Annotated in this window: 51 protein-coding genes and 1 tRNA gene (1 of these 52 running past the window's edge); 29 read left to right on the top strand and 23 right to left on the bottom strand. The window is 53.4% G+C overall.

Translation table 11 applies throughout. The features are described from left to right. Positions 1 to 60 precede the first annotated feature (60 nt). The 4 genes from ACTHYN_RS05710 to ACTHYN_RS05725 all read right to left on the bottom strand — a co-directional run bounded on the left by ACTHYN_RS05710 (position 61) and on the right by ACTHYN_RS05725 (position 1,772). Positions 61 to 351, bottom strand: a complete 291-nt coding sequence (locus ACTHYN_RS05710; RefSeq protein WP_441811573.1) for an ATP-grasp domain-containing protein — start codon at positions 349 to 351, stop codon at positions 61 to 63. 103 nt (positions 352 to 454) lie between these two features. Next, positions 455 to 637, bottom strand: a complete 183-nt coding sequence (locus ACTHYN_RS05715) for a DUF1289 domain-containing protein (RefSeq protein ID WP_441811510.1) — start codon at positions 635 to 637, stop codon at positions 455 to 457. Positions 638 to 649: 12 nt separating this feature from the next. Continuing rightward, a complete protein-coding gene (locus tag ACTHYN_RS05720) occupies positions 650 to 1,177 on the bottom strand; it encodes a gamma carbonic anhydrase family protein (RefSeq protein ID WP_441811511.1) in 528 nt (175 codons plus the stop codon). Between the two features lie 19 nt (positions 1,178 to 1,196). Further along, positions 1,197 to 1,772 carry an NUDIX hydrolase gene (locus ACTHYN_RS05725; RefSeq protein WP_441811512.1) on the bottom strand — a complete coding sequence of 192 codons (576 nt, stop codon included), beginning with the start codon at positions 1,770 to 1,772 and terminating at the stop codon, positions 1,197 to 1,199. 96 nt (positions 1,773 to 1,868) lie between these two features. Between ACTHYN_RS05725 and ACTHYN_RS05730 the strand changes: the two genes are divergently transcribed. After that, positions 1,869 to 2,432 (top strand): NUDIX hydrolase, encoded by a 564-nt coding sequence (locus tag ACTHYN_RS05730; RefSeq protein WP_441811513.1) that lies wholly within the window; start codon positions 1,869 to 1,871, stop codon positions 2,430 to 2,432. Here the strand turns inward: ACTHYN_RS05730 and ACTHYN_RS05735 are convergent. Together ACTHYN_RS05735 and purL are read right to left on the bottom strand one after the other, a co-directional pair. Then, a complete protein-coding gene (locus ACTHYN_RS05735; protein ID WP_441811514.1) occupies positions 2,427 to 2,738 on the bottom strand; it encodes an NGG1p interacting factor NIF3 in 312 nt (103 codons plus the stop codon). The genes ACTHYN_RS05730 and ACTHYN_RS05735 overlap by 6 nt on opposite strands. Positions 2,739 to 3,156: 418 nt before the next feature. Next, the gene (purL, locus tag ACTHYN_RS05740) at positions 3,157 to 7,062 is read right to left on the bottom strand and encodes a phosphoribosylformylglycinamidine synthase (protein WP_441811515.1); all 3,906 of its coding nucleotides are present in this window, start codon (positions 7,060 to 7,062) and stop codon (positions 3,157 to 3,159) included. 312 nt (positions 7,063 to 7,374) lie between these two features. Between purL and mltF the strand changes: the two genes are divergently transcribed. Then, positions 7,375 to 8,850: a membrane-bound lytic murein transglycosylase MltF gene (gene mltF / locus ACTHYN_RS05745; protein ID WP_441811516.1), complete on the top strand. Its 1,476-nt coding sequence runs from the start codon at positions 7,375 to 7,377 to the stop codon at positions 8,848 to 8,850. 3 nt (positions 8,851 to 8,853) lie between these two features. Here the strand turns inward: mltF and ACTHYN_RS05750 are convergent, their stop codons facing one another. Continuing rightward, positions 8,854 to 9,339, bottom strand: coding sequence for a regulatory protein RecX (locus tag ACTHYN_RS05750; protein WP_441811517.1), 486 nt, complete (start codon positions 9,337 to 9,339; stop codon positions 8,854 to 8,856). Between the two features lie 143 nt (positions 9,340 to 9,482). On the opposite strand from ACTHYN_RS05750, the gene ACTHYN_RS05755 reads away from it, so the two are divergent. Then, on the top strand, positions 9,483 to 11,942 hold the full coding sequence (locus tag ACTHYN_RS05755) for a DUF349 domain-containing protein (RefSeq protein WP_441811518.1): 2,460 nt from the start codon (positions 9,483 to 9,485) through the stop codon (positions 11,940 to 11,942). A gap of 12 nt (positions 11,943 to 11,954) precedes the next feature. On the opposite strand, the gene ACTHYN_RS05760 is transcribed toward ACTHYN_RS05755, so the two are convergent. Further along, complete coding sequence (locus ACTHYN_RS05760; protein WP_441811519.1) at positions 11,955 to 12,218, bottom strand: late competence development ComFB family protein; 264 nt, start codon at positions 12,216 to 12,218, stop codon at positions 11,955 to 11,957. 211 nt (positions 12,219 to 12,429) lie between these two features. Here ACTHYN_RS05760 and ACTHYN_RS05765 point away from each other — a divergent pair, with 211 nt between their 5' ends. From ACTHYN_RS05765 to ACTHYN_RS05775, 3 genes are all read left to right on the top strand, one after another. Further along, a complete protein-coding gene (locus ACTHYN_RS05765; RefSeq protein ID WP_441811520.1) occupies positions 12,430 to 13,638 on the top strand; it encodes an acetyl-CoA C-acetyltransferase in 1,209 nt (402 codons plus the stop codon). Between the two features lie 32 nt (positions 13,639 to 13,670). Continuing rightward, on the top strand, positions 13,671 to 15,821 hold the full coding sequence (locus ACTHYN_RS05770) for a 3-hydroxyacyl-CoA dehydrogenase NAD-binding domain-containing protein (protein ID WP_441811521.1): 2,151 nt from the start codon (positions 13,671 to 13,673) through the stop codon (positions 15,819 to 15,821). Positions 15,822 to 16,112: 291 nt separating this feature from the next. After that, positions 16,113 to 18,287, top strand: a complete 2,175-nt coding sequence (locus ACTHYN_RS05775; protein WP_441811522.1) for a carboxy terminal-processing peptidase — start codon at positions 16,113 to 16,115, stop codon at positions 18,285 to 18,287. A gap of 74 nt (positions 18,288 to 18,361) precedes the next feature. Here ACTHYN_RS05775 and mtnA read toward each other — a convergent pair whose 3' ends face one another. Beyond that, the gene (mtnA, locus tag ACTHYN_RS05780; protein WP_441811523.1) at positions 18,362 to 19,444 is read right to left on the bottom strand and encodes an S-methyl-5-thioribose-1-phosphate isomerase; all 1,083 of its coding nucleotides are present in this window, start codon (positions 19,442 to 19,444) and stop codon (positions 18,362 to 18,364) included. Between the two features lie 147 nt (positions 19,445 to 19,591). On the opposite strand from mtnA, the gene ACTHYN_RS05785 reads away from it, so the two are divergent. From ACTHYN_RS05785 to rdgC, 8 genes are read left to right on the top strand one after another with little or no spacing between them, the layout of a single operon-like run. Beyond that, the gene (locus ACTHYN_RS05785) at positions 19,592 to 20,932 is read left to right on the top strand and encodes a TRZ/ATZ family hydrolase (protein ID WP_441811524.1); all 1,341 of its coding nucleotides are present in this window, start codon (positions 19,592 to 19,594) and stop codon (positions 20,930 to 20,932) included. A 35-nt stretch (positions 20,933 to 20,967) separates the two neighbouring features. After that, entirely contained in the window at positions 20,968 to 21,684 is a 717-nt protein-coding gene (gene ubiG / locus ACTHYN_RS05790) for a bifunctional 2-polyprenyl-6-hydroxyphenol methylase/3-demethylubiquinol 3-O-methyltransferase UbiG (protein WP_441811525.1), read from the top strand. Continuing rightward, positions 21,674 to 22,336 (top strand): HAD family hydrolase, encoded by a 663-nt coding sequence (locus ACTHYN_RS05795; RefSeq protein ID WP_441811526.1) that lies wholly within the window; start codon positions 21,674 to 21,676, stop codon positions 22,334 to 22,336. Before ubiG ends, ACTHYN_RS05795 begins: the two co-directional genes overlap by 11 nt. 47 nt (positions 22,337 to 22,383) lie before the next feature. After that, positions 22,384 to 23,133: a YciK family oxidoreductase gene (locus ACTHYN_RS05800; protein WP_441811527.1), complete on the top strand. Its 750-nt coding sequence runs from the start codon at positions 22,384 to 22,386 to the stop codon at positions 23,131 to 23,133. Continuing rightward, the gene (locus ACTHYN_RS05805) at positions 23,133 to 23,366 is read left to right on the top strand and encodes a glutaredoxin family protein (RefSeq protein WP_441811528.1); all 234 of its coding nucleotides are present in this window, start codon (positions 23,133 to 23,135) and stop codon (positions 23,364 to 23,366) included. The genes ACTHYN_RS05800 and ACTHYN_RS05805 overlap by 1 nt, the downstream gene beginning before the upstream one ends. A 13-nt stretch (positions 23,367 to 23,379) precedes the next feature. Further along, a complete protein-coding gene (gene yaaA, locus ACTHYN_RS05810; RefSeq protein WP_441811529.1) occupies positions 23,380 to 24,150 on the top strand; it encodes a peroxide stress protein YaaA in 771 nt (256 codons plus the stop codon). Positions 24,151 to 24,190: 40 nt separating this feature from the next. Then, positions 24,191 to 24,391, top strand: a complete 201-nt coding sequence (locus ACTHYN_RS05815; RefSeq protein WP_441811530.1) for a DUF2788 domain-containing protein — start codon at positions 24,191 to 24,193, stop codon at positions 24,389 to 24,391. A 19-nt stretch (positions 24,392 to 24,410) separates the two neighbouring features. Then, positions 24,411 to 25,337, top strand: a complete 927-nt coding sequence (rdgC, locus tag ACTHYN_RS05820) for a recombination-associated protein RdgC (protein ID WP_441811531.1) — start codon at positions 24,411 to 24,413, stop codon at positions 25,335 to 25,337. A 44-nt stretch (positions 25,338 to 25,381) separates the two neighbouring features. On the opposite strand, the gene ACTHYN_RS05825 is transcribed toward rdgC, so the two are convergent. Continuing rightward, a complete protein-coding gene (locus ACTHYN_RS05825; RefSeq protein ID WP_441811532.1) occupies positions 25,382 to 28,126 on the bottom strand; it encodes a bifunctional acetate--CoA ligase family protein/GNAT family N-acetyltransferase in 2,745 nt (914 codons plus the stop codon). A gap of 160 nt (positions 28,127 to 28,286) precedes the next feature. On the opposite strand from ACTHYN_RS05825, the gene ACTHYN_RS05830 reads away from it, so the two are divergent. Further along, positions 28,287 to 29,213: a histone deacetylase family protein gene (locus tag ACTHYN_RS05830; RefSeq protein WP_441811533.1), complete on the top strand. Its 927-nt coding sequence runs from the start codon at positions 28,287 to 28,289 to the stop codon at positions 29,211 to 29,213. A gap of 35 nt (positions 29,214 to 29,248) precedes the next feature. Here ACTHYN_RS05830 and ACTHYN_RS05835 read toward each other — a convergent pair whose 3' ends face one another. Beyond that, positions 29,249 to 30,166, bottom strand: a complete 918-nt coding sequence (locus tag ACTHYN_RS05835; RefSeq protein ID WP_441811534.1) for a flagellar protein MotY — start codon at positions 30,164 to 30,166, stop codon at positions 29,249 to 29,251. 231 nt (positions 30,167 to 30,397) lie between these two features. Between ACTHYN_RS05835 and pyrC the strand changes: the two genes are divergently transcribed. Both pyrC and rnt read left to right on the top strand, forming a co-directional pair. Continuing rightward, a complete protein-coding gene (gene pyrC, locus ACTHYN_RS05840) occupies positions 30,398 to 31,429 on the top strand; it encodes a dihydroorotase (protein WP_441811535.1) in 1,032 nt (343 codons plus the stop codon). Between the two features lie 43 nt (positions 31,430 to 31,472). Continuing rightward, positions 31,473 to 32,129, top strand: a complete 657-nt coding sequence (rnt, locus tag ACTHYN_RS05845; protein WP_441811536.1) for a ribonuclease T — start codon at positions 31,473 to 31,475, stop codon at positions 32,127 to 32,129. A gap of 86 nt (positions 32,130 to 32,215) precedes the next feature. On the opposite strand, the gene ACTHYN_RS05850 is transcribed toward rnt, so the two are convergent. Next, positions 32,216 to 34,201: an SDR family oxidoreductase gene (locus ACTHYN_RS05850; RefSeq protein WP_441811537.1), complete on the bottom strand. Its 1,986-nt coding sequence runs from the start codon at positions 34,199 to 34,201 to the stop codon at positions 32,216 to 32,218. Between the two features lie 370 nt (positions 34,202 to 34,571). Between ACTHYN_RS05850 and ACTHYN_RS05855 the strand changes: the two genes are divergently transcribed. Continuing rightward, positions 34,572 to 34,871, top strand: a complete 300-nt coding sequence (locus ACTHYN_RS05855) for a hypothetical protein (RefSeq protein ID WP_441811538.1) — start codon at positions 34,572 to 34,574, stop codon at positions 34,869 to 34,871. 68 nt (positions 34,872 to 34,939) lie between these two features. Beyond that, positions 34,940 to 37,789, top strand: a complete 2,850-nt coding sequence (locus ACTHYN_RS05860; protein ID WP_441811539.1) for an insulinase family protein — start codon at positions 34,940 to 34,942, stop codon at positions 37,787 to 37,789. On the opposite strand, the gene ACTHYN_RS05865 is transcribed toward ACTHYN_RS05860, so the two are convergent. Together ACTHYN_RS05865 and ACTHYN_RS05870 are read right to left on the bottom strand one after the other, a co-directional pair. After that, positions 37,782 to 38,411 carry a TIGR04282 family arsenosugar biosynthesis glycosyltransferase gene (locus ACTHYN_RS05865; RefSeq protein WP_441811540.1) on the bottom strand — a complete coding sequence of 210 codons (630 nt, stop codon included), beginning with the start codon at positions 38,409 to 38,411 and terminating at the stop codon, positions 37,782 to 37,784. The two genes, ACTHYN_RS05860 and ACTHYN_RS05865, sit on opposite strands and share 8 nt — an antisense overlap. Beyond that, the gene (locus tag ACTHYN_RS05870; RefSeq protein WP_441811541.1) at positions 38,389 to 39,105 is read right to left on the bottom strand and encodes a TIGR04283 family arsenosugar biosynthesis glycosyltransferase; all 717 of its coding nucleotides are present in this window, start codon (positions 39,103 to 39,105) and stop codon (positions 38,389 to 38,391) included. The genes ACTHYN_RS05865 and ACTHYN_RS05870 overlap by 23 nt, the downstream gene beginning before the upstream one ends. 86 nt (positions 39,106 to 39,191) lie before the next feature. Between ACTHYN_RS05870 and ACTHYN_RS05875 the strand changes: the two genes are divergently transcribed. The 5 genes from ACTHYN_RS05875 (at position 39,192) to ACTHYN_RS05895 (ending at position 42,687) form a co-directional block, all read left to right on the top strand. Beyond that, positions 39,192 to 39,268, top strand: a tRNA-Arg gene (locus tag ACTHYN_RS05875). 186 nt (positions 39,269 to 39,454) lie between these two features. Further along, positions 39,455 to 40,714, top strand: a complete 1,260-nt coding sequence (locus tag ACTHYN_RS05880; RefSeq protein ID WP_441811542.1) for a tyrosine-type recombinase/integrase — start codon at positions 39,455 to 39,457, stop codon at positions 40,712 to 40,714. A 417-nt stretch (positions 40,715 to 41,131) separates the two neighbouring features. Continuing rightward, positions 41,132 to 41,341, top strand: a complete 210-nt coding sequence (locus ACTHYN_RS05885; RefSeq protein WP_441811543.1) for a helix-turn-helix transcriptional regulator — start codon at positions 41,132 to 41,134, stop codon at positions 41,339 to 41,341. 302 nt (positions 41,342 to 41,643) lie between these two features. Next, positions 41,644 to 42,033, top strand: a complete 390-nt coding sequence (locus tag ACTHYN_RS05890; RefSeq protein ID WP_441811544.1) for a hypothetical protein — start codon at positions 41,644 to 41,646, stop codon at positions 42,031 to 42,033. 231 nt (positions 42,034 to 42,264) lie between these two features. Then, complete coding sequence (locus ACTHYN_RS05895) at positions 42,265 to 42,687, top strand: hypothetical protein (RefSeq protein WP_441811545.1); 423 nt, start codon at positions 42,265 to 42,267, stop codon at positions 42,685 to 42,687. Positions 42,688 to 43,333: 646 nt separating this feature from the next. Here ACTHYN_RS05895 and ACTHYN_RS05900 read toward each other — a convergent pair. Further along, positions 43,334 to 44,059 carry a PEP-CTERM sorting domain-containing protein gene (locus ACTHYN_RS05900; RefSeq protein WP_441811546.1) on the bottom strand — a complete coding sequence of 242 codons (726 nt, stop codon included), beginning with the start codon at positions 44,057 to 44,059 and terminating at the stop codon, positions 43,334 to 43,336. A gap of 875 nt (positions 44,060 to 44,934) precedes the next feature. Here ACTHYN_RS05900 and ACTHYN_RS05905 point away from each other — a divergent pair. Next, positions 44,935 to 45,111, top strand: a complete 177-nt coding sequence (locus ACTHYN_RS05905) for a helix-turn-helix domain-containing protein (RefSeq protein ID WP_441811574.1) — start codon at positions 44,935 to 44,937, stop codon at positions 45,109 to 45,111. Positions 45,112 to 45,223: 112 nt separating this feature from the next. On the opposite strand, the gene ACTHYN_RS05910 is transcribed toward ACTHYN_RS05905, so the two are convergent. After that, positions 45,224 to 45,655: a hypothetical protein gene (locus ACTHYN_RS05910; RefSeq protein WP_441811547.1), complete on the bottom strand. Its 432-nt coding sequence runs from the start codon at positions 45,653 to 45,655 to the stop codon at positions 45,224 to 45,226. 447 nt (positions 45,656 to 46,102) lie between these two features. After that, positions 46,103 to 48,058, bottom strand: a complete 1,956-nt coding sequence (locus ACTHYN_RS05915; RefSeq protein ID WP_441811548.1) for an alkaline phosphatase D family protein — start codon at positions 48,056 to 48,058, stop codon at positions 46,103 to 46,105. Positions 48,059 to 48,201: 143 nt separating this feature from the next. Here ACTHYN_RS05915 and ACTHYN_RS05920 point away from each other — a divergent pair, with 143 nt between their 5' ends. Then, a complete protein-coding gene (locus tag ACTHYN_RS05920; RefSeq protein WP_441811549.1) occupies positions 48,202 to 49,164 on the top strand; it encodes a hypothetical protein in 963 nt (320 codons plus the stop codon). Between the two features lie 244 nt (positions 49,165 to 49,408). Beyond that, entirely contained in the window at positions 49,409 to 50,011 is a 603-nt protein-coding gene (locus ACTHYN_RS05925) for a NirD/YgiW/YdeI family stress tolerance protein (RefSeq protein ID WP_441811575.1), read from the top strand. Positions 50,012 to 50,146: 135 nt separating this feature from the next. Here the strand turns inward: ACTHYN_RS05925 and ACTHYN_RS05930 are convergent, their stop codons facing one another. Next, positions 50,147 to 51,184: a sodium:calcium antiporter gene (locus ACTHYN_RS05930; RefSeq protein WP_441811550.1), complete on the bottom strand. Its 1,038-nt coding sequence runs from the start codon at positions 51,182 to 51,184 to the stop codon at positions 50,147 to 50,149. A 333-nt stretch (positions 51,185 to 51,517) separates the two neighbouring features. Here ACTHYN_RS05930 and ACTHYN_RS05935 point away from each other — a divergent pair, with 333 nt between their 5' ends. Further along, positions 51,518 to 51,709 (top strand): hypothetical protein, encoded by a 192-nt coding sequence (locus tag ACTHYN_RS05935; RefSeq protein ID WP_441811551.1) that lies wholly within the window; start codon positions 51,518 to 51,520, stop codon positions 51,707 to 51,709. 53 nt (positions 51,710 to 51,762) lie between these two features. Here ACTHYN_RS05935 and ACTHYN_RS05940 read toward each other — a convergent pair whose 3' ends face one another. Beyond that, positions 51,763 to 52,488, bottom strand: a complete 726-nt coding sequence (locus ACTHYN_RS05940) for a cation diffusion facilitator family transporter (RefSeq protein ID WP_441811552.1) — start codon at positions 52,486 to 52,488, stop codon at positions 51,763 to 51,765. A gap of 234 nt (positions 52,489 to 52,722) precedes the next feature. On the opposite strand from ACTHYN_RS05940, the gene ACTHYN_RS05945 reads away from it, so the two are divergent. Continuing rightward, a complete protein-coding gene (locus tag ACTHYN_RS05945) occupies positions 52,723 to 54,174 on the top strand; it encodes an MFS transporter (RefSeq protein ID WP_441811553.1) in 1,452 nt (483 codons plus the stop codon). Between the two features lie 24 nt (positions 54,175 to 54,198). On the opposite strand, the gene ACTHYN_RS05950 is transcribed toward ACTHYN_RS05945, so the two are convergent. The 4 genes in view from ACTHYN_RS05950 to osmF are tightly spaced (at most 18 nt apart) and all read right to left on the bottom strand, a layout consistent with a single transcriptional unit that may run on beyond the window. After that, positions 54,199 to 54,930, bottom strand: a complete 732-nt coding sequence (locus tag ACTHYN_RS05950; RefSeq protein ID WP_441811554.1) for an ABC transporter permease — start codon at positions 54,928 to 54,930, stop codon at positions 54,199 to 54,201. Next, positions 54,930 to 55,877, bottom strand: a complete 948-nt coding sequence (locus tag ACTHYN_RS05955; protein ID WP_441811555.1) for an ABC transporter ATP-binding protein — start codon at positions 55,875 to 55,877, stop codon at positions 54,930 to 54,932. Before ACTHYN_RS05955 ends, ACTHYN_RS05950 begins: the two co-directional genes overlap by 1 nt. Continuing rightward, the gene (locus ACTHYN_RS05960) at positions 55,874 to 57,019 is read right to left on the bottom strand and encodes an ABC transporter permease (RefSeq protein WP_441811576.1); all 1,146 of its coding nucleotides are present in this window, start codon (positions 57,017 to 57,019) and stop codon (positions 55,874 to 55,876) included. The genes ACTHYN_RS05955 and ACTHYN_RS05960 overlap by 4 nt, the downstream gene beginning before the upstream one ends. Before the next feature lie 18 nt (positions 57,020 to 57,037). Beyond that, positions 57,038 to 57,671: the 3' portion of a glycine betaine ABC transporter substrate-binding protein OsmF gene (gene osmF, locus ACTHYN_RS05965; protein ID WP_441811556.1), read on the bottom strand. 200 nt of this gene lie beyond the right edge of the window; the window shows 634 of its 834 coding nt (coding positions 201–834); its start codon lies beyond the right edge, outside the window; it ends in the stop codon at positions 57,038 to 57,040.

Raw genomic sequence — 57,671 nt, forward strand, 5'->3', positions numbered from 1 at the left:
GTGTGTCCCTCAAGCGAGATGCGCATTCTACAGAGCTGGGCGCAGGTGTCAACGGAATATTTAAACTATTTGCTTATAACTGAACAATGTCGCAAACCCTTCTACAACTACTCGCTCTTTAACAGCACAACCGCCCGATTGGGCAACATCCCTAGCCGCATCAATCTGACTCTCTTCGGTTACTGTACTCTGCCCTTTACCGGAAGAGCTCATCACTGGCTTAACGACAACCAGCAGCCCGATAGCCTTGATGACGTTAACGAACCGTTCTTTGGTTTCGACAAACTGATAAAGTGATGTGCGCACTCCAAGCTCCTCGGCAGCCAAGCGCCGGCTACCCTCACGATTCATTGTCAGGTCAACGGCTCTGGCTGAAGGAATAACTTTATACCCCTCGCGCTCAAGTTTAACCAACTCCGCTGGCGCCAATCCCTTTTGGCGTTTTTACGCCTGATTAAAGTGAAACTTCCTGCTCCCGCTCAACCACCTTTACTAGCACAGCTTTGCGCTCACAGTTGGTCATTGAGGTCCAGCGCAAAATCTCATCACCGGTGCGCTGGCATCCTATGCAGACATCACGCTCATCAAGAGCACAGATACTCACGCACGGTGAGCGAACAGTATCCTCAGCGGTCATGACGAAGCTGCCTCAAACCTTTACGGGCTTTAAGCCCTTCACATAGCGACTTGCGTTGTGCACATAATTCGCCGCACTCAACTCAAGCATTTTCTGTTGTTGCTCAGTAAGCTCCCGCTTTACTTTCCCCGGCGCACCGATTACCAGAGAACCATCAGGGATGACCATTCCTTCGGGAATCAGCGTATTGGCGCCGATCAGACAATGCTTCCCTATCCTGGCACCATTAAGAACAACGGCATTAATGCCGATCAGCGAATAGTCCCCCACTTCACAGCCATGCAGCATAGCCTTATGGCCAACAGTGACACCTTTACCCAGGGTCAGCGGCACTCCCGGATCGGTATGCAAAACCGAACCATCCTGAATGTTTGTTTCGGAACCTATTGTAATAAGCTCGTTGTCGCCGCGGATCACTACGTTGAACCAGACACTGCTTTTGTCGTGGAGAACAACGTTGCCAATAACGGTGGCGTTTTCAGCGACAAACTGGTTGCCACCCTGTAAGTCCGGAGCAAAGCCGTCTAGCTCATAAAGCATTGAAGTTTCCTTATTATGTTCAGGGCTTGAGCAAATTTATATTGGCATCGTACACAGCATTTAAAAAATCGACCAGAACCACCGCGGACAACCCCCATATCTGGTAACGCCCCCAACGATAGCAAGGAACATGAATGGTTTGATTCTGAAACGGAATCGAATCTGTACGCTCGCGCTGATCTTCGAGAAAAAAAGAAAGCGGCACACGAAAAATACTATCGATTTCACCGGGATTAGCCTGCAGAGGGTGACCCTCAGGCACAACGCCGACGTATGGAGAAACAAGAATCCCGTGAAGAGAGGTTACCTGGCTCAGTGGCGAAATGATTTCAACCTGATCCGGAGGCAGACCAATCTCCTCGTGGGTTTCACGTAAAGCGGTAGCGGCCAATGATAAATCTCCCGGATCCCGCTTGCCGCCGGGGTAGGCTACTTGCCCTCTATGGGTGCTCATTTTTTCGGAACGTAAGGTGAATATCATTTCAGGATTACCAGGATCATCGGTAACCGGCACAAGAATGCCCGCCTCGGGGTAGCTCAGATCAAGCCTCCGGGGTGAATAACCTGTTAAACGCTGAATGAGTAAATCACGCAATTCAGAACTCCTGAGGAAATCGGGTGTTGAATGAGACAGCGACAGCTAGGATCATTAAACTGAACGCTCTACCAACTCAAGTATACGGGGAAAAACATGAAGTACTGCAGCACATGCGGCCATCCGGTTAAACAAAGCATCCCCGAGGGCGATAACCGTTACCGCTATGTATGCGATAACTGCAGCACAATACATTACCAAAACCCACGCATCATTGCTGGGACCGTACCCATGTGGGATGGGCAGATTCTGCTTTGCCGACGGGCCATTGAACCTCGCTATGGGTACTGGACTCTTCCCGCAGGGTACATGGAAAACGCCGAAACCACCGTTGAGGCTGCCGAACGAGAAACTCTGGAGGAAGCTCTGGCCGAGGTTAACATCGACGGGCTCTATTCGATTATTGATGTCCCCCATATCGATCAGGTGCACATGTTCTATCGAGCGACACTGAAGAACGGGCAGTTTGGCCCGGGCGAAGAGTCCCTCGAAACACGTCTGTTTGCCCTGGATGACATACCTTGGGACGATATATCCTTCCCTACCGTGCGCAAAACTCTGGAACTATTTCTGGAGGATCTGAAAAACGATTCTTTCGGCGTTCACGTTCGCGATATTCGTCACCCAATAGCCGCCATTCGAACCAAAAACCACTTATAACACTTCCATCCGGTATATCTCATAAGCAGGCTCTTCATAAGGGTGAGCCTGCCTGAGTGCCGCTACAGCCTGCTTGATCAAATCATCCCGGCAAACCAGCTCAACTTTAAACTCATCTACCACCTCCAGTTGACCATTTTCCCCAAGAAAAGGGTCGCTACCCTCAAGCGGACGAAACTGTCCCTGACCGCGACACTGCCAAGCACAGGAATCGTATTCACCAATACATCCCGCTCCAATGTCAAAGAGTGCCTGCCTGGTTTTTTCCAAATGTGTTTCGGGGACGAAATAGCATATTTTGTACATGAAACCTTCCTCAAATCAGGATATTTTTTGCACAGATTAAGGGCTTAGACACTTACCCACAGATTCTGTGGATAACTCTGGGGAAAGTTTTAGCGAACACCGCCATAAACCCCGTATTTACTGCCCTCACGTTAAATTGGCGACAAATTCACCCATTAAACTAAATTGTTACTTTTCAATTACTTATGAATATCGAGCACAAAATGAACCTCCACATGCAGCTTTGTTCACAGAATACTCAAAGCATCCCCCAAAATGTGCATAAACAAAATGAGTCAAGGGATATTTTTTAAAAAAATTGATTTTTTGCGCTTGAAAAAAACTGAAAATCCAGATTTCCGGGTACAAAAAAACCGGCTTAGGAAAGCACCCCATCCGGGACTCACCAAAGCCGGTTTTCTTTTACTCAAGCCTTCCCTCAGCCAAACCAGCGTCTGGCATTCCTGAACATACGAATCCAGGAACCATCTTCCTGCCAATCATCCGGGCGCCAGGAGTGCTGAACAGCTCGGAACACCCGCTCAGGGTGAGGCATCATAATGGTGACACGGCCATCCCTGGTGGTAGCGCCGGCAATGCCGTTTTGTGATCCGTTGGGGTTATACGGGTAACGAACCGTTGCCTGACCTCTATTATCCACAAAACGCAGTGCCACCCGATCACTTGCTGCAAGATCAGCCGCGCCGGCACTACCCGCAAACTCCACCCTGCCCTCGCCATGGGCAACGGCTATAGGCATACGGGAACCCGCCATACCCTCCAGGAAAGCAGAGGAAGACGGCGCCACTTCAACCATCGCCAACCGCGCCTCAAACTGCTCCGACTGGTTACGCACGAAGCGTGGCCAACCCTCACTGCCTGGAATCAACTCGTGTAAGTTGGAAAGCATCTGGCAACCATTACACACACCCAGGGTAAGCGTATCCTGACGGCTGAAGAAGGCGGCAAACTGATCGCGTACGCGTTCATTGAACAGAATGGACTTGGCCCAACCTTCACCAGCGCCCAGCACGTCCCCGTATGAGAAGCCGCCACAGGCCACAAGACTGTTAAATGTTTCCAGGCTCACTCGCCCGGAAAGCAAATCACTCATGTGTACGTCGACTGATTCAAAACCTGCTCGGTCAAACGCAGCCGCCATTTCAACCTGACCATTAACACCCTGCTCACGCAGAACCGCGACTTTCGGCTTTGCACCTTTATTGATGTAAGGCGCGGCAATATCTTCGTTCACATCGTATGAGAGTGCTGCATGAAGTCCTGGATCGCCTGCATCCAGCAAGTTATCGAACTCTTCAAGAGCGCAATCGGCGTTGTCCCTGAGAGACTGGACACGATAGCTGGTTTCCGACCAAAGGCGCTGAAGCTCAGTACGCGATTCATCTATAACCGCCTCACCGTTAAACATCAGGCGCAGGCTGTCTTGATTATTCAACGTACCAATCACGTTAACATGATCGCCCAGACCTGCCGCGGAGCACTGCTGCAAAACAAAATCCGTGTCTTCGCGCCGCACCTGAATGACCGCACCCAACTCTTCGTTGAACAGCTCACGGGCAAACTGGCCAGAATCATCTGCCAGCCCATCCAGCTTGATGTCTACACCGGTGCGGCCGGCAAAGCTCATCTCCGCCAACGTCACGAACAGGCCACCATCTGAACGATCGTGATACGCAAGAAGTTTTCCGTCGGCATTCAAGCCTTGAACCACCGCAAAGAACGCCTTGATATCCTCAGGATCGTCGAGATCCGGCGCCACAGCCCCAACATTGCGATAAACCTGCGCCAACGCCGAGCCACCCAAGCGATTTTGCCCTGCGGCCAAATCAAGAAGGATAAGATCTGTCTCGCCTGAATCCGTTATTAGCTGGGGTGTCAGGGTGCGTGAAACATCGGTTACCGGAGCAAAACCGCTGATAATGAGCGACAGCGGCGCTGTCACGCTCTTTTGCTCACCGCTATCCTCGTCCCACATGGTTTTCATGGACATGGAGTCTTTACCCACGGGGATAGTAATCCCGAGTTCGGGGCACAGCTCCATACCAACGGCACGCACTGTTTCGTAGAGGTTTTCATCCTCACCAGGGTGACCGGCAGCGGCCATCCAGTTTGCCGACAGGCGTATATCGGAGAGCTTACCAATGGCGGCAGCCGCCAGGTTGGTAATGGCCTCACCCACAGCCATCCGTCCGGAGGCTGGCGCATCAATGGTTGCAACCGGCGTGCGCTCACCCATGGCCATGGCTTCACCCGTCAGCACATCAAAAGAACTTGCCGTCACTGCAACGTCACTGACTGGCACCTGCCAGGGGCCAACCATTTGATCGCGGGCGACTAAACCGGTAATCGTGCGGTCACCAATCGTTATCAGAAAGCTTTTGGAACCAACGGACGGAAGCCGCAGCACTCTGCGGACCGCATCGTTCAGATCAATCCGGGTGGAATCAAATACCGGCTTGGTAAAAGAGGTTCTTTTAACACTCCGGTGCATACGTGGGGGCTTGCCAAAGAGCACATCCATCGGCAGATCAATGGGCTTATCGTTAAAGTAGGAGTCACTCAACTCCAGGTGATGGGCTTCTGTGGCCTCACCAATAACAGCATAAGGACAACGCTCCCGGCGGCACATCTCATCAAACAGCTCCAGATTTTCAGGAGCTACGGCCATCACATAACGCTCCTGGGATTCGTTGCACCAAATTTCCAATGGCGACATGCCAGGCTCATCGCTGGGAATATCCCGCAACTCAAATTTCCCACCACGGCCACCGTCTTTCACAAGTTCTGGCATGGCATTAGAAAGACCGCCCGCACCCACGTCGTGAATAAAGCACATAGGGTTGGCTTCCCCCATTTGCCAACAACGGTCAATCACCTCCTGACATCGGCGCTCCATTTCCGGGTTATCCCGCTGTACTGAAGCAAAATCGAGATTCTCGTTACTGGAGCCAGAATCCATGGAAGAAGCAGCGCTGCCTCCAAGGCCGATAAGCATGGAAGGCCCACCCAGCACAATGAGTTTGGCGCCTATCGGTATTTCACCTTTCTCCACATGCTCTGCGCGAATATTACCCAGGCCGCCGGCAATCATTATTGGCTTGTGATAACCACGCACCTCGTCACCCGCCGGGCCGGCAACCTTCTCTTCAAATGTCCGGAAATAGCCAGCAATATTAGGGCGACCAAATTCATTATTGAATGCGGCACCACCAATCGGGCCTTCAATCATGATATCCAGAGCAGACGCAACCCGCTCAGGCCTACCGTAATTAATCTCCCAGGGCTGGGGATCATCGGGCAGATTGAGGTTAGAGACGGTATAACCTGAAAGCCCGGCCTTGGGCTTAGAGCCGCGCCCGGTAGCGCCCTCGTCACGGATTTCACCACCAGAACCTGTTGCTGCACCTGCCGCCGGGGCAATGGCCGTTGGGTGGTTGTGAGTCTCCACCTTCATAAGGATATGAATATCTTCCTGATTGTAACCGTATACGCCAGTTACCGGATCCGGGAAGAAGCGACCACCGCGGCTGCCACGAATAACCGATGCGTTATCCTTATAGGCCGACAGCACTCCCTCGCTGTTCATCTGAAAGGTATTGCGGATCATGGCGAACAGAGACTTCTCCTGCCCTTCACCATCTATATCCCAGGAAGCGTTAAATATCTTGTGGCGGCAGTGCTCCGAGTTTGCCTGGGCAAACATCATTAGCTCAACGTCGGTCGGATCCCGCTCAAGACTGATAAACGATTTTACCAGGTAATCGATCTCGTCCTCTGCCAGTGCAAGGCCAAGTCGCCTGTTTGCTTCCACCAGTGCCTTTTGGCCGGCAGCCAAAACAGACACTCGCTCCAAAGGACGCGGCTCTTCATGGCTGAACAACAGCTGGGCGCCACCCGTTTCATGAAAGACTTTCTGAGTCATACGGTCGTGCAGCAATGCAGCGACCTTTTCGCGCTGATCCAGGCCAAGTTTTTTACTCGACTTGATATAAAACGCTGTACCACGTTCAATACGATGAATCTGACGCAAACCGCAGTTGCGGGCAATATCTGTCGCCTTGCTGGACCAGGGAGACAGAGTTCCCGGTCGCGGCACAACGAGAAACAGAACACCGTCTGGCTCTTCCGCGGAAACACTGGGGCCGTAGGTTAACAGTCGATCAAGGATAGCCTGCTCAGATTCCGAAAGCGCGCCCTCCATGTCCACAAAGTGCATGAATTCAGCATAAACATGCTCAATTTCTGGCACGAGGGCCTGAATCCTGGCAAACAGTTTATGAGAGCGGAATGACGAGAGCGCGGGTGCGCCGCGAAGTTCAAGCATGATATCAACCTGTATCGCGCGAAACGGGGAAGTCCGGGTGCATTCTGAGAAGGCGCACATCATACTTGAAAGCGGTGCCGGGATACAGCGCCGAAAAGGTTATTCATTCACCGTATAATTGACATTGTTTTGCATAGTTATTGAACAACTTGATTGACCCTTTTCACAACAGAAGAGATGATTGGATGGTGGACATGGAGACCACACCCAGTAAGACACCGGATGCCATTAACTATTTGCGTGCATCCCGATGATCCAACGGTAACGGAGAACAGGGACTTGCCGAGAATCCTGACTGCATACAGTACAGCGATGACCCGCCTATCAATCCTCGCATGCGCATTGACCGTGCTGGCCCTGACCGGTTGCAGCCAGCCAAGCACGCTGCAGGAAATCCGCAATGAAGGCGTACTGCACGTCATTACCCGTGTTGCGCCCTCCATCTATTATGAGGGGCGTGAAGGTCCCACAGGTTATGATTACGAGCTGGCCAAACTCTTCGCAGAGGAGCTGGGTGTTGAGCTCCGATTAAGAGTGGCAGAAGACAACACCGAGGTGCTATCTGTGCTGTCTCGGGATTTCGCGCACATAGGGCTGGCCGGTCTCTCTGCTCAGCCATTGTTCAAAAACCAGTACACGACACTGCCCACCGGTATCGAGGCCCAGTCCATCGTTGTCTACCACCGTGATAAAGATCGTCCTGAAACTCTTTCAGACCTTGCCGGCAAAACACTTCACCTGGTGCCCGACAGCAATCATGAATACCAGCTTCAAGCCCTCAAGGAAGTCGCTCCCGATACTCCTTGGCAAGTCCACCCCGGCCTGGACGCCGCTGGTATTCTTGCCCGGGTTGAAACCGGTGAACTTTCCTACGCTGTTGTTTCCTCAAACGAGCTTGACCTTAATCACGTATTTTTTCCTCAGGTAAAGCAGGGATTTTCCCTTGGGGATGCGAAAAAGCTCTCCTGGCTGTTCCCGGCAAGTCAAGACAACTCACTGACTGAAGCCGCAAAAGCGTTCATCGAGAAAGCCCGCGCCAGCGGCATCATCGCACAGCTTTCTGAACGTTTTTATGGTCACCTTGAACACCTGAACTATGTGGGCGCCCGCACCTTTATGCACCACGTTAAAAACCGGCTACCCAGCTACGAAAACCTGTTCCGCGATCACGCTTCTGTATTCAATATGGACTGGCGCCTGCTGGCCGCCATTGGCTACCAGGAATCACACTGGCGCCCAAATGCAACTTCCCCAACGGGGGTTCGCGGGCTGATGATGCTCACGCGTAGCACGGCAAACTACATAGGCATCAATAACAGGCTGGATGCAGAAGAGAGCATTCAGGGCGGTGCAAAGTATTTCCGCATGGTTCACAAAAGAATTCCTGAACACATCGCCGAGCCAGATCGTACCTGGTTCGCGCTGGCCTCCTATAACGTAGGCTACGGGCACTTGGAAGATGCCCGCAGGCTAACGGAAAGTGCCGGAAAAAACCCTGACCGCTGGCTGGATGTTAAAGAATTTTTGCCGCTACTGGCACAAAAAGAATGGTATGAAAAAACCCGCTACGGATATGCCCGCGGCCATGAGCCTGTTCTCTACGTACAGAACATTCGTCGCTACTATGATGTGCTCGCACGGAAAATGCAGCCAACGAAAGACGTAGCCGCCACAGACTCGTCGCATGTTGACGCGGAAACGGACATTAAAGGTGCAGCAGACAAAAAAGGAAAAGGCATGCAAGCCAGCCTGCCCTCAGAACTGGGAATGATACCGCCAACACTCTGAAAATCAGGGGCAGGAATCGTCTGGCTCAGTAACATTGAGCGCCTGATCCACCTGGTTTGCAGTGAATCCCCGACGGGTCAGAAAGCGCGCCTGGCGCATTTTTTCATCCCAGTCACCATTCAGGTCAGCCAAACCAAAACGCTTTTCTCTCAACCTGGTCGCATTGCGGACCCAATCCGCGTCAGCAAGTTCAGCAAGGCAACGGGGAGTGCGGTGTATACCACGCTGTTGCAGTTCCGCTAGCACTTTCACAGGACCATAGCCTAGATCGATACGCTGGCGGGAGTAGACATCCGAAAAACGGTCATCGTCTAACCAGCCCTCTCGCTCATAATCATCCAAAACCAACGAAATGATTGAACGATCAAGCTTCCGCTGCTGTAGTTTCATCACGAGTTCATGGCGACTGTGCTCGCGGCGGGCAAGTAATCTCAAGGCAACCGAGCGCACTTTGTATTCCTGATCTTCGCTATTTTCCTGTTTTGCCATTCAGCCCTTCCCGCAAACGCTCACAAAACGCTAGACTAGCTCCGCATTTAGTATGTACCCGGCACTGAGTAGAGCGCCGATGGCCGGTGCCGGCGTACTTTGCCCGACACCGTAGACTGGTTTCAATCCCTAAGGATATCTTCATGGCTGCATTCTTCCAGAAACTGTTCAAATCCCGTAAACCTGCTGCAACCACCCGCAACACTCCAGCCCGCACGCAGCCGACCGCCGTACCGGTTGAAGATAAACGTGCAGAATTGAGGGCGGAACAGCTTCACGCTCTGCAAAGTTCCCCGACTCAGGACGCAGCGGCAGGTTTGGCTATTGAGGGGTTAACCGCAGACATCCGCTTCAGAGCGGCCGGCCTTCTGCAAAATACCGAGCTCCTTCAGCGGGTACAAAAGCAAGCAAAGGGGCGCGATAAGGGCGTGTACCAAGAGGTGCGACACAAGCTGCAAGCTATCCGCGAAGAACAGTCGCAACAAGAAGCTATTTCCGAAACCATTACGTCGCTGATCGGCAATGCTCGTGACCAGGCAAAAAGCGACGACACAAAACTCTATGGCGCTCGCCTGAACGCGCTCCTCAATCAGTGGGCCGCAATAGAAACCAGTGCAACACCGGACCAAGTGAGCGAATTTCTCGAGCACACTCACCTCTGCCGTGAGCGCCTCGCAGGTTTACAAGCCGCCCAGGAGGCAGAGAAACATCAGCGTGAACAACATCTTCAGCGAGAAGAAACTCTGGAGCTGATGGCCCGAACTCTGGCTGAGCTCAAACAACAACCCACTGAAACACTTGCGTCCCTGGCTTCCCTTGACGCTCTCCAAAAAACCCAGGAAAACCGGTGGCTGGAAGCAACCCGCGACACCCAGGTTGGAAAACAACAACAAAAAACCTATGAAGCAGCCATGATGGCATTGCGAAACTATATTAACGCAATACGACATATCGGCCAGGTCAAAGAATCACTGCTCGCTATCGCCGCCATCGACGACCAGGAGGCCGGCCCCGATGATCAGAAGCGTGCGTCGGATTTACTGAAAGATATTAACTGGCCTGACGGCTACCCAACTCCGGATTTGCTGGCCCCCGCCAACAAGCTCGCAGGGAAACCCAAAGCGCCGGCACAAAACAGCTCTAATCAAAAGCAGCAACAAGCTTCTGTGGACAATCTGAAAACAGCCTTGGATCACCTTGAAAAAGCCCTTGAAGCTAAACAGCTCAAAGAATCCCGTCAGCTTCTGAAAACGGTACAGCAGCACTTGAAAACCCTCGACCATCGCCATAGCAAAGGTTTTCAGGCTCGAGTGCAGCTGCTCACCGGTCAGCTCAGAGACCTGACTGACTGGCAGGGATTTGCAACAGAACCCAAACAGATAGCTTTGTGTGAGCAAATGGAATACCTGGCTGACCAGCCTATGGAGCCAGAAGCAAAATCCGAGCGCATCAAAGAGCTCCAAAAAGAATGGCGAGAGCTGGGTGGTTCGTCAGATCGCCTGTTATGGTCGCGTTTTAAGCAGGCATCCGACACAGCTTACGAACCGTGCAAAACGTACTTTCAGGCCAAATCTGGCTTGAAACAGGCCAACCTCGAGAAGCGCAAGACAATCTGCACCGAGCTGGCGCATTTTGTGAGCGAGGCCGACTGGAGTTCCATTGACTGGAAGGCCGTCGAACGCATCCTGCAGACAGCACGCCAGGAGTGGAAAGCGGCCTGGCCGGTAGAGTTCCGGGATAACCGCCAAGTGCAAAAGCAGTTTGATGAAGTGCTCAAAAAGCTCGAGGCACCTGTTGCTCAGGAGCGCGAAAAAAACGAAGCGCTGAAGAAAGCAATCGTTGAGCAAGCCCAGGCTTTGATTGCCCACGAACCCCTGCATGAGGCCATGAACAAGGCGAAAGCACTGCAGGCAGACTGGAAAGCCGTGGGAATTACCCGCCACCGGGAGGACCGAAAGCTATGGCAGGCATTTCGCAAAGCCTGTGACGAGATTTTCGCCCGCCGTGACGCAGAGCGCACGGAACAACAACAAGTTGCAAAGGAAGCCGATACCGCTGCTGCAACCGTGCTTCAACAGGTTGCCAGCGTTGATTCCAGCCACGATGAGCAAACACTGAATGAGGCAACCACTGCTCTTCAAAGCCTTGACCCATCACGAACCTCCGCGACTGTAAGAGAGCAAATCCAGAAAGAAAGACAGCGCCTGAACCAGTCTGTTACAGCACAAAAACTCAAGGCGGGGATCGCCGAATGGCAGGCGCTTGTGCTTGCCCGCACCGAAAGCTCTGCGCCAACAAAGGCTTTGCCATTACAATGGCCAGCACTCGCAGAGAAAGTGGGCGAGCTAAGTGATCAGGAAATTGTGATTCGCGCAGAGATTTTGGCGGAAATGCCCTCTCCGGAAGAGGACCAGGCCAAGCGCATGGAAATACAAGTTCAGCGTCTGACTGCGGGCATGGGGTCTACCGAGAAAGCCGACAATGCGCTTCAAAACGTTGAAAGCCTCGTCGCTAACTGGTGTACCAAAACAGCTGGCAAGAGTGCAGACCCGTCGCTGGCGAGTCGCTTGAACAAGGCACTGGCCAGTCTGGCAACAAACTGAGCCTTCAGGGCACTACTCCCGCTGATGCTCTGTCACAAAATCCCTGGCGCTTTGCACAGCCGCCAGGGATTTGTCTTTCATACCTCTGAGTTCTTCGTCCGCCAGATAAAACATCATATCGATCGTATGCCGATAATACCGCGGCGGTAACCGGTTCAAAGCCACGCACATCACGTCGGTCAGAAAATCTGCGGTATCCCCCGGTTGCCTCGTCGCATCAATAGCGTCTACGACCAGGCGTTCATAAAAATTGTCGATGGCATCTCTGTAAGACATGGCGTATCGCCTCCTGAATCCACTTGAGAGCACCTGAAAAATGCCTGCTTCCTCTCATAACCATAGAAGCAGCGATCTTACCTGTCACTGTGCCTGAGCAATTTTGCCAATACGATTGGCAGGCCACGTCATTTCCCGCGCTGTAACCAAAGGGCTATGGTGGTTCCTATCGCAAGCCAATCCAGAAACAACAATCAACAGAGGACAAGCAATGACCACCGAGGCGTATATCTTCGATGCGATCCGCACTCCCAGAGGGCGTGGAAAACAAGATGGCTCACTGCACAGCGTTAAGCCTATTACACTGCTGACCACCATGCTCAACGCACTGCAACAGCGAAACAATCTGGATACCGCCCAGGTAGACGATATTGTGCTGGGTTGCGTAACCGCCCTGGGCGATCAGGGTGCAGATATCGCCAAAACAGCTGCGTTGGCCGCTGATTGGGACGAAAAAGTATCCGGCGTTACCCTCAATCGCTTCTGCGCCTCCGGTCTGGAGGCCGTGAATCTGGCTGCCATGAAAGTCCGCTCTGGCTGGGAAGACCTGATTGTTGCGGGTGGCGTTGAATCCATGTCTCGCATCCCGATGGGATCCGATGGTGGCGCCTGGGCCACGGACCCACAAACCAACTTGCACACCGGTTTTATGCCTCAGGGTATTGGCGCAGATTTGATTGCCACCCTGGAGGGCTTCAGCCGTGAAGATGTTGACAACTTCGCTGTGAAATCACAGCAAAAAGCTGCTAATGCCTGGAAGAATGGTTACTTTGCGAAATCAATCGTGCCGGTTGCCGACCAGAATGGTGTTGTCATCCTGGATCGCGATGAGCATGTAAGGGGCGAGACTACCGCAGACTCTCTTGCCGGCCTGAAGCCTTCGTTCCAGATGATGGGCGAAATGGGCTTCAACAGTGTGGCCCGTGAAAAATACCACTATGTGGAAACCATCAACCACGTTCATCATGCAGGCAACTCCTCAGGCATGGTCGATGGTGCCACCTGCTTGCTGATCGGTAGTGAAGAAAAAGGTAAGGCTCTGGGCCTGAAACCTCGCGCCCGCATTGTGGCTACTGCAGTGACCAGCACAGACCCCACCATCATGCTCACCGGCCCGGCTCCTGCTACGCGAAAAGCACTTGAGAAAGCCGGCATGACGATCGACCAAATTGATTTGTTTGAAGTAAACGAAGCCTTTGCCTCCGTGGTAATGCGCTTCCAAAAGGAACTCTCGGTTCCAGATGAAAAAGTGAACGTGAACGGCGGTGCCATCGCTATGGGCCACCCTCTCGGCGCTACCGGCGCGATGATTGTTGGCACACTCCTGGACGAGCTGGAGCGTCGTGATTTGCGATTTGGCCTGGCGACCTTGTGCGTCGGCGGCGGCATGGGCATTGCCACCATCATTGAGCGAGTCTGAACCCCACACTTTTTCTGCCAGGAGAACCGATTATGAGTGCCATCCATTACGACCTGGGTTCAGATCAGATTCTGACCCTCACCATAGACATGCCGAAGCAGTCCGCGAACACCATGAACGCGGCTTTTCGGGATGCATTGAATGAAACCGTGAGCAAGGTTCAGGGAGACCTGGACAATATCCGCGGCATTATTATTGCCTCTGCAAAAAAAACCTTCTTTGCCGGCGGCGACCTGAACGAAATTCACAAGGTTACCCGCGGCGATGCTCAGGCCTTTGAAGATATGGTCAACGGCATGAAAGCCCGGATGCGGGCACTGGAAACCTGCGGCAAACCTGTTGTTGCGGCCATCAATGGTACTGCGCTGGGTGGCGGCTATGAAATTGCCCTGGCCTGTCACCATCGCATTGCTCTGAACGACAACAGCATTCAGCTAGGCCTGCCGGAAGTATCGCTTGGCCTGCTACCCGGCGGCGGTGGCACCCAGCGCCTACCACGAATGATTGGCCTGGAAGCCGCTTTCCCGCTTTTGATGGAAGGCAAGAAACTGCGCCCCAAGGCTGCTTTGAAAGCCGGTATGGTTGATGAACTGGCCGACTCCGTAGACGATATGATAACCAAGGCAAAGGCCTTTATTGAAGCCAATCCCAAGTGCCAGCAGCCCTGGGACAAGAAAGGCTTCAAACTGCCCGGCGGCGCCCCGCATCACCCAACCATGGCCCAAAAGCTGGCGATTGCACCGGCCATGCTGAAACAGAAAACCAAGGGCTGTTACCCAGCGCCAGAACGCATTATGTCTGCAGCTGTTGAAGGTGCGCAGGTAGATTTCGATAGCGGCAGCCTGATCGAAACCCGTTATTTCGCCGAGTTAGTGATTGGCCAGGTTGCCAAGAACATGACCGGCACATTCTGGTTCCAGCTGAACGCCATTAATGGCGGCGGTAGCCGCCCGGAAGGCGTAAAAAAAGAGCCCTTCAAAAAAGTGGGGGTGCTGGGCGCAGGCATGATGGGGGCAGGCATTGCCTACTCCACTGCCAGCCGTGGCATGGAAGTGGTACTTAAGGACGTGTCTGTCGAAAACGCCGAAAAAGGCAAGAGTTACTCTGAAGACCTTCTGGCGAAAAAAGTCGGCCGCAAACGCATGACTGAAGAGAAAAAAGCAGACGTCCTGGCACGCATCACCGCCACAGACACTGCGGCGGATCTGGAAGGTTGCGATCTGATCATCGAAGCCGTGTTCGAAGACAGTAACCTGAAAGCAAAAGTGACAGCAGAGGCCGAATCAAAGCTGGTTAAAAATGGCATCTTTGCCTCTAACACCTCAACCATTCCTATCACTCAGTTGGCAAAGGCTTCTGATAAACCAGAAAACTTCATCGGGCTGCACTTTTTCTCACCCGTAGACAAAATGATGCTTGTGGAAATCATTGTTGGTGATCAAACGTCAGATGACACTCTGGCCAGGGCGTTCGATTACGTTCAGCAGATTGGCAAGATACCAGTTGTTGTAAATGACAGCCGTGGTTTCTTCACCTCCCGCGTTTTCGGCACTTTTGTGAATGAAGGCATTTGCATGTTAGGCGAAGGCATTCACCCCGCCAGCATTGATAACGCCGGTCTGTTGGCCGGCATGCCCGTTGGCCCCCTGACGATCAGCGATGAGGTTAGCCTGACTCTGATGCAACATGTTCGCGACCAGAGCAAAAAGGATGTAGAAGCAGGTGGCGGTACGTGGAATGCACACCCGGCCGAAGCCATCATCGACCAGATGGTTAACGACCACGGTCGCAAAAGTAAAGCAGCCGGCGCTGGCTTCTACGATTACCCGGCGAAAAGCAAGAAACGGCTGTGGCCAGAACTTGAAACACTTTATGTGAATAAAGCCAAAGCCAGCCAGGTGAAGCTGCAGGACCTGAAAGACCGCATCCTGTTTATTCAGGCCATTGAAACCATTCGCTGCATGGAAGAAGGTGTATTGCGCACTGTAGAAGATGCCAATATAGGCAGTATCTTCGGTATTGGCTACGCGCCGTGGACTGGCGGTGCCATACAGTTTGTTAACCAGTACGGCGTGAGAGAGTTTGCAGAGCGAGCCAGAGAACTGGCCGCAACTCACGGCGAGCGTTTTGCACCACCAGCGCTACTGATTGAGCATGCAGAACAGGAAAAGCTGTTCATCTAATGCGGCGGCGTGACGGAGGGATTGCCCCCTCCGTCACCTTCTTTGCCGGCAGAGCTCAACGCTCCCAGCGCCTACGCTCACACACCTCATTTTGCTCAACCCTGCTAAAACCCCTGAAATTCCGAAGGTTTTCCGTGTTAGCCCAACGAGTTCATGGACAGATTGTCACGAACCGATACGCCCTGCCTATAGCAACGGGTGTAGCCCTTGCCTACAATAAATCTATAAGCCCACGGGTTAACCCATTCCAGATCTGTCTGGCGGGTACCCAGCATCGTCAGGTATGCCTATATGACCATCGCGGAAAAACCATCGGTCCGTCACGCGTCTTTCAAAGTCGGTCGGATGGGTGTGTGCAAAGCGCTCACCGTTGCCCTGCTGCTGTCAGCACCGTTTGTGGTGCAGGCAAAAACAACCGAGCCGGAAGTCTATACACCGGTTGCACCAACGATTGACCAGGCCCGAGCCAATATCCTCATTGCCAGACAACTTCAGTTCACACACTTTCGTGATCTGGGAATCAGCGACAAACTTTCCGGTGATGTGTTTGACGCCTACCTGAACTACCTGGACGGCCAGCGTGTTTACCTGATGGCAAGCGATATCCAGGCACTCGAAAAAGTAAAAACCCGCATGGGATCGGCTCTTAAAACAGGCCAGTTACAACCCGGTTTTGACATTTACAACCTGGTTCAGAAGCGGATCATCGAGCGCCTTCAGTTTGCCCTGGAGACTCTCGATAAAGGGATCGAAAACCTGGATTTCAGTACTAACGAAAGCGTGCTGCTGGACCGGTCCGAGGCGAAGTGGGAGCCAAACAAAGAGGCACTCGATGAGCTGTGGAACAAGCGCATTAAAAATGCCGTACTCGCCCAGCGCCTGAATGGCGCAGACGATGAAGCCATCACAGACACTTTAAAACGCCGCTACGAAGGACAGTTAAAGCGTGCACACCAGGCCCGGAGCGAGGACGCTTTTCAGGCATACATGAACGCATTTACCGGCATGTGGGATCCACACACGTCCTACTTTTCGCCACGCACGTCGGAAAACTTCAACATTAACATGAGCCTTTCACTGGAAGGTATTGGTGCGGTTCTGCAGGCAGATAACGAGTACACAAAAGTGGTCAGGTTGGTTCCGGGTGGCCCGGCGTCCAAACAAGGTCAACTCAAGCCGGCCGACAGAATCGTTTCAGTGAAACAGGAAGACGAAAAGCCGGTTAACGTGATCGGCTGGCGCCTGGATGAGGTGGTTGATCTTATCCGAGGGCCTCGCAACTCCGTGGTGACTCTTGAGGTGGTGCCTGCCAACGCAGCTGATGAAACCCTTACCAAATCCATCGCGATAAGTCGTGATGAGGTAAAGCTTGAGGAACAAAGTGCCAGCAAAGACATCATCGAGCTTCAGCGCAATGGCGAAAAATACACCATTGGTGTGGTCACCATTCCTACGTTTTATGCCGATTTCCAGGCGATGCAGGCAGGAGACCCCAACTACAAAAGCACAACCCGTGATGTGCGCAAGCTACTGGAAGAGCTGAAGCAAGACGGAGTACAAGGCCTGGTTATAGATCTCCGTAATAATGGCGGTGGCGCACTGCACGAGGCCAATGATCTGGTTGGCCTGTTTATAGATACCGGCCCCACGGTGCAGATTCGCAATTCAAGCAACGAGGTTCAGGTTCTTAGTGACGAAGATGCGTCAGTTTCCTACGATGGGCCGTTGGTGGTGCTCACCAACCGCATGAGCGCCTCGGCTTCCGAGATCTTTGCCGGCGCAATTCAGGATTACGGACGCGGCCTGGTTGTCGGGTCACAAACGTTTGGCAAAGGCACAGTGCAAGCAGTTCGCCCGCTTAACCACGGCCAGCTCAAGATTACCCAGTCGAAGTTCTATCGGGTATCCGGCGGTTCAACGCAGCATAAAGGCGTGATTCCGGATATCGAGATACCCTCACGTATCGATAAAACCCGTATCGGTGAGGATGCGCTGGATCATGCCCTGCCTTGGGATCAGATCGATTCAGTTCCCCACACCCGCTATTTCGATTTTAGCGGCATTATCGAAAACTTGCGCAAGCGCCACGAAGATCGCTTTAACAGCAGCCCGGAATTCAGCCTGCTTCAGCAGGAGATTAACTTCCTGAAAGAGCAGCGCCAAAGGGAAACCGTTAGCCTCAATCTTGACGAGCGCACTACCCAACAGGAACAAATCGAGCGCACCAGGCTGACCATCGCCAACGCTCGTCGCGAGCTACGCGGAGAAGATACATTCGAGACTTTGGAAGAACTTGAAGACTGGCAAGATCAGCAAGCTGCAGATCTGGGATCTACCGACGAAGAAATGGATTTTGTGATTCGCGAAGGTGGAGACATTATGGCAGACATGCTTGAGCTAGATAAACGCATGGTATCTATCCTGGCGCCCCGGCAATTTGCAGCACAGGCCGAGACCCTGCAATGAATCAGAAAATCGACATTTAGCAAGCCTACAGAAGGCAACCCAGAGCAGCGTATGCTCGCTTCTCCGGGTTGCCGTCAGCCAAATAAATACTGCATGGACTTGGCGCTTGGTTTCTGCACGACCCCCTTCTCTGTAACGATCACGTCAATCAGGTTTGCAGGCGTAACATCGAATACCGGATTAAACACACATACGCCTTCTGGTGCCAACGGGACGCCTCGAATTTCCTGAACTTCGGTACCGTCCCGTTCTTCGATGGGTATTTCCGTGCCGGTTTTCAACGACATATCCACAGTGCTGGACGGTGCCACCACCATAAACCCAACGTTGTGATAACGCGCCAGCACTGCAAGGCTATAGGTGCCTATCTTATTAGCCACATCGCCGTTTGCAGCAATCCGGTCAGCCCCCACAATGATCCAACTTACTTTGCCTGTTGCAAGAATAGCCGCCGCGGCGCCATCGGCATTCAGTGTCACTGGAATGTCATCCCGCATCAGCTCCCACGCGGTAAGACGGCTACCCTGCAGCCACGGTCGGGTTTCATCCACGTACACCTGCGTCAACAGCTTTTGTTCATAAAGCCTGCGAATCACACCCAGCGCTGTACCATAACCGCCCGTTGCGAGAGCACCTGTATTGCAATGGGTAAGCACGGAAACAGGCGTTAAGTGGCTGGCGCTTGAAGAGAGCCTCATAGCCTCAAGGGCGTAATCTGCCATGGCCAGGTTGCCGGCAAGATCTTCCTCGTGAATGGCGACGGCTTCATCCGCTAACCGCTCTTGGGCTTCACCGGGCAGGTTGCACTCATGAAACACCTTTTGCATACGCTGCAACGCCCAAAACAGGTTGACGGCCGTTGGCCGGGAGGCAGATAGCTCACCGATAGCCTGGGTAATGTCAGCTTTCCAGCTTCCTGCTCCGGCATGTCGGGCCGCCAGTGCAACGCCATAGGCGGCACTGATACCAATCGCAGGCGCACCGCGTACCATCATGTCCCGAATGCTTTGGGCGACACCGGACGCATCTCTGAACGTTATCCAATGCTCCTTGGTCGGTAATAAACGCTGATCAAGCAGCTCCAGACTGCTTCCATGCCACTTGAGAGCAACCGTACCTGTGGTGCGGAAAAAAGGTGATTCTGTTGAGTTATTCATTATCCGACTCTCTTGCATAACCCGTTTCATAACGCTGAAAACGGCCAGTATAACGGTTATACTTTGAAGCTACATTTCATTGTCCGGCGCGCTTGCGTACTTTTGTGCGCAATCCACTTCACGGCCGGTACTGCAAGGCAGGGCTTAATGACGGCAGACACCATCACCGCAGCCGATATTCGCATCAACGCTCGTTGGTTAATTCCCATTGAACCAGCCGGAACGGTGCTTGAGAATCAGGCCGTAATCATTCAGGGCACCAAAATAGAAGCTGTGTTGCCCGTGGCACAGGCAGATTGCGACTTCCGCACCCGTGAGACCATTGATCTTCCCCACCACGTTGTTATGCCCGGGCTCATCAACATGCACGGCCATGCGGCGATGTCACTGTTCAGAGGCATGGCAGACGACCTCCCCCTGATGACCTGGCTAAACGATCACATCTGGCCGGCGGAAAGTCGCTTTGTCAGCGAGCAGTTTATTGCCGACGGCACTCAACTGGCCATGGCAGAAATGCTGAGAACCGGTACGACCACGTTCTCGGATATGTATTTTTTCCCGGAAATTGTCGCCCGAATGGCCCACGATACCGGCATGCGCGCGCAGGTGTGCTTCCCACTGCTGGATTTCCCTACAATATGGGGCAGCGGCCCGCAGGAGTACCTGAGCAAAGGCGAAGCGCTAATCGACACCTGGAAAGGCGATGATTACATCATGCCCGCAATTGGGCCACACGCACCCTACACCGTATCTGATGGCCCCCTGGCGGATGCCGCTGATCTCTCAGGGAAAACTGGCACAGCTATTCAGATTCACCTGCATGAGACCGAAACTGAAGTTGCACAAGCCATAGAAAAACAAGGGAAGCGCCCGATTGAACGGCTTGCGGAACTTGGTGTTCTGGGAGCCAATACCCAGTGTGTTCATATGACTCAGATCACCGATTCAGACATTGCCCTGCTTGCCGAGACAGGCGCACACGTTATCCACTGCCCCGACTCCAACCTCAAGCTCGCCAGTGGACTGTGCCCGGTACAGGTGCTTAAAAATAGCGGTATTAATCTGGCAATTGGCACGGATGGCGCGGCCAGCAATAACGACCTGGATCTGTTTGGCGAAAGCCGCAGTGCTGCCATGATTGCGAAGCTGGCTACCAAAGATGCCGCCGCGCTCAGCGCCCATGACGTACTGCAAATGGCAACACTTAACGGCGCCAAGGCGTTGGGTCGGGAGCATGAACTGGGATCACTGGTGGCCGGTAAACTCGCTGACATCATCGCTGTTGATCTTGGCGATCCGTTTATTCAGCCGGTTTACGATCCGGCTTCACACCTTGTTTACAGCAACCATGGCCGGGCAGTCAGCCACAGCTGGATTAATGGCATACCGCAAGTGCAGGATGGCAAGCTGACACGTATAGATGTACCGGACCTTATGCTTCGCGTTGAAGGCTGGGCTGAGAAAATCCGCCAGCAGCAGGCTGAATAACAGAACTCCAACAGATGGACCAGGCAGAACGTAACATGACAAACCAAAACGTTGACCATAGTGAAATCGCCAAGTTTGAAGCGCTTGCCAGCCGCTGGTGGGATCCTACCAGCGAGTTCAAACCACTACACGATATCAACCCGCTGCGCCTGAATTATATCGACGAGCGCGCGTCACTTGCCGGTAAGCGGGTTGTAGATGTTGGCTGTGGCGGCGGATTGCTTTCAGAAGGCATGGCCCTGCGTGGTGCCCATGTAACCGGGCTCGACATGGGCGAAGCGCCATTGGCAGTTGCGCGCTTGCACGGCCTGGAAAGCGGGGTCAAGGTAGACTACCAAAAGACCACCGTTGAAGATCTGTCACGGGATCCGGAGCACGCTGGCCAGTACGATGTTGTTACCTGCCTGGAAATGCTGGAGCACGTGCCAGACCCTGCCTCGGTTGTCAGCGCCTGCGCGGCTTTACTCAAGCCTGGCGGGCATCTGTTTGTCTCTACCATCAACCGCAACCCAAAATCCTTTCTGTTTGCGATTATCGGGGCAGAATACGTTCTGAGCCTGGTACCTAAAGGCACACACGAGTGGAAGAAGTTTATCCGCCCCTCGGAAATGTCTGATCACCTACGCCATGCCGGGCTGAATGTGAGTGAACTTACGGGCATGACCTATAACCCCATCACCCGCTCCTACAAGCTGGGCCGGGATGTGGACGTGAACTACCTGATGCACGCCCGGGATAGCCGTGAAGACTGAACAGCCGTCAACCGTTCTGTTTGACCTGGACGGTACACTCATCGACACAGCCCCGGATTTTATCCGCTGCCTGAACCAGCTACGCCAGCAACACGGGCTTGCTGTGTTACCTGCTGAGCATATACGCAGGTCTGTTTCCAATGGTGCGCGAGCCATGGTGCGGATAGGTTTTGGGCTGGAGCCAGAACACCCGGATTATCTCGCCAGGCACACCGCCTTTCTGGATCTCTACGAGGAAGGTGTTGCGGTTGAAACCTGCCTGTTTGAAGGTATGGATGCGCTGCTCCGGTCATTGGAGCGACGGAACATCCCCTGGGGCATTGTTACCAATAAACCCGCGCGCTTTGCGGCCCCTCTTATCCAGGCGCTGGGCCTGGCCGAGCGCTGTGCCTCGCTTGTTTGCCCGGATCATGTCACCGACCGTAAACCACACCCGGAAGCCCTTTTTCTTGCCTGTACACAGATAGGCGCAGATCCTGGCCTTGCAGTTTACGTCGGCGACCATGAGCGCGACATACAGGCCGGGCGCAACGCCCGAATGAAAACCATCGCAGTAAGGTACGGCTATATTGAAGAGCCAGAATCCGTTGATCTATGGCAAGCAGACATCATTGCCGACACCGTCAACGACCTCTCAAAGCTGTTACAATAGCGCGCGTTTAAAATCGATTGTTTCTCAGCTTGAAACGGAGAAAGGTTATGCAAGATTACCAGGCACCCGCTGATCTTCTTGAAGATCGCATCATACTGGTGACCGGTGCAAGCAGCGGAATCGGCCGTACAGCCGCAAAAACCTATGCGGCCCACGGTGCCACTGTGGTTCTTGTAGGGCGCACCGTAAGCAAGCTGGAATCGGTATACGATGAAATCGAGGCTGCGGGATACCCCAAGCCCGCCATTGTGCCTATGAATTTTGAAGGCGCGGCCGTAAAGGATTACGAAGAACTGGCCATGACTCTTGAAGATAACTTCGGGAAACTCGATGGCCTTTTGCACAACGCGGGTATTTTAGGCGATCGCAGCCCGGTAGAAATGTACGATCCGGAACTCTGGAACCGGGTCATGCACGTAAATGCTACCGCGCCCTTTCAGCTGAGCCGTGCAATGATCCCTTTACTGCGCAAGTCTGATGCTGCGTCTGTTATATTTACCTCATCCGGCGTGGGTCGCCAGGCAAAAGCCTATTGGGGTGCTTATGCAGTCTCCAAGTTCGCCGTTGAAGGGCTAAGCCAACTTCTGTCGGAAGAGTTGGACGACGAGCACAACAACGTTCGGGTAAACAGCCTCAACCCGGGGGCAACCCGAACCAACATGCGAGCCCACGCCTACCCCGCAGAAAACCCGAATCAAAACCCGACACCGGAAGAACTAATGCCGGTTTATCTGTACCTGATGGGCAGTGACAGCGCTGGTGTCAACGGCCAAAAAGTGGATGCACAGCCTAAATAATGGAACTGCTTTTCTATACCACATCCCAGTGCCACTTGTGTGAGCTTGCTGAAGCCCTTCTGGTCAGTACGCCTATGCCAAGCCCGATACCGGTAGATGTGGTGGATATAGCCCAGTCAGAAGAATTGGTAGCGCGGTACGGTACGCGGATCCCCGTGCTCCGGCGCAGTGATACCGGTCGGGAGCTCGACTGGCCATTTACACGCGATCAGCTACTTACGTTTCTGCAATGAGGAATTATCTGACATGTTGATGGTTATCTCGCCCGCTAAAACCCTCGATTACGAGAGCCCACTGGCAACGGAAACCTTTACTCAACCGGATTTTCTGGATGACGCCTGTGAGCTGATTGATCAGCTCAAAGAACTGGAGCCGCATCAGGTTAGTAACCTGATGCGCATCAGCGACAAACTGGGGCAATTGAACGCCGATCGCTTTCAGAGCTGGCATACACCCTTCTCTCCGGAAAATGCTCGCCAAGCCGTGCTAGCCTTCAAGGGCGATGTATACACAGGGCTGGATGCAGAAAGCTTCAGCGAACAGGATTTCACCTTCGCACAGAAGCACCTGCGGATGTTGTCCGGGCTGTATGGCATTCTCAAGCCTCTTGACCTGATGCAGCCGTATCGGCTGGAAATGGGCACCAAATTCGAGAATACCCGGGGCAAAGATCTTTATGCGTTCTGGGGCCAGCGCCTCACCCGCCAGATCAACAGCCAGTTAGAGAAAGACGACGGGACACTGGTGAACCTGGCGTCCAACGAATATTTCAAAAGCCTGAAGAAGAAAGACCTTGAAGGACGGCTGATTACCCCCCAATTCAAGGACTGGAAGAACGGCGAATACAAGATCATCAGTTTCTACGCCAAAAAAGCACGCGGCCTGATGTGCCGCTATGCCATCCTGAACCGCATTACCGATGCAAACGACCTCAAGGGGTTCAGCCTTGACGGCTATTATTTCAGCGAAGACCAATCCGACAATAATAATTGGGTTTTCCTGCGGGATGAACATTAATCAGACAGGACACTAACCCAAAGCAAGTTCGGAGCAAGCCATGAATGAAGCAGTATTTTCCCAGATCGCCATGCTGGTGTTTCTGACGGGCCTTATTGGCTGGATGGGATTCATCGTTTGGGATCTGGCTAAAAAATCACAGGCCGGAAAGTTTGGTACCATCGCCCTTTTTACAGTACTGGGGGCCGGTGTGGTTGGTTTCATCGTAAAAACAGTACTCGTAGAGGTTATGCAAATATGAACGACAAGGATCAAGCCTGATGTGGTTTCGCAATGCCCGCGTTTTTCGTTTTACCAAACCGTTTGATATCTCTGCTGAAGAGCTGGAAGACAAGCTCGGCGCAGATGCGTTCAAGCCCTGTGGCCCACAGGAAACCACCCGTCAGGGCTGGGTACCGCCTCTTGGCAAACACGGTGAACTGCTTGTTCACAGTGCCAACGGTTATCACCTGATCGCTCTGCGCAAGGAAGAAAAAATCCTGCCCGGACCGGTGGTGAAGGAGGCTGTTGAAGAAAAAGCCGAAGCCATTGAGATTGAGCAGGGGCGCAAGGTTCGCCGTAAAGAAAAAGATGAAATCAAAGAGCAGGTAATGCTGGAAATGCTGCCTCAGGCATTTTCAAGGAATCGCCGCAGCTTTGCTTACCTGGCGCCAAAGGACGGTGTTCTGGTGGTTGATGCCGGCTCCGCAAAACAAGCGGAAGACCTGGCCTCCACCCTGCGCAAAAGCCTCGGTTCCCTGCCCGTGCGCCCACCTGCTGTAGAGCAGGCGCCGATCTTTACGCTTACCGGATGGTTGAATGAAACCATCGATCTGCCCGGCACTGTGGCATTGGGTGACGAGTGTGAGCTGAAAGATCCCTCCGAGGATGGCGGCGTGGTTCGCTGCAAAGGGTTAAACCTGAAGGCAGATGAAATCCGCAATCATCTGGAAGCAGGCATGGAAGTGACCAAACTGGCTATAACCTGGGATGACAATGTGTCGTTCATGCTGGATGAGGAGCTGGGGATTCGCCGGCTGAAGTTCGGTGAAACGCTGCAGGATCAGCTCGACGATGTAGAGGTGGATGATGCCGTGGCAAAATTTGATGCGGCCTTTACCATCATGACCCTGGAGCTATCCAAACTGATTCCAGGCTTACTGGAAGCCATGGGCGGCGAAGACCGTTCAGCCATTGTCGAAGAGTAATTACTCAAGCGTATAAGCACCACAGAGGCCTTCCCCGCGAGGCTTCAGTGGGCATTTTTTTCCAGCCGCTCTTTCTGCCAGTCGTTTTCCGGCTCGTTCAGCACCAGCCGCAAATCCATTACCTCTTCCTCAATGTTATACTTGATTTCAAAGCCCATGTGTTCAGCCAGTTGCAGCATCGGGCGGTTGTCTGCCAGTACATCGCCCACCATCTCCACGGTGCCTCGGGCACGGCAGTAATCGATCATTTTTTGCATCAGGGCAATGCCAAGCCCCTCACCCTTCATCTTGTCGTGAACCATTACCGCAAATTCGCACTGCAGATTGTCAGCGTCTGTCCAGGTTCTTACGGTGCCCAGGGTTTCTTCTCCACTACCATCTTCTTTAGAGGCATTTGCAATAAAGACCATTTCGCGGTCGTAGTCGATCTGCACCATCTGTGCGACGTCTTCCCGGGTAAAATGCTTCCGGTACTGGAAAAACCTGTAGCGAATCGACTCAGGAGACTGCAGCTCATGGAACACCCTGTGGGAAGGTTCATCCTGTGCCAGCGCAGGGCGGATAATAACCCGGCGGCCGGATTTTGGCAGCACCAGCCACTCCTCCAACTCCCTTGGATAGGGCTGAATAATTGGCCTGCCTGGCGTTTCAGAGAGGTTAATCGCAACATTCACTGCTACCGCGCCATCGTCGTTAAACAACAACGGCGAAATTTCCAGCCCCAGGATTTCAGGAATATCGATCACAATTTGTGACAGGGTGACCAGGGTTTCTGACACAGCTCTGATATCCGATTCTGGTTTTAAACTGTGCTCTTTGAGCAATTTATACATATAGGTGCGGCGCAACAGCTCCCGCGCCAGCACCATATTCAAAGGCGGCAAGGCAATTTGGCGATCCGTCATTACGTTGATATGGGCACCGGAGGCGCCGCAAACAACCAGCGGGCCGAACTGCGCGTCACGGGTAATACCCACACTAAACTCTATACCGCCAACATGCTGATAAGAGCGCTGCATGGCGAAGCCAAGAAACCCGCTGACCGGGAAATACTTCTGGTATTCCTCCATCAGAAAATGGCAGGCGTCTATTATCTCGGCCTCACTGTTCAGTTTCTGAACCGTGCCCTTGTAACGGCGCTGAGCCACCGTGAGATTCACAAACGGGTGGCAAGTTTGCTCATGCACTATTGTAACGTCCACCGGTCGGCGCTCTATGGCAAAGGCACCTATAACCTCTTCCACGTCATCACAGTAGACTGTCTCTATAGTATTAATGCCATAATCGCGCACCACCTGCCGGGCCTCCTGGCTCGACAAATGGTTACGCCCGGCTTTCAGGGCGTTTACCGCCACGCGACGGGTTTTCGCGTGGTCGGAAAAATGATCGGTAAAGGATTCCGGAGTTTCTGTTATCAGGCGCTGAACACGTTGATGACGTATGTGCTGCATGAAGGCAACAACAGCTTTTTCCGGGTTAAAGAATGACGGCAACCCGGCACGATAGAATTCGTCGCGTGAATCCATCACCGTGCTCTGCCCCAGCCAGCAGGTGAAAATATTAAGGCGTGTACCTTTAGCTGCCTGCACGACCGCATCAGCAATCTGTAAACTGTCTTCCGTCAAACTGGGTGCGTACATGACAAGCACGTTGGCCACTTCAGGATCTTTGGCCAGAACTTTAATCGCCTTGGCGTACAGCTCCGGCGACGCGTCATAGTTCAGGTCGATGGGGTTTTTGCGCGTCCAGTAAGACGGCAATAGCTCCGCCAAGCTGTTAATGCTGGCTTCCGACAGGCTCGCCAACTGGCCTCCCAGATCCGCCAGCCGGTCAACCGCGAGCACCCCCGGGCCGACACCATTAGCCATAATGGCCAGAGACTCCCGGCGTAACGGGCGCATACGGGTGAGCGTTTCGAGCGCATCAAACATTTGCCCCAGCCCGTCAACTCTCAGAACACCGGCGCGCTGCAGCATGGCATCGTATATTGGATCACTGCGCCTGATACCCTCAGGCAACTTATGGGGAAGCCACTCAGACTCTGGCACCCGCCCGGACTTAACGGCAATAACCGGCTTGGTTCTGGAGGCCACACGCACTGCCGACATAAAGCGCCGGGCATTGGGAATATGCTCAATGTGTAGAAGAATGGCGCGAGTCTGGGTGTCTTGGGCCAGATAGTCGATCAGATCGTCGTGATCGATATCCATGCCATCGCCCAGGGTAAGAAAATAGGAAAAACCCACCCCGCGGGCGAATGCCCAGTCAATCACCGAGCTGGCAATGGTTCCAGACTGCCCGACAAACGCTACGCGGCCAGGAAGAACGCCCATGTGTGCGTATGTCGCGTTGAGACTTCTGGCTGGCACCATCAGGCCGATGGTGTTCGGGCCAAGCACTCGAATGCCTGTTTCCCTGGCCGCGTCACGCACAGAATACATCAGCGGAGTGCCGGTTTTACTGTGGGTGCGGGACATACCGCCTGTCATCACAATAGCGGTGCGCACACCCGACTCTCCCAGCCGACGGATAGTCTTGCCAACCGTTTCCGGGGGTGTGCAAACAATGGCAAGATCCGGAGAAAAGGCCATCCCCGACACTTTTTTTACGCAGGGAATGCCGTGTACATTGTCGTAATCGTTCCGGTTTATCACCAGGAGCCGGCCGGGGTAGCCACCACTCAACAGATTTCGCAATACCATACCGCCAAGGTTGTCTGCCCGCTCCGACGCCCCCACCACCGCAATAGAGGCAGGGTTGAACAAACTTTCCAGATACCGGGTGCTCAAGCTGACTCTCCTTTTCAGTATGTGTTTGCTCTATCTTAGGCATTGAAGTACCGATGTAAAATGCCTATCGCTCCTATAAGACCAAAGAAACCCGGCAGCACCAGATTTTCCCTGATAGGATTGAAGAAAATACAAGCATAATCGGGACGTTTCGAGATTTATGACCACTGCATTTTTTTCCCACGATGATTGCATGAAACACGACATGGGGCCGGAGCATCCCGAAAGCCCCGGCCGCCTGACCGCCATCATCAGTTACATCGCAGACACTGGCATGGCCCAGAAGCTGGACTGGGTGCGCCCTGAAGAAGCTACCCGCGATCAGCTTTTAAGCGTGCACCCAGAGCGCTACCTGCAGCAACTCGATATGATGCAACCTTCACGCGGGCGGGTATTCACCGATCCAGACACAGCGATGATGCCAGACACCCTTCGTGCAGCAAGGTTGGCCGCCGGTGCAAACATTCAGGCCGTAGATATGGTGATGAGCAGCCAGGTGACCAACGCGTTTATCTGTGCCCGGCCACCCGGTCACCACGCTGAGCGTGGTAGATCCATGGGATTTTGTTTTTACAACAATATTGCTCTGGCCGCCATGCGCGCGCTCAACTTCCATCACCTCGAACGGGTAGCCATTATTGATTTTGATGTGCACCAGGGTAATGGCACGGTAGATATCGTCAGTGGCGACGAGCGTATACTCATGTGCTCCAGCTTCCAGCACCCGCTCTTCCCCCACTCTCATGTTCATCGCCAGGCCGATAACATTGTTAATATACCTATAGAAGCCGGCTGTTCAGCTGCGGAGTACCGCAAACTTGTAGAGGATAGCTGGATAAAGCGCCTAAATGCATTTAAGCCCCAGGTTATCCTGATATCGGCAGGGTTTGACGCACACCGCCTGGACCCGATGGCAGAGCTCAACCTGGAAACAGATGATTACCGCTGGCTGACCGAAATGATCGCTGGAGTGGCACGCGAACACAGTAACGACCGGATTATTTCCACTCTGGAAGGGGGATACCACCTGATGGCTTTGGCAGAAGGTGTGAACGCTCACCTGGAAGTGTTGAATTCAGTCTATTAAAAGCACACTGAGGGATTGGGCTATACTGGCACGCGTCAACCAGCAGAGGCACTGCCGTAACCATTCGCCTGCTGGAGCTCTGGGCGATCGCCTTCACGCTGTAAACGAATAGTTGTGCGCCGGTTTTCAGCGCGGCGGCGGGATGCGGGATACCGGTCGCCGTGGGACCTCTGAGTTATTAAATCCTTTGCTACCCCCCGGCTTTTCAGATAATCGGCCACCACATTGGCCCGTTCCTCTGACAAGGCCCGGTTATCAATTCGACTGCCTACGACGTCTGTATGTCCATCAACAAACACCCGTTCAACGGTAGAGTCGGCCATAATATAGGCCACAATATTATCCAAGTGATTCATATCCGCTTTCGATAGCTTCTTGCTACCTGTAGCGAAGGCCACACTAGAGCGCCCTACCTGATCAAAATTGGCAGGCAGAAGGTTGGCAGCACAGGAACGGTAACGCTGGTACTGACCGTTAAAGTTGATATTGGAAACCTGCACACGAACCGGTTTGCCATCGTACCAGGAATCTCTGGTAACGGTGGGCTGCATACCCTCGAGCAAACTTTGGACAAGAATAACCGCACGGCGCGCACCCAGAGACACCGGCCGGCGCCCGTCCGTTACCTTAACCACGCCCACTGGCCGCACCGCGACGCCTGGCCGCCAGGATGGCGCCTCAACAACCAAAGAACCTCGACCCGGTCGCATAAGATGCGTTTCGGATTCCAGGAAAAAAAACAATTTCTCTCCGGCGCGGTGGCGGAACACGGCTCGACCATACCCCGGAACTTCGTGCACCAAAGAACACTCGAATACCGACTCGGCAAGGTACCATTGGCTGTTATCAATTCCGGCGCCATAACTTCCTGCCACAGCATGCACTGGCAAGGCAGTGCCCAGCGCCAGCGTTGCCAGGGAGGCGAGCATTTTTTTGTGGAGACGGATTGCCATAAACATGCCATGTGAGTGCCGCAACTGTCGCACTGCTGGTTCATCGGTCTTTCATCGCTACTTTGTTTAACGGCACCCGTCGGAGGTTCTTTAGTGCGAATGAGGAAAAACAATCACTGGCGCCTTCTGCTATAATCCTCCAGATTTTTCAGAGCCGAAGCGCCGCCGATAATAAACGCGCCGCTCACGCCTCTTTTTCAGCCCTTGATAAGGTACAGCGGAAACCAGCTCATGACCGAACAGCTCACTCTTGTGCGCCCTGACGACTGGCACCTACACGTTCGTGACGGCGATGTATTAACCGATGTGGTACCTGCAACTGCGGCCTGTTTCGGGCGGGCAATCATAATGCCCAACCTTGCCCCGCCAGTGACGAACGCGACTGAGGCTTCAGCCTATAGACAACGCATACTGAGCGCGGCAAAAGGTACAGACTTTCAACCGTTGATGACGCTCTACCTCACAGAGTTCACCACCCGCTCAGATATTCTGGAAGCAAGCGCCGAGGGCGTTGTTGCTGCAAAGCTGTATCCGGCCGGAGCCACCACCAACTCCGCTTCGGGTGTGCGGGATATTCACCATATTTACCCGGTGCTGGAAGCCATGGCTGAATGCGGCATGCTGCTGCTTGTTCATGGCGAGGTAACCGACCCAGACATAGATATTTTTGATCGGGAGAAAGTTTTCCTGGAGCGGGTTCTGACGCCCACCCTGGAGGCATTTCCCAACCTGAAGGTTGTACTTGAACACATAACCACCGCTGAATCAGCCGAGTTTGTAAGACACCATCAAGGCGACAACCTTGCCGCAACACTCACACCTCAGCACCTCATGTACAACCGTAATCACATGTTGGTTGGCGGTATGCGCCCCCACCTGTACTGCCTTCCGATTCTGAAACGCAACCGGCACCAGCAGGCCCTCAGAGATGCCATTGCCAGTGGCGACAAACGTTTTTTCCTGGGCACTGACTCCGCGCCACACGCGAAGGACAAAAAAGAAGCCGCCTGTGGTTGCGCGGGTTGTTATTCGGCTTACGGTGCAATCGGATTGTACGCAGACATTTTTGAAGAACTCGATATCCTTGACCGGTTAGAAGCCTTTGCCAGTTTCAACGGTGCAGATTTCTATGGCCTGCCACGAAATACCGATACGATTACACTCGAGAAAAAACCTTGGCCAATGCCGAATGAATTACCTCTGGCAGGTGGTACCATCGTTCCATTGAAAGCCGGCGAAACCATTAATTGGCGCTTGGCGTAGACCTACCTTAATTTCCTGACAAACGGCCACGACCGGAGTTTTAGTGACTGACGAAAACAGACAATCGCACCCTATGTCCCGCAGATTCCGCGGTTTTTTACCTGTTGTTGTCGATGTGGAAACCGGCGGCTTCAATCCGGGGCGCGATGCTCTGCTGGAAATAGCGGCGGTCATGTTAACCATGGACGACGACGGCCGGTTGCGGCGTACTGAAACCCATGTACAACAAATTGACCCGTTTGAAGGCGCCAACCTGGAACAATCCGCCCTGGATTTCACCGGGATAGACCCCTGGAACCCGGAACGGGAAGCCGTGCCAGAGCGTGAAGGCCTAAGCGAAATCTTCAGCCCCATACGTAGATCGGTGAAGGCTCATGATTGTAAACGGGCGGTTCTGGTTGGCCACAACGCAACCTTCGATCACAACTTCGTATTCGCCGCAGCAATGCGTGCAGATATTCGCAGGAACCCCTTTCATCCGTTTTCAACATTCGATACCGCAACCCTGGCGGGGCTAGCGTATGGCCACACGGTGCTCGCACAAGCATGCAAACTGGCTGGCATTCCGTTCAGCAACAAAGAAGCCCACTCGGCGGCATACGATGCGGAAAAAACAGCGGACTTATTCTGCGGAATCGTTAATCGCTGGCAGGATCTGGGCGGCTTTCCGCCACCGGTGATTTCCGAAGACGCTGACTAAACCAGCCAGCTTTCAGAAAGTACCAACAAAAAAACCGCAGCTCGTTTGAACTGCGGTTTTTTATTGATACTTGAAAAGAATACGCCCTACCAGTGAATACCCCGCATCACAGCCGCAAAGGCCACCTGCTCCGTCGAAACCTTGGGCCTTTCAATAGTCTTACCGCCTACACCCGGGGATGAATCCGGAAACATGCGATAGCCAGTGTTCATCACGATTTCCCCCATTTTCGGTGCCACAGCGTGCAGCACCTGGGCAAACACACCAAGGCGCGTAGCAATCCGCTTAGGCCGATAAACAATCGCGTCTGCAACCATATCTGCAGCCTCTTCCGGCGAAAGCGTTGGTACAGAATCGTAAATTTTAGTGGGTGCGATCATCGGCGTTTTTACCAACGGCATGTTGATGGTGGTAAACGTTACGTTACGATCAGACCATTCAGAAGCCGCGCACCGACTGAATGCATCCAGAGCTGATTTGGATGCTACATAGGCTGAGAACCGCGGCGCATTGGTGAGTACACCAATGGATGAGATATTCACTACATGCCCACCCTTGCGTTCCAGCATTGAAGGCGCAAAGCCCATAATCAGGCGCAGGGAACCAAAGTAATTGAGCTGCATGGTGCGCTCAAAATCGTGAAAACGATCAAATGCCAACGACAACGAGCGCCGGATAGAGCGCCCGGCGTTGTTTATCAGCACATCCACATGACCATGGTTATCCAGAACAGTGTTCACAAACTGATCGCACGCGTCCATATCCGAGAAATCGCACTGGTAGGCATGCACATTGCCACCTTTCGCTTCCAGTGATGCAGCAACCTCATCCAGTTTTTCCCGGGTGCGGGCACCAATTACCAGAATAGCGCCGGCTTGTGCCAGTTTTTCGGCAGTGGCTAAGCCAATACCGGACGTTGCACCGGTAATTACTACAACCTTGCCGTCGACTGTGCCTTTAAGCGAGCGATCCTTAAACAGATCCGGATCTAAATGACGTTCCCAAAAGTCCCAAACCGCCGGCGCATAATCCGGCAGGCGTGGCACTTCAATTCCAGTGTCTTTGAGGACACGCTCGGTTTCACGGGCATCAAAGCGCGTGGGGTAATTAATAAATGACAACACCGACCGCGGAATGCCCATGTCTTCCAACACAGAGCCGGTCAACCGCTTCACAGGTGGCAGGTTTTTCAGACTTTGGCGGATAAACGGCGGAATAAAACCGAACATGCGGGCATCAATACGCATGGCCATTTTCGGAGCGTGGCCCGCTTCGCTGAAGATATTAAGAACTTCGCCCAACTTGTAGGGATCGGAATCCACTAAGTGGAAGCAGTTGCCGTCTTCGCCATCCAGGTGCGAAATATGATCCAGCGCTTTAACCACATAGTCCACAGGAACAATATTCAGGCGGCCACCTTCAATACCAATCGTCGGCACCCACTGAGGTATTGTACGGCGGATTTTTTGAATCATCTTGAAGAAATAATATGGGCCATCGACCTTGTCCATTTCGCCAGTAACCGAATCACCAATCACCATACCCGGCCGATAGATACGAAATGGCACCTTACACTCTTCGCGGACAACTCTTTCTGACTCATGTTTTGTAATCAAATACGGGTGATCCAGCTTTTCCGCCTCTTCAAACATGTCTTCGCGGAACGTGCCCCTGAACAGGCCCGCCGCCGCAATGGACGAAATATGGTGAAAGTGCTTTACCTCCATGGCTCCGGCTGCACTAACCGCGGCCCTTGTACCCTCAATGTTCGTGGCCTGCTGAGCTTCCTCATCGGCGCTCATATCATAAACGGCGGCAAGGTGGTAAAAATGGTCAATCTTTCCCGTTAAAGCTTTCAGGGTTTTGGCATCAATGCCCAGGTTCTTGGTTGTGAGATCACCAATCACCGCTATCACGCGTGACTCATCCACACCCCAGCGCTCTCTGAGCGCATCAAGCTTGCCCCGGGACTGCTCGCGCACCAAAACATGCACTGTGCCACCGCGGGCCAGCAGCTTTTCCACAAGAAAACGGCCAATAAACCCGGTGCCACCTGTCAGGAAATAATTCATTGATAATCCACCTTACCTGTTGCTCTATTGTTATCGATATTGCGCCAGCTACCTTAGACCAAAGTCTTAAGGCAACCCTGCAAGGCCGACATTGTACTTAATTGTTATTTTTTGTATCGATATTTTTTAGAGCTTTTGCTCGGCAACCCATTGTTTTAATTAGAGCTATTACTCTAAACCGAAAAGCTCCTGTATTTTATTCCGACACAATGCTTTCGAGATTAGCACAGTATTTGGCTCTGGCCCCTTCCTGACCGTGAATTACTACAAAGCAATGAAACAGTTGATCAGCAATGCGATAATTATGAACTTATGGCCTTTTTAGGCATCAACCCTTTTTGTATCTCAAGCAACACCGGGAAGCCAAACAATGCAAGATGACAACCCAAATACCGAGCGCTACATAGCTATTGCCCGCGCCTGCCTGAAAGCCATAAACGACACGGCAAAGAACGCCGGCGACAGGGAGCAAAAAATCCAGGCGGTTTACCAGGCCATAGACACTGCATTCCAAGCGGAATTTGCCGACTATCGAGAATCCGTCGCAATTATGGCAACCGTACTTGAGCGAATTGCTACCGGCGAACTCGATGCCGAAACAGCGACAGCTCTGGCCCGCAAAACCCTCGACCAGCAGCCAAAAACAACCACAAAGGCGATGATGCACTAACGTCCAGAGCACCTTGTCAGCCAGCAAACAAGACTTTTCCAGAAGCCTGAAACGGATAACACAGCCCTATGCATACCGGTACCCTTACCAGCGCACGTGCGCAGCTGCCAATAACACATGTGTTAGCACTGCTTGTGCTGTTGCTTGTTAGCTCCTTTGCCGCTGCCGAACAAACCCCAACGAAGAGCCCAAACGACAACAACGAATACCGCTTCATAGAGCTGGATAATGGCCTGAAAGCAATTCTGGTATCCGATAAAAGCGCAGACAAAGCGGCGGCTTCCATGAACGTAGCCGTTGGCAGCGGTGATGATCCAGAAAACCGAGAGGGAATTTCGCACTTTCTGGAACATATGCTGTTTCTGGGCACTGAAAAATACCCGAAACCCGGCGAGTACCAACAGTTCATAAAAAGCCATGGTGGCAGTCACAACGCCTTTACCGCGTTTCGTAACACCAACTATTTCTTTGATATTCAGGCCAGCTTTTTAGAGCCTGCGCTGGATCGTTTTGCCCAACAATTTAGCGCACCACTGTTTACCGCCGAACTGGTCGACCGCGAGCGTAACGCTGTTCATTCGGAATTTAGCGCAAAACAGAAGGACGATGGACGACGCTTTTACTCTGTTAAAAAGGCCGCCAGCAACCCCGAACATGCTTTTCACCAGTTTGCTGTCGGCAACCTGACCACACTGGAAAACACAGACGAAAATCCTCTTCGGCCCGACCTGATCGAGTTCTGGAAAAACCGCTATTCCTCAAACCTTATGACCCTCGCAGTTTATGGCCCACAGCCACTGTCTGAGCTTGAATCCATGGTGCAATCGCGCTTTGGCGCAATAGAAAACCGTAACCTTCAGCCAAAAGCTCACACTGCAAGCTTGCTTGAAACCGACTCGCTGCCTGCAAGGATAACGGTACAAACCATCAAGGATGTGCGCAGCCTGTCGCTGTCGTTCCCGATTCCGTCACAGCAAGAACACTACCGCACAAAACCAGCCAGCTATGTGGCCAATCTGCTGGGCCACGAAGGGCCAGGCAGTCTGTTTGACGTACTTAAGAAAAGCGGGCTTGCGGATAGCCTGTCGGCGGGTATTGGTATGGATACCGGCGAGAATGCCACGCTAGAAATCAGCATTGCCCTCACACCACAAGGGCTGAATAAACGCGAAGAAATCCTTTCGCTGGTATTCCACTACATAGACCTCATTCGTGAAAGTGGCATTAGTCAGCAGCGTTTTGAAGAAATGCAGCGTTTGGCTGAAATCGATTTTCGTTTTCGCGAGCAAGGTGACCCAGTGCATGAAGCCATGCGCCTGTCCAGCCAACTCCAGGACTACCCTGCCGATAATATTCTCAGCGCCCCCTGGCTGATGGAGCGTTACGCGCCAGACCAGTACCGAACGATTCTTGCCAAACTGACACCGGATAACGTGATGGTTTACACGCTGGAACCTCAGCCAGAGTTGAGTACCCCAAAGCTGACTCAGTGGTATGAAACGCCGTGGCAAATGGAACCTTTAGATACCGAAGCGCTTCTGACAGAAGCGCCAGAACCACTGGTTAAAGCGCTTCGTCTTCCACCACCCAACCCATTTGTGCCGGAAAACCTCGACATGGTGCCGGGTGAAACCATGAAGCAGCCAGAACGGCTGAGCAATAGTGGCATGGCCATCTGGTTTGCCCGTGACACCCGCTTCAACACACCAAAAGCCAGTGTCTTCTTCAGCTTGCGCACACCGGCTGCCCGCGTATCTGCGCGCAGCCATGTACTAACACGGTTACTGGTAGACAGCATCAACGCCAACCTGAACGCCTGGGCCTACTCCGCCCGACTTGCCGGGCTGAACTACAGTATCTACCCGCACTTACGCGGAATTACCGTGCGCGTTAGTGGTTACAACGACAAGCTACACACCCTGATGAACCGCATTCTAATGCAGATTTCGTCACCGGAGATCACCCGGCAGCGGTTTGGTATCGCACGACAAAACCTGATAGACAGCTTGCAAAACAAAGCCAAAGACCGACCGGTTGTGCAAACATCGGAGTTTATCCAAACCGCCGTACTCGAAGACACCTGGAGCACTGAAGAAAAGCTTGAGGCCGCCAGGAGTGTGTCCCTGGACGAACTCATATCCTTCACCGACGCACTGCTTTCAGAGGTTGACCCGGTGCTCATGGCCCACGGCAACATTACCGAAGCCTACGCACTCAACCTGGCCCAACAGGTTAACGCTATTATTCTGGGCGAAAGCGAGTTTGTACCGGTTGAGCGCAGCCGTGTCCGCCAGTTACCGGAAGGAGAGCTGCTGGCCTCCCTAAACGTGAAACACCCGGATACCGGGTACACCCTCTACACGCAGGGAAAAAACACCAGTTTTGAAGAGCGCGCCAGGTTCCGGCTGCTTGCACAGATTATAAGTAGCCCGTTTTACGAAGACATCCGAACCACCCGCCAACTCGGCTATATTGTGTACGCAACGCCTTTTGAAATGCTTGAAACCCCGGCTCTTGGCTTTGTGGTTCAGTCCCCCACAGCTAGCCAAAGCGAGATAGATCAAGCCGTTCGTAAGTTCGCAAACGGCTTTGAGAAAACCCTTGGTGATATCAGTGATAAGCAGCTGGCGCGGGAAAAAGCGGCGGTGATCAGCAGTATTATGGAACAGGATCGCCAGTTAGGAGAGATATCCACACGCTACTGGCAGGAAATTGACCGGGGTGCTGATAATTTTGACTCACGGGAAAGGCTCGCCAGAGCCATTCAAGGGGTAAGCCTCGAAGAGTTGCAACGTACCTTCAAAAATGCGGTATTGAACAGAAGCCGAGCGCTACGGGCAGTAACCGGCGGCGAAGGCCTGAATGCCAACAAAGCCCGCGCACTTATCCTGCAGCAACCGCCGGTGACCGCTAAGTAAGCTGAAACCGCACCCAGTCCTCTGGCTCGTCTACGTCCCAACGGGGTTCCAGCAAACCAACGCTGAGCCCCAACGCCTCTAGCCGGGCACAGGTTTGCTCGAGAGCCATTCCCGTGCCCCACTCAATCTTATCCAGCATGCGCGGAACCACCCGGCGCGCGCCAATCAGCACGTAGCCACCATCATCCGACGGTCCCAAAACCACATCGTGTGTCCGCAAACAAGCCACCGCCTGATGCACGTATGCCGGCTCAACTGAGGGGCAATCGCTGCCTACGATAAGAGCCAGGGCGTTTGACTCAAGACCCGTACCAAGCGCATCCAGCATGCGATCGCCAAGATTGGCTCCTCGTTGCACCCGTTGCTCCACACCCAACTGCTCGATGGTGCGCACAATACTCTGAGCATCTGCCGGTACAGACTCTACCGCCCTATCCCACCAGAATTGCACAGCGAGGCCAGAGCCACACAAGTTATCCAGTACAGTACGAGAGAGCGTTAGATGAGCCTCCAGAGCTCCGGAAACACCCAAAGCCGGAACAAGGCGGGTTTTTACCCGGCCAGCTTCAGGCCATTTCGAAAATTGCATCAACACAGCATCAGCGGCTTTCGCTTTCGGCATTACGCACGTCCGAACGATAGGAATAAACAAGTGTTTGTGGCGATTCGCCGCGCCAATAACGCCAACGCAAACGCCACATAAGGAAAATCGTGCGCCAGACGCCTCGTTGTTCCCAAAGCCTGCTGTCTGTAATCACCGTTTCAGTAATACAATATGGTCGGGAAACCTGGCGAAGCCGGCGCGATAGCTCAATATCTTCCATTATCGGCAGATTTTCAAACCCACGCAGAGCTTCAAAAGTATCCCTGCGTACAAACAGGGCCTGATCACCGGTGCAAATACCTGTTAACCGAGAACGCTGATTCATAAACCAGGCGATCATCCGAAACAGCGTACCCTGGCCACTCAAGCACACATCAAAACGGCCCCACACCTTGCGGCTTTGAACAAAGTCACCCAGGCAGTTTAATGCGCCCAAAGGAAGGCACGTATCTGCATGCAAAAACAGGAGAACATCACCTCTCGACACAGAGGCGCCTGCATTCATCTGAACCGCTCTGCCCTTTGCTGACTGAACCAACTGGTCCGCGAGTGGGCTCGCAAGCCTGGCTGTACCATCGGTACTGCCGGCGTCCACAACGATCAGCTCGTGCCCGGCCGCCCGCAGTGGCTGCAGAGCTTCCAGTGTTTTCACAACGCCGGCTGCTTCCATCCAAACCGGTACAACAATGCTTAACGAGAAAGGTTCAGGCAAAGCACACCCCCAGACCAACAGAAAACACGTTAACACCTTGAGCCATACGCTTCAGGCCGCTATCATACCGACCTTCTCAAAAAAGCGCCTCCGTAGCTCATCTGGATAGAGCGTCCCCCTCCTAAGGGGAAGGTAGCAGGTTCGAGTCCTGCCGGGGGTACCAAGACAGCATCCGACCGCATCCACAAACCTTTCCGAAAGCCCCGCGCCGCAAGACTTCACCAACAATACTAGCACACTTCGGACACCCAAGGACAAGTATGGAAGTACCCACACTTTACGGGTACTCTTGAGGGTACTGGCCAAATCGTGGCCAGCCGGTACCCACAAATCAGCACAGGTGGTGCGTATGGCCAGAGAGACAAACAAACTCACCGATACAATGGTTAGAGCGGCAAAGCCCGAAGGCCAGAACAGGCGCAAGCTGGCGGATGGTGGAGGCCTCACCCTCATAATCAAACCTGGCTCAAAAGTCTGGTGGTTTCGGTATCGGTTTGGTGGAAAGGAAAAGGTATTCAGCCTGGGAAGTTACCCGGAGGTTTCGCTCAAGGAAGCCAGGGAAGGACGCGACAAAGCCCGCAAGCTGCTATCGCAGAAGAAAGACCCTGTAACCTTCCGCCGCTCAGAAGGCGCCAAGAACCTCACAGCAGCCAGCAACACGTTCAAGGCCGTTGCTGAGGATTGGCTCAAGCTCCAGAAAGGTCAGCTCAACGACAGCACCATAGACGTGACTCGCAACCGCCTGACCAAGTGGATTTACCCGCACCTTGGCAGTATGCCGATTACCGATATTGAGCCGCCCCTGGTTCTGCAGGTTTTGCGCAAGATCGAAACCAAGGGTAAACACGAAACCGCGCACAGGATGCGCCAGCGAATCAGCCAGATTTACCGGTTCGCCATTTCCGAAGGCCGGGCCACCCGCGACCCAGCCGCCGATTTGCGGGGCCTCCTGAAAGCGGTACCCGCAAAGAACAGAGCCGCAATCACGAACCCGCAGCAGCTCGGGGGCCTTCTCAGAGCGATTGACGCCTATGCAGGACAGCCGGCAACGTGTGCCGCCCTCCAACTTGCACCAATGCTGTTCCTTCGCCCTGGTGAACTGAGGAATGCCGTCTGGTCTGAGATCGACCTGAAGGCGGGAATGTGGATTGTGCCAGGGGATCGAATGAAAGGGACCATGAAGGCCAAGCGAGCCGGCCAAGTGCCAGACCATAAAATACCCCTCCCCCGCCAGGCTCTCGAGATCCTGAAACCGCTTGAAAAGCTCACCGGGCACAGGCCTTACGTTTTCGAGTCGATCAAGCCAGGCCGCCCATTGTCGGACAATACCATTAACACCGCCCTGAGAAGCATGGGCTACGACAGTGACACGATGGTAGGGCATGGATTCAGGGCCACGGCGTCAACGCTCCTGCATGAAATGGGCTGGCCCCCGGAGGTCATTGAACTGCAACTTGCTCACCGCCAGCGCAATCAGGTTGCCGCGGCGTACAACCGGTCGGCCCGAATGGAAGAGCGAACGGCCATGATGCAGCAATGGGCTGATTACCTGGACAATCTGAAGAAAGGCGGGCGAATTGTCCCAATCAGGTCTAAAAAGATGCCTTGATGCTATTTTATTTTTCAATATCGAATTTAAAATCTATAGGCTACACCAATCACGAGAATGAGGATTTAGTGTTATATGGTGTTATATGGTGTGATTCTGAACCGCGCCAAATAAGGAGTTTAAGGTGGACCGTCGGAAATTCGATGAACTCTCGCTTGCGGACTTTGGATAAAGGCGGCAAGGTCGGGATGTGTTCGGAGAAAGAGAGCGGGATACGGAAGCGTACCAGGCAACCGTACCCCACCCGAACCCAGAGCCGTTTAAGGATGGGCGCTATTAAGATTGCGAACGCCTAATAGCACTCAGACGATAACAGCCAGACAGCAATAGCACAATTCTGCTTAGCCTGAATGAGCCGTTATCTTTTGTAATCCCCTCCCCATACGGCATAACTGATACCAGATCCCTGAGGAAGTTATGTCCGCTTCAAATTACTCGATTCTCAGATTGTCCGAAACCCTCAAGCGTACCGGGCTCAGTCGCAGCAAGCTTTATGAGATGCAGACTGCCGGCGAGTTCCCAAAAGCTATCAAGCTCTCCCGCAATGGCTCTGCCGTTGGCTGGATTGAATCAGAAGTGCATCAGTGGATTCAGGCCCGCATTGCTGAGCGCGACCGCGCCGCATAAGCCTAACCACAGCTCTGATTGAGCCCTTATGCCCTGCCCTGGGTATGGGCTCACACAATCCGAATTCGGTAGAGGTGCATCATGAGATCACACCAACCTGAAAAGCGCAGCCCCGGCTGGCTCTTCCGCAACAACCACCAGTTTCTCGCCTTTTCACAAGTGCCACGCGAGATGAATATGACTGCATCAGAAGTCACGGATGCTGTCTCTCGCGGAGATTTGGAGATCGTCAGGATAGCCGACTGCAAAGCGGTCGCTCTCGCGGATCTTTATCGATTCATCGATATGAGGGAGGCTCGGAAATGACAGACAAAAGAAAAGCCCCAGCCGGCTGCAATCCGACGAAGGGCTCTCAAGAAACGCAATATGACCAACAGCAGTATACCCAGAACCAAGCCAGCCTGTTAACCCTCGCCGCTCACCTTTCGTGCCGGCACATCAGACTGCTTAAGCGCCTACTGACTGGTCCCCTGCCGCGCATCGAAGCAGACAGAGTGATAGGCACCACGAACGGGCCGCAGTACATCAAGGATCTGCGTGACCATTACCGGCTCGACATTCACACTGACCGAATTGAAGTGATCGATCGTGATGGATTCAAAACCCGCCCTGGCGTGTATTACTTGAAACCGGAAGGCAGAGGCAGAGCTCTGGCACTACTTGAAGCCCATGAAGCACGGAGGGCTGCCTGATGCGCACCGTATACGCAATCGATGAAACCTCCAAAGTTGCACACACAAACAATCTTCCCGGCTGCCTGAGATGGGCTCAGGAGCGCACACAGGCCACTGGAAAGCCGATTAAGGTAGTTTGCTGCAGAGCTGGCGAGAAAACCGGCAGAACCATTGCTGAGGTTACTGGCGAAGGAATCCGGCTAATTAAATCAGGCACGCTCTGGCGCCGGAAATCCCTGGAGTCGTTGTATGTCGAACACTAAACCCCTTGGAGTCAAACGCAAAGGCTACTGGTTCAAGGTCTGGAGTGAGTGGTTCGAGTCAGCGGCGTACCGGGATCTGTCCATGCCTGCCCGCTGTTTGCTCCTGGAGTTTCACAGCATCTACAGGCCGCAGAGAAACGGGCAGCTATCCATATCGGTGCAGAACGCTATGGAACGGCTGGGCTGTGCAAAGCAGACCGCACAGGACGCATTCAGGGAGCTCACAGAGCATGGATTCATACGGCTCACCAATGATGAGCTTTGGCAGGAGCGAAAGGCCCGAGAGTGGAGTCTGACGATTGAGCGAGTGAACAACCATGAGCCTACAGACGACTGGAAAAGATGGAAGCCAGGACGACCAGTTTTCACTTTGCCAAGGAAAAGATCGCAGCTAAGGAAGGCTGCCTAAAAATTCACGGGGTCAGAATGTGCCCCAGAGCTAGGTACTGAATTAGGACAGGCTGTCCTAAAAATTCACCCAGACACCCAAAACCATGTAGTTTTCAGAAAACGCGATTTGAGGAAAAACAGATGCTTACGATTTCAGGAGAAAGGCTTTCTGTCCTAAATCTGCACCCCCATATAGTTTACCATTGGGTACAGGCTATAGCTGACCAGCGGGAAGGAGCGCTCACACCAAAAAGCTCACGCGCCGGCCAAGTAGGAGCATCATGGGCGCCGTGGCGCATGACGATGATTTTCCGGAGTCTGCACGCGAGGGGCCGGGCTATTTGATGAAATGCAGGAGATACCCGAAGAGCGGCACAGCCGAGCCTACCTTCTGTCCTAGTTTCGGCTGATGCCTTCTAACGGAAAGTCGCTAGCAGACGATCGAGAGCGAGCTACACCCATAACTACCGAATCATCAGAAAGACACCGATGGCATCTACCCAAACATCAAACGACAATGTTATGGAGGACCGACGATGACCGGGTAAAAGACACTTGAGGGCCTGACCCGACTGCTATACACCGCTGAGCCGCTATCGCATCGAAGGAAACACCCTCGCGGTGTATACGGGAGTACGAACTTACTACCAGCCGGCCCCTGGCATCTAAGCCAAACCGCGAGACCGAAGTAACGTTACTACTTTGAATAGTTTTCGTTTCCGAGCAACGAGCATAGCCCCCAAACCTATTGCAAGTAGAGCTGCCGGAGTCGGTTCCGGGACATCCACAGCAAAAGAGAGACGGTCAGTCTCCATCAAATTAACACCGTCATTGGCACCCACTACCAGATGCTTCATATTGGGTATGGCTAAATTCAAGCTAAAAACTTGCCCCGGACTGCCACTTATCTGCCTTCCCTTAGCGATTTGCTCCCCACTGGAATCATACGCAAACCAATCAAGGGGATGATTGTAATAACGAGCCTCCGTATCCCCATCAAATATGTTCTGATATAGTAACGAAACCCAACTAACTGGCTGATGGAAGGTCATTCCAAACCCAAACGCGCATTCAAAATACCCGTCGCCGCAATCGAAACCGAAGGTTGAACCAAAAGTGCCGAAGACAAGTTCGCCCGTCGGCGCTCTATATCTTGGGTTGGAACGAGTGGAATAGACAGGCTGTGATTCATACCCGGTACCGCCCAAGCTCTGCAACGATACATAGGGAGACACGTTCGAGAGATCTGTCCCCTCAGCAAAGTCATCAGGTTCGACGGTTATGATAGTGGCCATCGTTGTAGAAGGCGTAAATAGGGAGGCTAGAATCATTGCCGACAGCATCAGCACCACTTTCAAATTCACTCCAAATCGTCCAATAAATAATCTCATACTTTCGTTCCTTTTAGCCGTCCTTGCTAGTGCGGCAATTCTTGAATGGTGTTTTATTAGGTACGATAAAAAGACTCGAAAAACGTTAGCAGTAATCGTGCCAGCCTATATAAATCAAAAACTTAAGGGCTCTATACTATTACCTTTGTAAAGAAAGCTGACTATTTGCAAGTGGGGAGGCATTTCTAAATGCACCTACTATAGAAACCCACCGACGATTTTCCCGACTATAAAAACCTGAGAGCAGACAAACTAACAGGCCGCCAACTACCCGCTACAATGGGGGGGGGAATTCACGCACAAGTGTTACGCACTGCATGGGCCGGTGCGCACGTGGTTCGCCCGAAAGGTACGCGGTTGGTACGCACGAAAAGTGCGTTAGAAGACCCGGCATGTTGAAAAATGTTGATATCAGAAAGCCACTGCAATGCTGCAACCTGACCGTCCAGGTAACCGCCGAACGCGGCCGTGGGAGGGGGAGGGAGAATCCTGAGGACGTTCAACGAGACTACCGCCCCTGTAGCCTTCTTTTATCGCTAACTAACTTCAAAACGTTTTTCTAGATTTCAGAAAGACGAGATTTTAAGGAGCCAAGCATGCAGACCACCGAAACCCAGGCGCAGACGTTTTAAGCGTGGATTAGCCACAAAGGTAAACGCATTGTCCAGCTAGTTGGAGAGGACCGGAAAGCCTTGGAAGAACAAGCTCACCGTTACGCCAACAATCTGAACATGCACCGCGCTGTTGTGCGGGTACTGCCGAAAGGAAGCTAAGGAAAACTAAGGTATCCCTGCCCAGCTTAGCAGGCTGACACACCCCCGCAAGATTCCACCCAATACGCTCAAATATGAGCCCCGCCCGCGTATCGTAAAGGTATAGCCAAAGCCGAAGGGGCTCACCATGGCCGGCCAAAGAACACCACCAAGCGCTCGAGAATCAAGGAACTGTTACAAGCTGGCTTCAGTATCCGCAAGGTGGCAGAGATTGCCGACTGCTCAACCTCAACCGTTCAGGCTGCAAAGACTGAGATGGTTAGCGTTCCCCGGAAATAGACGGCACGATTGTCAGATAAAAACACAGTAAATCACAAGCCCTGGACCAGCCGGGGCTCAGTACATCACTTCAGGCTTTCACTCAGAGCGCATGACGCTTCGATTGTCCGATTCATGTTGGACTGCAGTGGGCTGGCAAGCCTTCGAGGACCGAATTGCTGACTACCTCCCCGTTCTCACTGGCCTGGCGTAGGTTCGCCATCAGCATCAAGACCATAGAACGGCTCTCTTCAATCGCGTGTATATGCTGGATGTGGTTGCCGGGCTTCTGACTCTCCCGCTGGCAGCTCACATAGTCAGCCGCAATGCTTCGTATCTCTGCCCTTACCTCTTCATTATGAGCATCGCAAATTGCCTCACAGTCACCGCTGGCCTCAGCCACCAGGTTCCAGGCTTTCTCTACCATTGCTCCTATGGTCACTTCTGGAGAGCACGCCTCCAGCAGATTATTGAGGTATTCAGGCTTACTCAGGTGGTGTAGCAGCGCTTCCGCATTCAGAAGGCGCGAACGGCAGTCATCAAGTTTCGGGGTATAGTTGCTCATGGTCACATCTCCAGTGTTGGTTTTGGAAATGCAGCGCGTGAATTTGCGGGTACTTTTGTGGGTACTCAGAGACCTATCCAATACTTAACGCTATATTTTTCAATTCGTTAAGCTTCTGTTTAGGCTCCTGCCGGGGGTACCAGTTACCCTTCTGCACCAATCCAAAAACCAAACTAACCACCTGTTTTAAAACAACTTTACCGACCTACCCCGTTCTTATCTATCCACAATATTCCGCCGCTATCTAAGCATCTTGGGGGTACATCTGAAGTGCAAAATGACATTCGCCTCACTATCGTCGATTCTGTACCCCCAATGAGGTCAGAATGGAGCAGGAATCCGCTGCCCTTTCCAGACGGTTCCGGTTCCGATGACAGCGACCACTGTCCAGTTTAGCAAAAGAGAATACACCCTCCCGCTCGTCAGCTCCGAAAGCCAGTTTCAGGTTTATTGGTAACGCTCCGGCTGCGGAAACCGTGTGCCGCCAGAGTCGGAATTAAGTTGTTCTATAGAAACCGGCACGCCTTCATCATTCAGTTCTACCACACCGATACCGGCATTATTCCAGAGCCTTTCCCCTGCCTCTCGGCCCTCGGGCATGCGCGGCGTCACGCGCATACGCCGTCTTTTGGTGAACCAATTGAGTGGTGACCAAGGCGCGTAAAGCCAGCGATTCATCCGGTCTAGCCACTCCAAAAGCATATGAGGAAACTCGTTCTTAATACCGCTACTGGTGATCTGCCAGATCCTGGGGTGATTCGGCCGATGCCGGAGGCGCACGTCGTAGGCGAATGAATAGTGGACGTCGCCGGACAGTATCACGAAGTTTTCGGGTGTGCGGGAATGTCGGAAAACATTCAGCAGTACATTGGCGGCACCGCGGTGTGCCATCCAGTTTTCAGCATCAACCACCAGAGGTTTTCCTAAAAAGGTAAACACGCTCTGAATTGATTCGATCAGTTTTACACCAAACATGGGTGCGGGGGAGACAACGATCACGGCCTTCTCATCGATGATGTCCTGCTGGAACTCGGTTAGTGCTTCCCAATTCATTAACCCTGATGGGCGGGCTCGATTAATCTCGCTGCGCCAGCGCCGAGTGCGGGAATCCAACACCACAATTCTGGGTGATGTGTTTAGCGTGTATTGCCAGTGTTGGAATTGTAGAAGGTCATCAATGAGCGCATTTTGCCTGGACTGATCAAACCAAGAGCTATTCCCCGCAGATTCCGACAATTTCTGAATAGCCGGCATGATATCGTCAAAGGCATCAGGGTTATTTCCCCATCCCTGGCAAAGCAGGTAGGCAATCAGGGCATTACCAACGATACGCCGGGAGAAAGGGTGATCGTAAGTCGTAGCCTCCCACAATGCAGACAGATTCCAATCGTCCGTAACGTCATGATCATCAAAGATCATGTAGTTTGGGATATGTGCCATGGCACGTGAGGCACGAGGCAGTCCGGCAACGAATCCGTCAATCGATGCCTGCTGACTCTGATAGGTATTCGCGTCCTCGGTGTTCAATGCCGGTGGCACCTGATTAATCATGTGCCAACACACCGGCGACCAGACCAACAGGTACATGGCCATGACTTCGCTGAGGGAAATCAGGTGGTTCTGGGCACTGGCGGTCGTGAACACCGGTTTCCTGACACCCCCAAAAAAACGCTCAATCAGCGCCTCATTGCTTTGAACATCCGGCAAAAGCTTTTCCCGGTGAAAATAGGTATTCGGGTCACCCCGCAGTTCCTTGCTGTCACCGACCACGCTGCCGGTGAGCGCCTCGTCGTATAGACCAAGGCAGTCGATCAGGTTATGGATGGCGCGGAGCATGGGGCCTGACACATCGTCGGCATAGATCTGATCACCGGTCATCAGCATCACGGCTGGTCGCTTTTCGCTATCGCTATGAGCCCCGAGGAGTAATTCGTCGGCTCGCACCAGTCCGTCAGGCGCAGAGGAGTGCGGCCGACGACAGGCCCCATGAATGAGCCGATCCACCCGATCCTTGAGGACAAAGTCAGGCCGGCTTGTACCTGGCATGCAGAGGTGTGGCGCCCAGTCCGCTATCCAGGACTCTTGATGGTTTTCCAGATCGTCCGACACAGAACCAGATACGCCGAGGTCATACGCAATGCGGGTATTTGCAGGCAAGGCATTGTCAAGCCTGACGTCAATCAGGTGCAAACATGCATAGGTACCGAAACGAACCCGGGTGACGTCCTTGCCCATCAAGACCCGGACAAACCACGGCTCATCTGAAGTCTCTTGATAAAGCCGCATCCGTATCGTGAGCGGAGAAGACCCTACAAGCCAAAGCGAAATTCTATCAAGGGTGGTGTGCCTGAGAATTGGCCCAGCCAGCACTGGCGGCAGCGACGTCAAAGACCGCGTACTCATGGTTTTCTCCCATCACAACTTGGTAGTTTATCAATGCGCTTATTCTGGCTGTCATGTCCAGCGTTTCCAAAATGATCAACAAATCCCTTACCCTCACTATACTCTACTCACGACCCGGTTGAGTTTGGGAAAAGGAGGCCGACATGATCGAAAAGCCACTCGATATCCAACGCCTTGAACGCTACAACAGCGACAAGACTGAATACACCCTCGCCATTATTACGGATGAGGATCATGCTTCCCAGATAGAGCTGGAAGGCGGCCAGACAGCCTGGCAATCCACCCTCCGTTTCGACAAGCTTTATCGCGAAACAGATCCGGACACAGGAAAAATCTCCTACAGACTGGAAGAGATCCCAAAAGAACAAGGCGGCGAACACCAGTTGATCAGCCTGATTGCCGAGGGTGGCCGAGGCGCAGAGTTCTCTGAACTCGTCCAGTTCGGCAAGCGGTTGGTCACCTTCGACGACCGAACGGGGCTGATGTGTGAAATCCGCAACGAAAATCAGCTTGTGCCCCGCCATATCCTGATGACGGGCAGTGGCGACGAGACATTCAAGGGCTTCAAAAGCGAATGGGCCACTCTGAAAGGCGACCAAATGATCGTCGGCAGTCATGGAAAGAATGCGCAAGAAGAGTGGATCAAGATTCTCAGCCGAAACTACAGCCTGGAAAGCATGAACTGGCATAACAACTATCAACGCATGCGAGAGGCTCTCAACGTGGGCGATCAGGGTTACGTGACGCATGAGGCCGCAGAGTGGCACCCGTATCGCAACTGCTGGCTGTTCTTTCCACGAAAAATTTCCCGGACCCCGTTCGAAGAGGCCGTGGACGAACCGGAGCGCGGTGGTAATACGTTGATTTTTGCCAATGCCGATTTTACCGATATCAGAACGCTGGATATCGGCCAGCGAACGCCTGAGCGTGGCGTATCCTCATTCAAGCTTATCCCCGGCCGGACCGACGAGTGCATCGGCCTTAAAAGTGTTGAGATCGGAGATCGTACTGAAACCTACCTGTTCTGCTTCGACCTTGAAGGCAATCTGTTGCAGGACGATACATTAATAGGCCGCTATAAATGTGAAGGCGTGGAAATTCTCTGAACCCTGCCATATACGCGTCTGTGCGGTTGAAGTAGCACACACAGAAACGTTTCCGGAAGATTAAAGAGGGTTAATAGCATTTTTCATCTCTGAACTTGATATCAGACCTAAGGTCACAGGCAGCGGATGTAGCGAAAAACCAGCTACACCGCTCTCGTCTGACCGAGGTCAAAGACTAAAATCAGAAAGGAGATTAAATTATGAAACGCTCAACCCTTTCTCTCGCAATCGTCTCAACTCTGGCATTAGCGCCAGCGCTGCGGCTCTCGCCGCAGAGACCCCATATCTTGCTGCGGACGGCTCCTGGATAACCCTGAGCGGGAAAGTGACCAGCACCACTGCAGACACATTTATGCTGGATTATGGCAAAGGCCTGGTCACCGTTGAAATGGACGACTGGGACTGGTTTGAAGAAAGCGGAGAAGTCTTGCCGGGTGACGAAGTCACCGTTTACGGCGAGGTTGACGACGATACTTATGAAGTCGCCAAAATAGAAGCCAGTAGCGTTTACGTTGACAGCCTTGGGACTTACTTCTACGCCAGCGCCGCAGATGAAGAAAGCGTCGCCGATATTGATGTCGCCCCCGTGATCGGCATTGGCCAGCTCGTTCTGACAGGCACGGTGACAAGTGTCAACGGCGCGGAGTTCACAATTGATTCCGGGCCCCAAAAAATGACCGTAGATACCGCCCTGATGACTTACGATCCTACCGACGATGAAGGTTATCAGCAGATTGGAAAAGACGACCTGGTCACAGTGACCGGCGATCTGGACGTTGATACCTGGGAGAACTCAGAGCTAATGGCAGATACAGTCATTACACTCGATAATGATAGTAGCTCATAAAAGCCCCTGACCCACCAGCCCCGCCTTAGGTGGGGCTCTATCACTGATCGTAAATCCATGCGCAGGAACAACGGTTCCAGGTACTAATAGATAAGTCTGACAAAAAACTACCCAATCAATCACGAAATTCGCTCATCAACCTGAGTCAGGCGGCGGTAGTGTTGGTACCCAGTCCACAACGGCGAAGGTTTCCAGGCAAATCCAAACCACAAAGAACACATACAGCCCCAGCAATACCACCGATTCAACCCGGGTAAGCATCATGTGGGTCCGCATCATCAGAAAAAGCGCAACCGTGGCGAAGGTGAGCACAGCCATCATCGGGGCGGCAACGGAAAAGTTCACAACCGCAGTACCGGCAACCAGAACACCCACAGGTATGCACACCAGAAGGTCAAACGTGTTGCTACCTAACACGTTGGCAATACTGGCAACCCCGCGATCATTGCGGGCTGCGCGCACAGATACAAACGCATCTGGAATTGAAGTACCCGCCGCAACAACGGTAATCCCCCACAGAAAACTCGGGGTACCAAGAATATCACCAAAATTAATGGCGGCCCGCACCAGCCCTTCAACGCCGGCAACAATAATAAGTAGCGACAGCGCCATTTTTAGCCACTCCTTGCCCGGCCTGATACCACGGGTGTCCACGGTTCCGGTGTGGTCCATTGTGTCCTGATACTGAACAAACACATAGAGCGCATAAAGAGCCAGAGGCATCAGTACCAGCCAGCGTGTCATCTCGCCAAGAATGGCCGGCCCTCCGTTATTCACCGGATTATAGATAGCGGCAAAAGCAAAGGTCAGCGTGAGCACAGCAACCGCAATCATATAAAACTGAGCCTCTTTATAGACCAGGTCGCGGTTGGCACGGAGTTGCTTTTGGCTCACCAGTCCACAGACCGCTGGTATCACCATGATGTTGAACAGTGCCGAGCCCACAATAGCCGCAACACCCAACTCAAACTCCCCGTGCACCAGTGTGGAAATGACCACCGTTGACAACTCCGGAAAGCTGGAGCCCACAGCCACCACAATCGCACCCTGTACAATTTCCGGCAGGTTATACCAGGCAGACAGCCGCTCACTGGCCGATTCCAGTAAGCCACTACCTTTCCAGACTACGCCGGTGGCGATGATTGCAACCAGGGACCAGAACAGAAATTCCATACTGTTTCCATTAACCTTGAACATTAAAAACGGGGCTGCCGGGCCTTGAAACCAGCCGTGCAATGCTACTGTGCAGAAGGTTTACCATCCAGAAGTGGCAGGAATCAAATACCATCAACACACCATTACCAGTCCACAATTCCGATCCAATATCGTGGCCCGGATGGAGTGCGTACACGCCAGGCCGGCTTACCAGAAAGCATTCATTAAGGTAGGTCAGTATAATTTTGCCTGCTCAGGCTGCGAAGGACCGCGCGATGGAACAATTCACGTTGACGATAGCCCCATAGAATGCCTGAATAGAAAGAATATAACTGTTCGGAGGAATCGGGCATGAAGTGGATCATAATCATCGTTGTGGTCGCTATTTTCGCCTTCTGGCTTTATCGGGGCCGCCGTAAGAATCGCGTTGAAGACCCTGAAGTGAAGACCATTGAGAAAAAAGATTACTACCTTACACCGGACGACAACTCATCTGATGAGAGCTTGCCCTCCGGGGACACTAATTCGCATCGTGAAGACTAAAAAGTTAGAGCTGGGCAGGCACAGTCCCCATGTAACCCTCCGGTTATTGATGGTCACCGGGATTGTCCTCCGGTTTCACGGGCACAGGCGCTTTGCTCTGAAGAACAGCCGTTATCTCCAGACGCGTTGCCGTTATCTGCGCCCGGTATATTGATGGGTTCAGCGGACCCGAGACGCCATTCCTCCATACCTTCACGAATAACCTGCCAGGCGGAGTGCAGGAAAAGCGCCGCAATGGCGAGACCTACAATGATATCGGGCCACAGGGTATTGGTGAGGGCAACCAGTCCCGCGGCAATGATCACACTGCTGTTGGCGACCAGATCATTCCTGGAACACAACCAGGTGGAACGCATATTGAGATCGTCCGCGCGATGGCGATAGAGCAGCGCGAAACAAACGCCGTTTGCAAGCAGGGCAAGGGCGCCGACAACGCCCATCCAGTCCGCAGCGGGCACTTCCTGAATCACCAGCTTACGGATGGCATCGGCTATAACAACAATGCCGAACAACAGCATAAAGCCGCCTTTGAACAACGCTGCACCGGCGCGTGCGCGACGGCTCCTGGCCAGCACGAAGAGTGTTAACGCGTAGACAGACGCGTCGCCAAACATATCCAGCGAATCGCCCAGTAGTGCGGTAGAGCCTGCAATCCAGCCAGCGCTGAATTCCACAACAAACATCACCGCATTGATGGCAAGTGCAATGTAAAGCACCCGGCTTTGGCTAGCCCTCAGTTGTGCCAGTTCACCGGCCTTGTTTTCACAGCAGCTGTCCACCACGAACCCTCCTAAAATCTGCGCTATAGCGGTACACTAAGGGGTATAGTAACTATAAGGTCAATAGCGGTAATGGAATGTTACCGAAAGCGACCCGCCCGGATTCAGCCTTGACGGCATTCGTGAACTGCCGTGCATAATCTCTGCGCGGGCGTGGATGCCACGGTGAGCGCCACTCCATTCAACGGTTCACTGCATTACTGACCGGCTTACCAAATAACACAATGGTTTTGAATGACTGAACACACACCCCAGCAAGATACCCCCACCGACCCCACCAAAGACCCGATCCGCTGGCGCATCCTTGCGGTGGTGCTCATGGCGATTGTTATGTCGCTCATCAGCGTCAGTGTGGTTAATGTGGCCCTGGCCTCTATTCAGGAAGGACTGGGCGCCAGCCAGTCCGCAATGCAGTGGGTGCTGTCCGGTTATGCCCTCACCTTCGGGGTGGTTCTGGTCAGTGCCGGGCGGGCCGGGGATCTTATGGGTCGTGGCGGCTTTTTTATACTGGGCGCTTCTCTTTTCACCCTTGCTTCTGTTGCTGCGGGCCTCGCCCCCGATACCGATTGGCTTAATGCTGCCCGCTTTGTTCAGGGAGTGGGTTCCGGTTTTCTGAATCCCCAGGGTATAGGCCTGATCCAACAGTACTTTCGGGGGCCGGACCGGGGGCGTGCTTTTGGCTACTTTGGCACTACGGTGGGGTTTTCGGTTGCTGTTGGGCCGGTGCTCGGCGGGTTACTGATAGAACTTGGGGGAACCGAGATTGGTTGGCGGCTGACGTTTCTGATCAATGTACCGGTGGGGCTGTTAACCATTGTGCTGGCGTGGCTTTGGTTTCCACGCCCTCTCATACGCCGACCAAAAAACAATGGAAATACCGACCTGAGCTCTCTGGACCCTATCGGGGCGTTGCTACTGGCTTCGGGGGTGCTTGCCGTGCTGTATCCCTTTGTTGAATCTGACCCTTCAGGTCTGCTTTGGCTGCTACTTCCTGCCGGCTTACTTCTGTTCTATCTGTGGGTACTCTGGGAGCGCTGGTATACCCGTCGCGGCTACAGCCCCATGGTGGATCTGAAGATTTTTGCAACCAACAGCTACCGTAACGGCAGCATTATTATGATGCTGTATTTTTTTGGTATGACCAGTGTTTGGGTGCTGGTGCCTCTGTATCTGCAACAATATGCCGGCTTTTCCGCATTTGAGGCCGGTGTGGTCAGCGTTCCTTCGGCACTGCTCTCTGCCTATTCAGCCAACTGGGCTGGCAAGCGTGTAAACGACTATGGGCGTAAAGTGGTTATTGGCGGCCTGGTTATGGCGGTTTTCGGGGTGCTTTCCAGTATTGCAGTCGTCCTGCTGCATGAATATGCCGGCACAAGCGTCTGGTGGTTGCTGCTCTCTCTGGCCTTGTTCGGCCTTGGTCAGGGCTCGGTTATCAGCCCCAACCAGACCCTGACCCTGGCGGAGGTGCCACTGGCCTACGCTGGCAGCTCAGGCGCCATCGTACAAACGGGCCAGCGTATCGGTACCTCCGTGGGTATTGCCGTTATTACCGCTATTGTGTTCGCAGTGCTACCCCACAGCTCCTGGCCGGTTGCCGTGAGCCTTGGCTTTACCACAATTGCGCTGATTATACTGCTGGCGTTAATCATGGCCTGGAAGGACTTACGGGACCGGAGAGTCGAATAGGCTTTCCCGCGATTCAATCCGGCATCAGCCCCGAAACGCCCTGCCCCAAGCTTGTTCCACAGCCTCAAACAGGCTATCGGTTGCCAGCGCCAGTATGCCAATCAGAATGGCTCCCTGCAGAACATACGCTGTATTGCCGTTCACCAAGCCGGCAATGACCGGATCACCCAGCGTGCGGGCACCAATGGTTGAGCCAATAGCGGCTGTGGCGATATTTATGGTTACGGAGGTGCGAATACCTGCCAATATCACTCGCCCGGCCAGAGGAAACTCCACTTTCAATAACACCTGTACCGGCGACATGCCCATGCCCTTAGCGGACTCAAGCACGGCCGGGTTAATGCCACCTAGCCCTGCCAGGGTGTTGCGCAAAATGGGCAGTAAGCCGTAAAGCACCAACGCAAGCAGTGTAGGTTTCTCGCCAAACCCCATGGCTGGAACCGCCAGTGCCAGCACTGCAACCGGCGGCACTGTTTGACCAATGGACGCTATCTGACTGACCAGCGGCATAAAATCCCGGCCTTGGGGGCGGGTAACGAGAATTCCCGCGGATACAGCCGCCAGAGTACCGATGGTCGCGGATATCAGTACCAGCCAGATGTGGCTCTGCAGCAGCACAGCGAAGCTGTCCCGGCTGTATATCAGATTCTCTGCATCGGGCTGAGCCCAGGAAAAAAGCCAGGTCATGGCGGGCAAAAATGCGGTCAGCGCGCATAGCAGTACAACCCAGATAACCGGTGCAAGCCACACTCGCATCAGGAACCAACCTGTAGCAGGTGTTCACGCTGCAACCGCCCAACCTCTTCGCCGGCCTCATTGACTACAGGAAGCTGCGTTGCGTTTTTCCAGAGCATAACCGATAAAGCGATGCGCAGGCTGTCGGACTCCTTCACGCCGTTTTCATCTGGCTGGTGGCGCTTTGGCTGTGGATGCAACTCCATTAATTCGCGCACGGTGCGCAAGGCAAGAAGCTTCAGGCCACGGTCGCTTTTGCCAATCAGGTGCTCTACAAACGCGGAGGCGGGGCTTCGGAGAATCGCCTCCGGGGTATCATGCTGAATGATCTTCCCCTGATCCATCACCGCTATCCGGGTAGCCAGCTTCAGGGCTTCATCAATATCGTGGGTGACAAACACTGTAGTTTTGTTGACCTGGCGCTGAATGCGCAGCATTTCCTGTTGCAGGTTTTCCCGGGTAATGGCGTCCAGAGCGCCAAACGGTTCATCCATAAGCAGTATATTGGGGTCGCCGGCAAGCGCCCGTGCCACACCCACGCGCTGAGCCTGGCCACCTGACAGCTGATGAGGGTATTTGTCGGCATCGGTTGTCGGGTCCAGGTCCAATAGCGTTAGCAGCTCGTGAACGCGCTCGTCGCGCCTTTTGGGTGACCATTTGAGCAGGTCTGGCACCAGACCGATGTTGCGCGCCACCGTCCAGTGGGGGAAAAGCCCGCTGCTTTGTATCGCGTAGCCCATATTCAGCCGCAACTTTTGGGGATCGGCCTGGTTGATGTCTTCACCATCAACCAGTATCTCGCCTTCGCTTCGGGGCAACAGGCGGTTGATCATGCGCAGAGTGGTGGATTTACCGCAGCCAGAGCTGCCTACCAGAACGCAAACTTCGCCGGTTTCTATGGTCAGATCAATGTTATCAACCGCAATGGCTTCGCCAAACCGCCGTGTGACGCCCTTCAATTCAATCAATGTGCAGCACTCCGGAATTTCAACGCAGAAAAGATGGCATCGGCGATCAATGCCAGAAAAACAGTAGGCAAGGCCCCAAGCAACACCAGGTCCATGGCAGACTGTCCCAGCCCCTGAAAAATAAACGTGCCAAAGCCGCCAGCCCCGATCAACGCGGCCACGGCGGTCAAGCCAATGGCCTGTATGGTAGTTATTCGCACACCTTCAACAATGACCGGCAGGGCCAACGGCAACTTCACCTGGACAAAGATCTGCCGCGTATTCATTCCCATACCTCGCGCCGCATCCACCACGGATTCCGGCACTTCCATCAAGGCAACATAGGTATTGCGAAGCATTGGCAACAAACTGTAGGCAATCAGCGCCAGTAATGCCGGTGCCCAGCCGATACCCCGAATGCCCAGTGTCTGTAAAACAGGGAACGCCGCTGATAACGCACCTAATGGCGCAATCAACAAACCGAAAAGCGCCAGGCTGGGAATGGTTTGTAAAAAACTGACCAGCCCCAACAACGGACGGCGCAAGCATTCCTGCCTGACCATGGCCAGTGCAAACGCAAACGCCAGTACCGCACTAATGGCCACGGCACCCAGCGACAGCATTAAATGCACGGTTAACGCATCCGTGAACTGCTCCGCTCTGTTAGCGTATTCGCGGACAAGAGACAGGCTGGACAACCCCTCCCGACGGGCGCACAACCACCAACCGACGACAACAAGTGCTACTGTAAATAGCTGCAGTCCCCGTGACGCCTTGAGCTGACCCAGGGTTTCTGCCAGCATCAATGCCAGCAAGAAAGCCAGGCACCAGAACCCGGCACCAATACCCACACGAGCGTATGCGGCGTCTTCAGGCAGCCGGCGCACAGCAAGCATTTCCAGTAGCAACGGCAAGCCCATCAAGGCCACGGTTAATGCAACCAGCAGTATGACAAAGCACTTCTCAAAAGGCCTTGTTGATATAACAGTGATAGCGCCAAGCAGAAGCGAAACCAGAAGCGCACCATGCCAGCCGATTGCACCATAGAGGCCATAGCCGGTTCCGGACACTATCCGATTGGGCTGCACAACACCCAGGTTGAGCAGCCACAACAGCCCCAGAGCTACCAGCGCCAGCACTGGAATAACGCGGTTAGCCCGCATACTTGTTGAAGTCACAGGCTATTCCAGGTTGAGACTGTCCAGATACTCACGGGCCACAGACTCCGCAGGTGCTCCCTGCACCGCCACTCTGGCATTCAGTTCCTGCAGGGTTTCCAGATCCAGCGACTCAAAAACCGGCTTGAGCAGCGAACGTATCTGCGGATGCTGCTTCAGTACGCTCTGTCTGATAATCGGGGTTGGCTGATACACCGGCTGCACGCCTTTGGTGTCCTGCATCACTTTCAGACCCAGCGCGTTAAGACCACCATCTGTGCCATATGCCATGGCGCCGTTCACGTCGTTGGAGTTAATAGCAGCCGCCCGCAAAGTGGCTGCGGTATTTCCGCCCGAGAGCACCAGAAGCTGGGCGGATGTCAGCTCAAAGCCATAGGCTTCCTGGAACGCCGGTAATGCACTGGCCGACTCGACAAACTCGGCACTTGCCGCAAACTTGAAGGGTTTACCGGCGTTTATATAATCCGCCAGATCCTCCAAAGTGCCAAGGCTGTTCTTTTCCGCAACATCACCGCGCACGCTCATGGCCCAGGTGTTATTGGCGTTGGCAGGGGTGAGCCAAATAATACCTTCCCCTTCGCGATCTAGCTTGGCGGCCATCTCGTAAGCTTTTTTCGCCTCTTTCCACACCTGGCTG

The organism is Marinobacter sp., from assembly GCF_052091845.1.
GTDB lineage: Bacteria > Pseudomonadota > Gammaproteobacteria > Pseudomonadales > Oleiphilaceae > Marinobacter.

Excerpts from the sequence above, each read along its gene's own strand:
- ACTHYN_RS05710 (WP_441811573.1), bottom strand. The coding sequence starts at position 351 with ATGAATCGTGAGGGTAGCCGGCGCTTGGCTGCCGAGGAGCTTGGAGTG.
- ACTHYN_RS05715 (WP_441811510.1), bottom strand. The coding sequence starts at position 637 with ATGACCGCTGAGGATACTGTTCGCTCACCGTGCGTGAGTATCTGTGCT.
- ACTHYN_RS05720 (WP_441811511.1), bottom strand. The coding sequence starts at position 1,177 with ATGCTTTATGAGCTAGACGGCTTTGCTCCGGACTTACAGGGTGGCAAC.
- ACTHYN_RS05730 (WP_441811513.1), top strand. The coding sequence starts at position 1,869 with ATGAAGTACTGCAGCACATGCGGCCATCCGGTTAAACAAAGCATCCCC.
- ACTHYN_RS05735 (WP_441811514.1), bottom strand. The coding sequence starts at position 2,738 with ATGTACAAAATATGCTATTTCGTCCCCGAAACACATTTGGAAAAAACC.
- purL (WP_441811515.1), bottom strand. The coding sequence starts at position 7,062 with ATGCTTGAACTTCGCGGCGCACCCGCGCTCTCGTCATTCCGCTCTCAT.
- mltF (WP_441811516.1), top strand. The coding sequence starts at position 7,375 with ATGACCCGCCTATCAATCCTCGCATGCGCATTGACCGTGCTGGCCCTG.
- ACTHYN_RS05750 (WP_441811517.1), bottom strand. The coding sequence starts at position 9,339 with ATGGCAAAACAGGAAAATAGCGAAGATCAGGAATACAAAGTGCGCTCG.
- ACTHYN_RS05755 (WP_441811518.1), top strand. The coding sequence starts at position 9,483 with ATGGCTGCATTCTTCCAGAAACTGTTCAAATCCCGTAAACCTGCTGCA.
- ACTHYN_RS05760 (WP_441811519.1), bottom strand. The coding sequence starts at position 12,218 with ATGTCTTACAGAGATGCCATCGACAATTTTTATGAACGCCTGGTCGTA.
- ACTHYN_RS05765 (WP_441811520.1), top strand. The coding sequence starts at position 12,430 with ATGACCACCGAGGCGTATATCTTCGATGCGATCCGCACTCCCAGAGGG.
- ACTHYN_RS05770 (WP_441811521.1), top strand. The coding sequence starts at position 13,671 with ATGAGTGCCATCCATTACGACCTGGGTTCAGATCAGATTCTGACCCTC.
- ACTHYN_RS05775 (WP_441811522.1), top strand. The coding sequence starts at position 16,113 with ATGACCATCGCGGAAAAACCATCGGTCCGTCACGCGTCTTTCAAAGTC.
- mtnA (WP_441811523.1), bottom strand. The coding sequence starts at position 19,444 with ATGAATAACTCAACAGAATCACCTTTTTTCCGCACCACAGGTACGGTT.
- ACTHYN_RS05785 (WP_441811524.1), top strand. The coding sequence starts at position 19,592 with ATGACGGCAGACACCATCACCGCAGCCGATATTCGCATCAACGCTCGT.
- ubiG (WP_441811525.1), top strand. The coding sequence starts at position 20,968 with ATGACAAACCAAAACGTTGACCATAGTGAAATCGCCAAGTTTGAAGCG.
- ACTHYN_RS05800 (WP_441811527.1), top strand. The coding sequence starts at position 22,384 with ATGCAAGATTACCAGGCACCCGCTGATCTTCTTGAAGATCGCATCATA.
- ACTHYN_RS05805 (WP_441811528.1), top strand. The coding sequence starts at position 23,133 with ATGGAACTGCTTTTCTATACCACATCCCAGTGCCACTTGTGTGAGCTT.
- yaaA (WP_441811529.1), top strand. The coding sequence starts at position 23,380 with ATGTTGATGGTTATCTCGCCCGCTAAAACCCTCGATTACGAGAGCCCA.
- ACTHYN_RS05815 (WP_441811530.1), top strand. The coding sequence starts at position 24,191 with ATGAATGAAGCAGTATTTTCCCAGATCGCCATGCTGGTGTTTCTGACG.
- rdgC (WP_441811531.1), top strand. The coding sequence starts at position 24,411 with ATGTGGTTTCGCAATGCCCGCGTTTTTCGTTTTACCAAACCGTTTGAT.
- ACTHYN_RS05830 (WP_441811533.1), top strand. The coding sequence starts at position 28,287 with ATGACCACTGCATTTTTTTCCCACGATGATTGCATGAAACACGACATG.
- ACTHYN_RS05835 (WP_441811534.1), bottom strand. The coding sequence starts at position 30,166 with ATGGCAATCCGTCTCCACAAAAAAATGCTCGCCTCCCTGGCAACGCTG.
- pyrC (WP_441811535.1), top strand. The coding sequence starts at position 30,398 with ATGACCGAACAGCTCACTCTTGTGCGCCCTGACGACTGGCACCTACAC.
- ACTHYN_RS05850 (WP_441811537.1), bottom strand. The coding sequence starts at position 34,201 with ATGAATTATTTCCTGACAGGTGGCACCGGGTTTATTGGCCGTTTTCTT.
- ACTHYN_RS05855 (WP_441811538.1), top strand. The coding sequence starts at position 34,572 with ATGCAAGATGACAACCCAAATACCGAGCGCTACATAGCTATTGCCCGC.
- ACTHYN_RS05860 (WP_441811539.1), top strand. The coding sequence starts at position 34,940 with ATGCATACCGGTACCCTTACCAGCGCACGTGCGCAGCTGCCAATAACA.
- ACTHYN_RS05865 (WP_441811540.1), bottom strand. The coding sequence starts at position 38,411 with ATGCCGAAAGCGAAAGCCGCTGATGCTGTGTTGATGCAATTTTCGAAA.
- ACTHYN_RS05880 (WP_441811542.1), top strand. The coding sequence starts at position 39,455 with ATGGCCAGAGAGACAAACAAACTCACCGATACAATGGTTAGAGCGGCA.
- ACTHYN_RS05885 (WP_441811543.1), top strand. The coding sequence starts at position 41,132 with ATGTCCGCTTCAAATTACTCGATTCTCAGATTGTCCGAAACCCTCAAG.
- ACTHYN_RS05890 (WP_441811544.1), top strand. The coding sequence starts at position 41,644 with ATGACAGACAAAAGAAAAGCCCCAGCCGGCTGCAATCCGACGAAGGGC.
- ACTHYN_RS05895 (WP_441811545.1), top strand. The coding sequence starts at position 42,265 with ATGTCGAACACTAAACCCCTTGGAGTCAAACGCAAAGGCTACTGGTTC.
- ACTHYN_RS05900 (WP_441811546.1), bottom strand. The coding sequence starts at position 44,059 with ATGAGATTATTTATTGGACGATTTGGAGTGAATTTGAAAGTGGTGCTG.
- ACTHYN_RS05910 (WP_441811547.1), bottom strand. The coding sequence starts at position 45,655 with ATGAGCAACTATACCCCGAAACTTGATGACTGCCGTTCGCGCCTTCTG.
- ACTHYN_RS05915 (WP_441811548.1), bottom strand. The coding sequence starts at position 48,058 with ATGAGTACGCGGTCTTTGACGTCGCTGCCGCCAGTGCTGGCTGGGCCA.
- ACTHYN_RS05920 (WP_441811549.1), top strand. The coding sequence starts at position 48,202 with ATGATCGAAAAGCCACTCGATATCCAACGCCTTGAACGCTACAACAGC.
- ACTHYN_RS05930 (WP_441811550.1), bottom strand. The coding sequence starts at position 51,184 with ATGGAATTTCTGTTCTGGTCCCTGGTTGCAATCATCGCCACCGGCGTA.
- ACTHYN_RS05935 (WP_441811551.1), top strand. The coding sequence starts at position 51,518 with ATGAAGTGGATCATAATCATCGTTGTGGTCGCTATTTTCGCCTTCTGG.
- ACTHYN_RS05945 (WP_441811553.1), top strand. The coding sequence starts at position 52,723 with ATGACTGAACACACACCCCAGCAAGATACCCCCACCGACCCCACCAAA.
- ACTHYN_RS05950 (WP_441811554.1), bottom strand. The coding sequence starts at position 54,930 with ATGCGAGTGTGGCTTGCACCGGTTATCTGGGTTGTACTGCTATGCGCG.
- ACTHYN_RS05960 (WP_441811576.1), bottom strand. The coding sequence starts at position 57,019 with ATGCGGGCTAACCGCGTTATTCCAGTGCTGGCGCTGGTAGCTCTGGGG.